The sequence below is a fragment of the Cryptosporangium minutisporangium genome (genome assembly GCF_039536245.1).
Classification (GTDB): domain Bacteria; phylum Actinomycetota; class Actinomycetes; order Mycobacteriales; family Cryptosporangiaceae; genus Cryptosporangium; species Cryptosporangium minutisporangium.
The window spans coordinates 8123-65793 of sequence record NZ_BAAAYN010000079.1; the positions used below are offsets into that span (position 1 = coordinate 8123).

Sequence of the window (57671 nt, forward strand, 5' to 3'; positions counted from 1 at the left end):
CGCGCCCGCGTCGAGCACGTCGGTGACGACGCGCGGCGCGGCGAACATCCCCGGCAGCACCAGCGCGGTGGCGACGCCGAGCAGCAGGTACGCGGTGGGCACGTCGGCGGCGGCGCCGGTCGCGAACGCCAGCGCGACCGACGCGGCGACGCCGGTACCCGCGGCGACCCGGCGCGGGCCGGGCGTCCGGACCAGCACGGTGATCGTCGCGGCACCGGCCAGTACGGTGCCGAGCACGGCGAGCGTCGCGACCTGGTCGGCGAGCGACCAGGCGACGGCGGTCAGACCGGCGAACGCGGTGAGGAGCCCACCGGCGAGGATCGCGCCGCGTCGCCCCGGAGCTCCGGCTTCGTCGGCGGGTCCACCGGGCACGCAGGCGATCGTGGCGCCGGCCGCCGCGAGGGCCAGCAGCACGACGAGCGCGACCGGCCACGGCGCGTGCAGTGCCGGAGCCAGCTCCGCGATCGCCGGCGCCACCGCGGGCAGGCCGAACCGCAGCACCGTCCGAGGCTCGCGTGGCCACCGCACCCGCAGGAGCACCATCCCGACGGCCCCGAGCACCAGCAGCGCGACCGGGTCCAGCACGGTGCCCGCGAACTCCGTCGACGGGCCGAGCTGCGCCGCGTCCGTCGGAGCGCCGCGCCAGACCGCGGTGACCCACCCGAGCGGCGCGAGCAGCACCGCGGCCACTCCCGGCACCAGCGCCTGAACCGCCACCGCCAGCCCCGGCGCCGCAGCGCCCACAGCGGACCACCGCGCCGCGGCGGGCGGCGTCACAATGCGGGCCGCGAGCGCCGCGACGACCGCGGCGGCCAGCGCCAGCAGCGCGAGCATCGGCCGGTCGACCGTGCGGACGATCCCGCTGAGCACCAGCGTCCACCCGGCGAGCGCGAGGCCGAGGTACGCCGTGACCCCCGCCAGAATCGCGGCGACGAGCGCGGACAACGGCCGGGACTTCCGGATCCACCCCGCGACGACGAGCGCCACGACGCCGGTCAGCCCCACCGCGAGGCCTGCCGGGCCCGGCCCACCGGCCCAGCCCGACGCGTCCGCGGTGACCGCGGTCGCCACCGCCGCCCCGAAGCTCGCCAGCGCGCCGAGTGTGACGCCGGTGAGGTAGCCCTGCCGCCGCGGTGCGCGTGCGAACACGGCGAGCACTCCGGAGAGGACCGTCACTGCGCCGAGCGCGACCAGCGTCGCGTCCCGGGAGGCGAGCGCGAGGACGACAGCGTGCGCCCCGAGGATCCCGCCGAGCCCGAGCAGCAGCGGCCCCACCGCACTCCGGAGCAGCGCCCCCGCGATCGTGGCCCCTGTCGCGACCGCGCCGCTCGCCAGCGCCGCCACCGCGATCGACGACGCCCCCGCGGACGGCACCAGCACCGCCATTCCGGCTGCGGCCACCACCCCGGCCACACCGAGCGCGGCCCGCCACGTCACCCGGCCCGATCGTCCCGGGAGGCCCAGCGCCACCGCGAGCACCGCTCCGGTCGCCAGCACGACGACGAGCGCGGCCACCGCGTCCCAGGTCGCGCGCGTCCCGGACATCGCCCACACCGGCTGGGTCGCCGAGGACGCACCCCACACCAGGTCCGGATCGGCCACCGGCGAGAGCAGCGTGAAGCCGACGGCCGCCGCCGGGACGAGCGCGGCACCACCCGCCAGCGCAGCGGACGCGATCCCGACCCCCTTCCGCCACGGCGTCCGTGCTCCCAGCGTGACCACCGCACCCACCGCGACGGCCACCGCGAACGCGGTCAGCGCCCAGCCGTCCGGCCCGAACAGCGCCCACTGCAGCAGCGGCCCGACCAGCGCGACCGGCAGCGCGACCGCGGCCGCCAGCGCACGCGCCACCGGCGGGGAGGTTCGTACGGTCTCGGCCGCCGCGACCACGGCGAGCGCGAGCCCCAGCAGTACCAGCGTCCCGACCGCCCGCTCCGGGACGCTGGACCGCGACCCCGCCGCCAGCAACCCGGCCAGCAGTCCGAGCACGGCCGCGAGACCGCCGCAGACACCCGCCACCCGTCGCAGCACGGAACCGGTGACCCGCCACCGCACGACCAGGTCGCCCGCCACGAGCGCCAGCCCGAGGAACGCCCAGTGCGCCGCGGCGTCCGCCGTCGAAGCCGTGACGAGCACGGCGGAGAGGTGCGCCAGTACCAGGCCGGTCGGTCGCATGGCGCCCACCGGGACCAGCGCCGGATAACCGAGCGCGACGCCTGCGGCCAGGGCGAACACCAACCCGGCATACCCGGTCGGCTCGAGGGTGTCCGGTACCCAGCCGACGTGCCACACCGCGTAGCCGTCCAACGTGAACAGGACGAGAGCGAGCATCGCCAGCGTCTCCGCGGTCGACGCGAGCCCTTTCCGGACCAGGACGGCCGGGGCGGCGAACAGCACCGCGGTGATCCCGGCGAGGATCACCGCCCGTCCGCCGATCCCGAACGCGCCCCAGGCGACGACCGTGAACACCACCGCGGCGATCGCCAGCAGGATGCCGCCGAGCGCGAGCAGCACGGTCTGCACCGACCGGACCGACGTCTCCGGCCGGGGCCCCGGCTCGCCCTCCCGCGGCACCCACGGCGGTGGGCTCACCGGCCGGGCCGAGGCAGGATCTCCCGACAGCAACGTGTCGAGTGCGGCGGTCTGAGTCGGCCGCATCCCGAGCCGGGGCGACGCGGTGCGCTCGGCCAGCATCCGGGCTCGGAGCGCCGCGTTGTGCTCGTCGAACAGCCGGGTCCGCAGCGCCGAGATGTGCGCCGCGACGCGCTCCGCTTCGGCCGCGAACTGCTGCGCGTGGTAGAGCTCGGCCTGCGCGGCCCAGAGCCGCTGGCGCGCGATCTCCAGGTTCCGGTTGGCCTGCTCGGTCGCGAGCACGACGGACGCGTACTCCTGCTCCTCGCTGGTCATGCGCTCACCTTGGCGTGGGTGCGCATCCCCGGGCAGCGTCCGATCCGCCTAGACCTGGTGAGTAGTACTACCCAGTGAGAGCAGCTCTGCGCATCTCTCGCCGATCATCATCGTCGTGAGGTTCGGGTTCACCGTGGTCAGCGACGGCATCACCGACGCGTCGGCGATCCGCAGACCACGTACGCCGCGCACCCGCAGCGCGGTGTCGACGACCGCCAGTGGGTCGTCGTCGCGCCCCATCCGAGCCGTGCAGGACGGGTGGTAGACCGTGTTGTGCGTCTTCCGGGCGTAGTCCAGCAGCTCGTCGTCGGTGACCGCCTCCGGGCCGGGCGCTAGCTCCCGCGCGATCCATCCGGTCAACGCCGGCTGGGCGGCGATCGTGCGGGCCAGCCGCAGCCCGGCGAGCATCACCCGCTCGTCCTCGCCGTCCGGGTCGGTGAAGTACCGCGGGTCGACGCGAGCCTTGTCCCGGAAGTCGCGGGACCGCAGCCGCACCGTGCCGCGCGATCGTCCCCGGGTCACGTTCGGCGTCAGGCAGAAGCCGTTCTCGGTGGTCGGGTAGCCCCACCGGACCGTGTTGAGGTCGAACGGCACCGACCCGTAGTGCATCATCAGGTCCGGCCGGTCCAGCCCTGGCCGGGTCGCGGCGAACAGCCCGATCTCCCACCACTGGGTCGACTCGGTGACCATCGGCGCGGCGGCTTCCCACATCACCAGGCCCTCGACGTGGTCGTCGAGGTTCGCGCCGACCCCGGGGGAGTCGACCACGACGTCCACCCCCACGTCGCGCAGGTGAGCGGCGGGCCCGATGCCGGAGAGCATCAGCAGCTTCGGGGTGTCGATCGCGCCGCAGGAGACGACGACCTCACGCCGGGCGGAGACCGTGAGTCGGTGCACCCGGTCGGCGGCGAGGTACTCCACCCCGGTGGCGCGCCGGTCGGAGAGCAGAACGCGAGACGCCCAGGCGTCGGTGACGACGGTCAGGTTCGGTCGGGAACCGAGCACGGGGTGCAGGTACGCGTGCGACGACGAGCTGCGGGTCCCGTCCGGCGACGCGTTGATCTGGAACCAGCCCGCACCGTTCACCACGGTCCGGCCGGTGTTGAACTCCACGGTCGGCAACCCGGCCTGCGCGGCAGCGGCCAGCAGTGCGACGCCGCACGGGTCCTTCGCCGGCACGGTCCGGACGTGCACCGGCCCGGATCGTCCGCGGTGCTCGCCGGGGGAGTCGGTGGTCTCCATCCGCTGTAACAGCGGCAGACACTCGTCGAAACTCCAGCCGGGCAGATCCCACGCCAGCAGGTCCTCGGGGAGAGGCCAGAACGCGATGCACGAGTTGTGCGACGAGCAGCCGCCGAGTACCCGGGCGCGGCTGTGCCGGAGGAAGCTGTTGCCCCGCTCCTGCGGCTCGACCAGGTAGTCCCAGTCGTACCCGGACTCGAGCAGGAACATCCAGTCGGTCAGCCGCAGGATCTTCTCGTCGCCGACGTCGGAGGGCCCGGCCTCGAGCAGGCACACCGACACGTCCGGATCCTCGGAGAGCCGAGCCGCGACGACGCACCCGGCACTCCCACCACCGACGATCACGTAGTCGAACTCGCGCACGGTCACCCCTTGAACCACCGCAGCGGCGACGGTGCCGTGTTCTGCCAGACGTGCTTCGCTTCGCGGTACTCGGCCAGCCCGGACGGTCCCAGCTCGCGTCCGTTGCCGGACTGCTTGACCCCGCCCCACTCGGCCTGGGGCACGTACGGGTGGTAGTCGTTGATCCAGACGGTTCCGGCGCGCAGACCGCGGGCGAACCGCTCCGCCCGGGCGGCATCGAGGGTCCAGACGGCACCGGCCAACCCGTACTCGGTGTCGTTCGCCAACGCCAAGGCCTCCGCCTCGGACGAGAACGTCTCGACGGTGAGCAGCGGGCCGAACGTCTCCTCGCGGACGATCCGCATGTCCGCGCGGCACCCGTCGAAGACCGTCGGCCGGTAGAAGAACCCGTTCGCCAGCGACGGGTCGTCCGGGCGGCGCCCACCGGCGACCAGCTTCGCTCCCTCGGCGAGCCCGGCCGCGACGTACGCCTCGACCTTGTCGCGGTGCGCGGCCGACACCAGCGGCCCGGTCTCCGACGCCGGATCGAGGCCGTTGCCGACCACGATCCGCTCGGCGCGGGCCGCGACCTCGGCGACCAGCGTGTCGTGGAGTGGCGCCTCGACCAGTAGCCGGGCTCCCGCGGAGCAGACCTGTCCGGAGTGGAGGAACACCGCGGTGAGCGCGTAGTCCACGACCGTGTCGAAGTCGCTGTCGGCGAAAACGACGTTCGGATTCTTGCCACCGAGCTCGACCGTCACCCGCTTGACCGTGTCGGCCGCCGCGCGCAGGATCCACTTCCCGGTGGCGACGCCGCCGGTGAACGACACCAGGTCGACGTCGGGGTGCTCGACCAGCGCGGCACCGACCGGCCCGGCGCCCAGCACCAGGTTCACCACTCCGGCCGGGACGCCGGCCTCCACCAGCAGCTCGACCAGCCGGATCGTGGTCAGCGGCGTGACCTCGCTCGGCTTGATCACCACCGTGTTCCCGGCGGCGAGCGCGGGCGCGACCTTCCAGGAGATCTGCAGCAGGGGGTAGTTCCACGGCGTGATCAGCGCGCAGACACCCACCGGCTCGTACACGATCCGGCTGACCACCGACGCCTGCCCGGTATCGACCAGACGCCCCGGATCGCTGTCGGCGATCGCGGCGTAGTAGCGGAACACCGCGATCACGTCGTCGACGTCCAGCGCGCTCTCGGCCAGCGTCTTGCCGGTATCGAGCGTCTCGGTCCGGGCGATCGTCTCCTTGTCCCGGGCGAGCAGGTCGGCGACCCGGGTCAGCACCGCGGCGCGGTCCCGGGCGGGAGTGTTCGCCCACTCGCCGGCGTCGAACGCCCGCCGGGCGGCGGTGATCGCCGCGTGCACGTCCGCGGCGTCGGCGATGTCGACCTGCGCCACGACGCTCCGGTCGGCCGGGTTGACGACGTCGTCCGTGCCGCCGCTCGACCCGGAGGTCCAGACTCCGTCGATGAACAGGCCGGGCACGACCACCGCCTTCTCGAATCGGCACAGCAGCCCGAGTGGGCATCGTTGCGCCACGAGCAGCCGGTTTCTCAGTGGGCAACAGCATGGCCGGACCCAAGATCGGGGTCAAGATTCTTCGGCGCACCTACAGTTGCGTCATGCGAAACAGCGAGCGCTTGGCGGACGCCGCCTCGTCTTCGGGGGGCGGGTCTTCGGGGGCCGCCGGGTCCTCCGGTGGGGTCCAGTCCGTCGATCGAGCGATCACCGTGCTGGAGATCCTCGCCCGCCGCGGCGACGCCGGGGTCAGCGAGGTCGCGGCCGAGCTGTCCGTGCACAAGTCGACGGCGTTCCGCTTGCTGGAGACGCTCGAGGACCGCGGGATGGTCGAGCAGACCGCCGACCGCGGCAAGTACCGGCTCGGCTTCGGGGTGGTGCGGCTGGCCGGGGCGGTGTCGGCGCGGCTCGACGTCGTCGCGCAGGGGCGGCAGGCGTGCGAGCGGCTCGCCGCGGAGGTCGGCGAGACCGTGAACCTCGCGGTACTGCGCGAGCACTACGCGGTCAACGTCGACCAGGTGCGCGGCCGGGCCACCGTGACCACGCACAACTGGGTCGGCCAGCTCACGCCGCTGCACGCCACGTCGAGCGGCAAGGTGCTGCTCGCGGCTTTGCCCGCGGCCGGCCGCCGGGCCGCGTACACGGCCGGCGGCCTGCCGGCCTACACGCCTGCCACGCTCGCGTCCGCGGCGGCGCTCGAAGACCAATTGGCGGACGTCCGGGAGCGCGGCTACGCGGTGACCGTGGAGGAGTACGAGGTCGGGCTCAACGCGGTGGCCGCTCCGGTCCGGGGCGCCGACGGGGCGGTGCTGGCGGCGATCAGCGTCTCCGGGCCCGCGTACCGGTGCCCGGTCGACCGGCTGCACGAGATCGCGCCGACCGTCGTCGTCGCGGGCGACGAGATCAGCCGCCGCCTCGGCTGGTTCGGCTGAGGCGCGGCATGTCCGGCCCCCGCTGTCACGAGGGGCGACGCCGCAGCACCGTGTCCAGGTAGGACCGTAACGCCGCGGTCGTCCCGACGTCCCGCCCGGCGCGCTCGGAGAGGAACCACCGGTGCTCCAGCACCTCGTGGAACACCTCGGCGGGCGCCAGCCGGCCGGCGAGTTCGGGCGGGACCGCGTCCACGACCGGTTGGTAGACGGTGTTCAGCCAGACGTGCCCCGCGGTGGTCTCCGGCACCGGCCTGCCGTCCCGCTGCTCCAGGTAGGCGCGGAACGATCGGAGGTCGTTGAGCAGCCGCCGCGCCTGCCCTTCCTGCACCTCCAAGCCGGTCAGCCGGAACAGCTCCCGCCGATGGTGGCCGATCTCGGCGACCCGGACGTCCACCCGGAGCCGGCTGCCCTCCGGTGACGTCACCAGCTCGACCTCGCCGACGTCGAACCCGAGCTCGTTGAGCGTGCGCAGCCGCTCGGCCACCCGGTACCGCTGCTCGTCGCGGGTGAACACCTCCTCCCGCGTCACCTCGTGCCAGAGCGCCTCGTACCGCTCCGGCAAGCTGTCGGCGACGTCGATCGGATCGACGTCCGGCGGCAGCAGTTCCCCGGCCCGCAGGTCGAGCAGCTCGCCGCCGATCCGCTCACCGGCCAGGTCGACGTCGTACCGGCGCTGGCCGGAGGTGAGCCGCCGGTGCCGCTCGACGGTCTCGGCGTCCACCAGGTAGGCGGCCAGCCGCCCGGCGTCCAGGCGGAACAGCGTGTTAGACAGCGAACAGTCCCCCCAGAAGATCCCGGCCAGGTGCAACCGGACCAGCAGCTCGACCAGCGGGTCGAGCAGGCGCTCCAGCGACAGCGGCCCGCGCGGGCCGGAGAACAGGTAGCGGTAGGACATCGAGTACTCGAGGTACCGGGTCACCAGGATCGCCTCCTGGTCGTCCGGCCGATCGACGCAGACCCCGAGCGCCGACACCGTCGGCAGCCCTTCCTGCTCGAACGCGGTGAGCAGCGCGTACTCGTGCCGGGCGAGCCGCTCGTTGATCTCCTTGAGCGCGTACACGCCGTCGGCTTCGGCGACGAACCGGACCACGTGCCGGGAGATGCCCCGCTGCGGGACGTCGAGGAGCAGCTCGGGGGCCCACTCGGCCAGCGGCTGCTCCCAGGGCAGCGCGAGCAGCCCCGCCGCGTCGGCGGCCGTCGGGCGGAACACGTACCGCATCAGCCCTCCCGCGCGGGAGTGGGTGGAGCGGTGCTCCGCCGGATCACCAGCCGGGTCGGCACCACCACGTGCCGGCCGGTCGGCTGACCGCGGAGCAGCGCGAGGAGCAGGTGGGCGGTGCGGACGCCCTGGTCGCGGGCGGGCTGGGCGACCGTCGTGAGGTCGGTGAGCTCGGCCAGCGGGTGGTCGTCGATACCGATCACCGAGATGTCCTCCGGTACCCGCAGCCCGGCCCGGCGGATCGTCCGGACGGCGCCCAGCGCCAGCTCGTCGGAGTGGCAGTAGACGGCGGTCGGCGGGTGGCGGCGGCTGAGAAGCGTCGCCATCGCATCGGCCGCTGCCACACCACTCCAGTCGATCGTCACGGCCAAGCCGGCGTCCACCGGCAGACCGGCGTCGCGGAGCGCCGCGAAGTACGCGTCGGCCCGGCCGGTCGTCCCCGTCCGGTCGGCCTCGTCCGGGTCGACCGCGGCGATCATCCCGATCCGCCGGTGGCCGAGGAACAGCAGGTGGTCCATCGCCTGTCGGCCGGCCTCCCCGTCGTCGATGTGGACGCTCGGGTACACCGCGTTCTGGCCGCCGGCCGCGACGATCAGCACCCCCATCCGCTCCAGGCGGCGCTGTTCGGCCTCGGCGACCCCGAACGCGACGACGACCACCGCATCCACCTTGCGCCGGGCCGGTAACCGGTGGAAGAAGTCGCGTCGATCGTCGGCGTCACCGACGTGGTAGAGCAGGACGTCCATCCCGGCGTCGGACAGCTCGGCCTCCAGGCCGCTCACCACCGCACCGAAGAACCACCGGTCGACGTGGGGCACGACCAGCGCCACCCGGCCCACCGCCCCGCGCGCGAGCCGGGAGGCCTCCGGCGAGACGACGTAGTCGAGCTCCTCGGCGATCCGCAATACGCGGGCGCGAGTGGACGGTGCGACGCCGTACGCGTTGCTCATCGCGCGCGACGCGGTGGCCAGGGAAACCCCGGCCAGTCGCGCGATGTCGGCCAGACTGCTCCGTCCCGACTGCGGCACGGTCGAGAAGTTTATGGAAGCGTTTCCGATCTTGTCGAGAGCGTCCAGGTCGGTTATTCGCCCCGCTTTCGACGCGCCCCTTGACGCCGCGCGGGGGGTGGCTCCACGCTTCTCGGAAGCGCTTCCGAAAGTGATCTGGATCACTCCACTTGGTCACTGGCTCGATCTCGGCAACGACGGCGAGAGAGGCGGAACGGTGAGACGGACAACGCACGTCCGACGGCGCGTACTGGGAAGCCGTGTTCTGGGTGCCCTGGCGGTACTCGGCCTGTTGGCCCCGCTCCTCACCGCCTGCGGTGGTGAGGAATCCGGCGGCCCGACCACGTTGACGTTCTACAGCTCCAACCCCAACCAGGTACCGATCGTCGAGAAGTGCGCCGTGGAGTCCGGCGGACGCTACACGCTCGACGTTCAGGCGCTCCCGAACACCGCGAGCGGTGCCCGGGAACAGCTGTTACGGCGGCTGGCCGCGGAGGACCGCGGCATGGACATCCTCTCGATCGACCCGCCGTTCATGGCCGAGTTCGCCAACGCCGGCTTCCTACGGCCGTTCACCGACGCCGAGCGCCGGCACTTCTCGTACGACGTGTTGGCCGGGCCCCTCGAGCAGGGCATCTTCGAGGACAAGATGTACTCGGCGCCCGCCAACGGGAACACCCAGCTGCTCTGGTACCGCAAGTCGGTGCTGAAGAAGGCCGGTATCGACCCGAGCGCCGGACCGGTCACCTGGGACCAGCTCATCACCGCCGCCGAGAAGGCCGGGGTGACGTTCGCCGCGCAGGGACGTCGCAACGAGAGCCTGATGGTGTGGGTCAACGCGCTGGTCGAGTCGGCAGGCGGGACGATCCTGAGTCCGGACTCCGAAGGGAAACCCGCCGACGAGGTGACGTCCGGGCTGGACAGCGACGCCGGGCGGCAGGCCGCCCGGATCATGCGGAAGCTGGCCGACTCGCCGGCCGCCTACCCGGGCTTCAGCACCGGCGGCGAGGAGAACTCGCGCGCCGCGTTCCAGGCCGCGGACGGCGGCTTCATGGTGAACTGGCCGTACATCTGGGCCGCGGCCCAGACCGCGGTCGCGGACGGCTCACTCGCCGAGAGCTTCCTCGACGACGTCGGATGGACGCGCTACCCCCGAGTGCTCGCCGACCGCGAGAGCGCACCACCGTCGGGCGGCCTCGGCCTCTCGATCAGCGCGTTCAGCCGGCACCAGGACCTGGCCGTCGACGTGATCCGCTGCGTGCTCTCCCCGACGAACCAGAAGGCGTACATGTTCACGGCCGGTGACCCGGCCGTCATCGGCTCGATCTTCGACGACCCGGAGGTCCGGGAACGGTTCCCGATGGCCGACGCCATCCGGGAAGGCATGGCCGACGCGGGGCCGCGGCCGGTCACCCCCTACTACGGCGACGTCACCGCAGCGGTCCAGTCGGGGTTCCACCCGCCGGACGAGGTAACCGAGTCGTCGGCGAAGGAAACCGGCGACCTGCTCGAGGCCGTCCTGTCCAACGAGCGGCTGATTTAGGAGCGTCGATGAGCACCACGATCCCCGCCGCCCCGCCGGAGGCCGCTCCGGTTCCGCCCCGCCGGGCCCGCCCGGCGATGACCGACCGGACCCGCCACGAACGGCGGCTGGGCTGGATGCTGGCCGGCCCCGCCCTGTTCGTGATGGTCGCCGTCACCGGCTATCCGATCCTCAACGCGCTCTGGCTCTCGCTCTTCGACTACCGGCTCACCGACCCCGACGGCCGCGAGTTCGTCTGGTTCGCCAACTACGCGACGATCTTCACCGACGGTCTGTTCTGGCGGCAGTTCGGCGTCACCGCCCTGATCACGGTCGTCACGGTCTCGGTGGAACTCGTGCTCGGGTTCGCGCTGGCCATGGTGATGCACCGCGCGCTCTACATGCGGACGCTGTTGCGCACCGCCATCCTGATCCCGTACGGCATCATCACGGTCGTCTCCGCCTTCTCCTGGCAGTACGCGTTCAGCAACACCTACGGCTTCGTCAATCCGTGGTTCGGGCTGGGCGATCAGGACTGGTTCGGCAACACCTGGACGGCCCTGTTCGCGATCTGCGTCGCGGAGATCTGGAAGACGACCCCGTTCATGTCGCTTCTCCTCCTTGCCGGGCTGGCACAGATCCCGAACGACTACCTGGAGGCGGCGACCGTCGACGGCGCCACGCCGTGGCAGCGGTTCAAGCGGGTCATCCTGCCGAACATGAAGGCCGCGATCATGGTCGCGCTGCTGTTCCGGACGCTCGACGCGTTCCGCATCTTCGACAATGTCTTCATCATGACCGCTGGTGCGCAGGGCACCGAGACGCTGTCGTTCCTCGCCTACCGGCAGACGATCAGCCGGGTGATGGTCGGTCTCGGGTCTGCGGTCAGCGTGATCCTCGCGGTGATCGTCGTCCTGATCGCGTTCCTGTTCGTCAAGGTCTTCCGCACCGACCTGTCCCAGCAGAAGGGAGGCAACTGATGAAACCCGGACGCCGGGCCGAGGTCGCCTGGATCGTCGGCGGGATCGCGGTGGTCCTCTACGCGATCGTGCCGGTCGCCTGGATCGTCTCGCTCTCGTTCAAGGGCGGCGACGACATCACCAACCAATCGTTCCTCCCCTCGGCCTTCACCTGGGAGAACTACCGGATCGTTTTCGCGTCCGACCTGTTCACGACAGCGCTGCGCAACTCGATCGGGATCACGATCATCGCGACCACGATCTCGGTCGTGCTCGCAACGCTCGCCGCCTACGCGGTGGCGCGGCTGGAGTTCCCCGGCAAGCGCCTGATCCTGGGCGTCGCGCTCGCGATCACGGTGTTCCCGATCATCGCGATCGCCACCCCGCTGTTCAACATGTGGCGGAACATCGGCCTCTACGACACCTGGATCGGGCTGATCATCCCGTACCTGTCGTTCTCCCTTCCGCTCTCGGTCTACGTCCTCTCGGCGTTCTTCCGGGAGATCCCGTGGGAGATGGAGCAGGCGGCTCAGGTCGACGGCGCGACGAGCTGGCAGGCGTTCCGGAAAGTGATCGTGCCGCTCGCGGCCCCCGGCGTGGCCACCGCCGCGATCCTGACGTTCTTCGCGGTCTGGAACGACTTCATCTTCGGTATCACGCTCACCTCGAGCGAGAGATCCCGGCCGGTTCCGGCGGCGCTCGCGTTCTTCAGCGGGGAGTCGTCGTTCTCCGAGCCGACCGCGCCGATCGCCGCGGCCTCGGTGATCATCACGATCCCGGTGATCGTTCTCGTCCTGTTCTTCCAGCGTCGAATCGTCGCCGGTCTGACCGCCGGTGCGGTCAAGGGTTAGGGGAGGGACGCCATGGCAGCCATCGAGATGCGCAACATCGTCAAGGAGTACGGCGACGGCTTCAAGGCCGTGAACGACGTCAGCATCGACATCGCCGACGGCGAGTTCATGATCCTGGTGGGTCCCTCCGGGTGCGGCAAGTCGACGCTGCTGCGGATGATCGTCGGCCTGGAGGACATCACCGACGGCGACATGATCATCGGCGGAAACCGGGTGAACGAGAAGGCACCCCGGGACCGGAACCTGTCGATGGTGTTCCAGAACTACGCGCTCTACCCCCACCTCTCGGTGTTCGAGAACATCGCGTTCCCGCTGCGGCTCAAGCGCGGCGTCAAGGAGGAGGAGATCAAGCAGCGGGTGGAGGAGGCAGCGGCCACGCTCGAGCTGACCGAGCACCTCCAGCGCAAGCCCGCGAACCTCTCCGGCGGCCAGCGTCAGCGGGTCGCGATGGGCCGGGCGATCGTGCGCCAGGCCGACGCGTTCCTCTTCGACGAGCCGCTCTCCAACCTCGACGCCAAGCTGCGCGGCCAGATGCGCACCGAGATCTCCCGGATGCAGCGTCGGCTGGGCACCACGACCGTCTACGTCACCCACGACCAGACCGAGGCGATGACGCTCGGCGACCGGGTCGCGGTGCTGCGCAAGGGCGTGCTCCAGCAGGTCGCCTCGCCCCGGGAGCTCTACGAGCAGCCGGTCAACCTGTTCGTCGCCGGATTCATCGGTTCGCCGCCGATGAACTTCCTGCCGGCCGTGGTCGAGAAGACCCGGTTACGGTTGCCGTTCTTCGATCTCGACGTGTCGGCCGAGGTCGCCGAGCGGATCGCGCAGTGCGACCTGGTGCTGGCCGGCGTGCGTCCGGAGTACTTCGAGGACGCGCGGGTCGTCGACGCCTCGAAGCGGGACGCCGGGACGACGTTCCGCGCCCGGGTGGACGTGACCGAGTGGCTCGGTGACTCGCAATACGCCTACCTGCCGTTCGAGGCGCCTCCCGAGGTGGTCACGCAACTGGCCGAGCTGGCCAAGGAACTCGACACCGAGGCGCTGCGCACCCAGGCCGTCGTCTCGATCGACTCGATGAGCCGGATGCGGGAGAACGCCGACGCCGAGTTCTGGGTGGACACCCGCCGGATCCACCTGTTCGACCCGCGCACCGGGGACAACCTGACCCGGGACGAGGAGGTGGCCGCCGAGCTCGCGCAGGAGGAGGAAGAGGAGGTCCGGGCCCGGACCGCGGAGCAGGAGCGCACGCCGGCGGACGGCGCCGACCGGGCCTGACGCAGCCGCACACGGGGGAAGGGGCACGGATGGCCGGCGACGAGTGGTGGCGGAGCGCGGTGATCTACCAGGTCTACATCCGCAGCTTCGCCGACGGGAACGGCGACGGGCTGGGCGACGTCGCCGGGATCCGGAACCGTCTGCCGTACCTCGCGGACCTGGGCGTCGACGCGATCTGGATCAACCCGTGGTACCCGTCGCCGATGGCCGACGGCGGCTACGACGTCAGCGACTACCGGGACGTCGATCCCCGCTTCGGGACGCTCGCCGAGGCGGAGAGCCTGGTGGACGAGGCGCACGCCCACGGGCTGCGGGTGCTTCTGGACATCGTGCCGAACCACACGTCCGACGCGCACCCGTGGTTCCGGAGTGCGGTGGCGGCCGGCCCCGGTGCGCCGGCCCGCGACCGCTACCTGTTCCGGCCGGGCCGGGGTGCGGACGGTTCGGTGCCACCCAACGACTGGTCCAGCGTCTTTGGTGGCCCGGCCTGGACCCGGGTGACCGAGCCGGACGGCCGGCCGGGGCAGTGGTACCTGCACCTGTTCGACCCCTCCCAGCCGGACCTGAACTGGGACCATCCGGCCGTGCGGGCCGAGTTCGTCGCCACGCTCCGGTTCTGGTTCGACCGTGGTGTCGACGGGTTCCGGATCGACGTCGCGCACTCGCTGATCAAGGAGCCGGGCCTGCCCGACCTGGCGGGCCGGCGGTTCCCGGCTCCCGGAAGCGCGGACGGACATCGTGGGCCCGGCGTGGAGGCGCACCCGCACTGGGACCGCGAGGAAGTGCACGAGGTCTACCGCGAGTGGCGCGCGGTGGCCGACACCTACGACCCGCCGCGGATCTTCGTGGCCGAGGCCTGGGTGGACGAGCCGGAGCGGCTCTCCCGGTACCTGCGCCCGGACGAACTGCACACCGCGTTCAACTTCATCTACCTGATGGCCCCGTGGCGCGCCGCCGACCTGCGCCGCACGATCGTCCGGACCCTCGCGGAGCACCTCGCCGTCGGCGCGGCGCCGACCTGGGTGCTGTCCAACCACGACGTCGCCCGGCACGTGTCGCGCTATGCCCGTGCCGAGCAGTCCACGCCGACCCGGCAGCTCGACGATCTGCTCGATCGCCCCGCCGACCTGGCACTCGGTACCCGCCGCGCCCGGGCCGCCCTGCTGCTCACGCTCGCGCTGCCCGGGAGCGTCTACCTGTACCAGGGGGAGGAGCTGGGCCTGCCCGAGGTGGAGGACCTGCCCGAGGACGTGCTGCAGGACCCGACCTGGCACCGGTCCGGCCACACCGAGCGAGGCCGCGACGGAAGCCGCGTGCCGCTGCCCTGGAGCGGTAGTTCGCCGCCGTTCGGGTTCGGGCCGGGGCCGACGACCTGGCTGCCCCAGCCGCCGTCGTGGGCGGGGCTGACGGTCGAGGCGCAGGCCGGCGATCCGGCGTCGATGCTGGAGCTCTACCGAACGGCCCTGCGTACTCGCCGGACGATGCCGACGCTCCCGAGCGCGCCGTTCCGGTTCCGGGACGAGTTCGGGCCGGACGTCGTCGCGTTCGAGCGGGACGCCGGGTTCCTCTGTGTCGTGAACCTCGGGCGCTCGCCGGTGCTGCTACCGCCGCGGGCGACCGTCCTGCTGGCCAGCACACCGCCGGAGGAGCAGGTCACGGGCGTCCTGCCCGTGGACGCCGCGGTGTGGCTCGGACCGTGAGGCACCGCACGCGCTAACTTTTCTTTGCATGTGCCGCTCCTGGTTGTCTAGGGTGAGTCCGTGACGCGCTCACCGCCCACCGGGGACGAACTGGTCGCGGTCCTGTCGACGCTGGCCAACCCGCACCGGTTGCGGGTGGTCGCGGCGCTGCGCCGGGAGCGGACGTACGTGAGCCGGCTCGCCCGTGAGTTGGGCATCAGCCGGCCGCTGCTCCAGGTGCACCTGCGCAAACTGCAGGCCGCCGGCTTGGTCACGTCGCAGCTCGAGCTCTCCGAGGACGGCAAGGCGCTGCGCTACTACCAGGTGACCGAGTTCGCGTACCAGCTCACCCCGGACACCATCACGGCCGCGGTGCCGACCCTCAGCACGAACCCACCCGCCGAAGCGACGAAGGGAACCTGACCATGGACGGGCACGAAATGGCGGAGGTCGTGGGGACGGTCGGCATCTTCACGTTCATCACGGTCGTCGTCTGGCAGCTGTTCGCCACCTGGCGTGCCAAGGCCGCGCTCGTCCGCGAGGCCGAGTACCGCGAGCTCGCGGCCCGGCTGGTCACCGGCCAGGAGGAGTCCAACCGGCAGCTGGCCGACCTGTCCGGTCAGCTCTCCGACCTCCGCACCCGCATGACGCAGTTGGAACGCGTCCTGACCGAGGTGGAGTAACCGCGCCGAAAGCGTGGGCCGTCGAGCGGCAACTCGACGGCCCAGGTGAAGAAGCACTTCCTCGCCTGCACGGCGAGTTCTACCGAATCGCTCCTCCAGTGAAAGGACACCAGGTCATGCTGGGTCTGCGCAACTCTCCCTCCGGCGTGCCCGAAAACCGGCCGCCGCTCCGGCCGCCGGTCGTGGAGCGGATCGCCGACTGGTCGGCCCGCCACCGGTTCGTCGCGATCGCCGGGTGGCTCGTGGCGGTCCTGCTCGCGGTCGTCGCCGGCGGCCTGGTACCCGGGCCCGGCGCCCGCAGCGTCGATCCGGGCGAGACCGGCCGCGCGCAGCAGGTGCTCGACGCCCAGGAGGATGCCCAGGCGATCCAGGAGAGCGTCCTGGTCCAGGCCGCGGACCCGGCCGCGGTGCGGACGGCGGTGGCCGGGCTGGTCGCGGCGTTGCGCGGGGCCGCGGTCGCCGAGGTGTGGTCACCCCTCGATCCGGGCCGTACCGAGCGGCTGACGCCCGACCGGCGCTCCGCACTCGTCACGTACCAGATCGCCGGGCCGGTCGAGGGAGCGTCGGTGCGCGCCGACGAGGTGGCCGCGGTGGTCGGCCGCGTCGCGGACGACCACCCCGGCGTCCGGCTCGCCCTCGCCGGTGACCGGAGCCTCGCCGCGGCGGTCGAGACCGCGATCGGCGACGACGTGCGTCGCTCCGAGCGGATCTCGCTGCCGCTCACCGTGGCGATCCTGCTCGTCGTGTTCGGAGCACTGGTCGCCGCGAGCATCCCGGTGCTGCTCACCGCGACCGCCGTCGTGACCACGTTCGGTCTGCTGCAGGTCGTCGACCACTGGCTGGCGGTGAACAGCGCGGCCAACACGATGGTGCTGCTGATCGGCGTCGCGGTCGGCGTCGACTACGCGCTGTTCTCGCTGCGGCGGGTGCGGGAGGAGCGTGCCGCCGGGCAGGACACCCGGAGCGCGGTGCGGATCGCCGCCCGGACCTCCGGCCGGGTGATCCTGGTGTCCGGTTTGATCGTCATCGTCTGCTTGAGCGGTCTGCTGCTGACCGGGATCGGCGTGTTCCGTGGCGCGGCGATCGGGATCGCGCTCGTCGTCGCGGTGGCGATGCTGGGCTCGCTGACCGTCCTGCCCGCGGTGCTCGCCGCGCTCGGACACCGGGTCGAGTGGGGGCGCCTGCCCTGGTGGGGCCGGCGTCGTGCGGCCGGACGTCCGTCCAGGGCGTGGGGGCGGCTGGCGTCCGCGGTCACCCGGCGGCCGGTGGCCTGGGGCGGCGCCGCGGTGGTGGGGCTGCTGCTGATGGCCGTGCCCGCCACCGGCATGCGCTTGCAGGACGCCCCGGTCACCGACAGCCTGCCGCGGAGCGTTCCGGCGATCGACGCCGGCGTGCGGATGAACGACGCGTTCCCGGGCGCCGCCGCGCCGGCTCGCGTCGTCGTGTGGGCCGACCCGGGCGTTCCGCTCGACGCCCGGCAGGTGGCCGAGGCGCTGGGCGGGATCGACCGCGTGACGGTAGCGGAGTACGGGGACGCCGTCCTCGCCCGGGTTCCGCTGCCCGGCTCGGGTACCGACCCGACGTCCACCCGGGCGCTGCGGGACCTGCGCACCCAGGTCCTGCCGGACGCGCTCCACGACCTCGACGGCGTCCACTGGGCGGTGGCCGGGCGCACCGCGTTCGCCGCCGACTTCGCCGACCAGCTCTCCCGCCGGACGCCGCTGGTGCTCGCGTTCGTCCTCGGGCTGGCGTTCGTGCTGCTCTTCGCGGTGTTCCGGTCGATCCGGGTCGCGGCGGCGTCGATCGGGCTGAACCTGCTGTCGGTGGGGGCCGCGTACGGCGTCCTGACCTGGGTGTTCCAGGAGGGGAACCTGAGCGGTCCGCTCGGCTTCACCGCGTACGGAGGCGTCGTCGGCTGGCTACCGCTGTTCCTGTTCGTCCTGCTGTTCGGGTTGAGCATGGACTACCACGTGTTCATCCTCAGCCGGATCCGCGAGCGCCGGGCGGCGGACGCGGCGGTCGGCCCCGGTGCGCACCGAGACGCGATCGTCGGCGGGATCGCGTCCAGCGCGGGGGTGGTGAGCAGCGCCGCCGTGATCATGACCGCGGCGTTCTCGATCTTCGTGACGCTCAGCGCGGTCGAGTACAAAATGCTCGGTGTCGGTGCGGCGGTCGCGATCCTGCTCGACGCCACCGTGGTGCGCGGCGTGCTGCTGCCCGCGACGCTGGCGGTGCTGGGCCCCCGTGCCCTAGGACCGCGCCGTGCCCCCGAACCGCCCCGGTCCACGCTCGACCCCCGATCGGTGGTCGACGAATCGTCCGGTACCCGACATGACGCTGTCCCGAATCCCGCGAATGCGGATGGATAGGAGGCGCCCGACGGGGTGCAACCGTCGGGGTCAGGGGGCCAGGGACGGGCGCCACGGGGGAGCCCGTCTCTGCGAGGCCCCTCGTCAGGACAGCATCAGCACCGGCTGAGCGTCCAGCTTCTCCGCGGCGTCCAGCACCGCGGCGCCGTCCTCCTTCGATCGCTCCTCGGCGATCGTCATGGCTGCGAAGTCGCTGGTCGGTCCCTTGTCGACCAGGACGTACACGGTCACGTACGAGCCGCGCAGTGGCGCCGCGAAGGCGTGCTCCACCGCGTACGTGCCGCTCGGCCCGGCGTCGACCAGCTTCGTCGTCGCCTCGACCGCGATTCCCCTGGTGTCGTAGCGGACGAGTACCGCCCGGACCGACGGCGCCGGCGCGGTGGCCGTCTTGAATCCACAGGAGACCTGCTGGGTCCCGCCGTAGCTCGAGTTCGTCGCCCAGAAGTCCGGGGCGGTGGGGCTCTGCGCCGAGCCCTGGGTGGTTCCGCTCCGGCTGGCGGTCGGTGTCCGAGGCTCGTCGTCCGAGCCGCCGACCGCCATCCAGACCACTGCGACGACCACGGCGACGATCAGCACCAGCACGCCGAGCACGGCCGCGATCCCGGCGGGGCCCGGCGGCCCGGCGTCGCCCCCCGGCCCGGCGTCGCGCTTCCGGAGGACGGGGGCGAAGAACGCCGCGAGACGGCTCCGGGTCCGGTGCGCGACCCTCCGGTCGGAGCCGGGCTCGACGTCGGCGTCGGAGGCGTCCGGGCGGGAAGCGTCCGGGCGGGAGCCGTCGGAGCGGGAAGCATCGGGGCGGGAGGCGTCGCGCGTGCGCGCCCCGGCGGACTGCGCGCCCCGCTGGGCGGCGGCGAGCTGCTGGCGCGTCGTCGTCAGCTCCTGCCGGGCCGACGCCAGCTCCTGCCGCGCCGAGGTCAGCTCGCGATGCTCGTCCTGCCACAGCGGGAGCACCTGGCCGACGAGATCCGCCGTCGTCCTGGTCAGTCGCGGCAGGCTACCGAGGTCCCGCAGGTGCGCCTCGAGCGTCGTCGACTGGGTGTCGGACACGGCGACCAGCACGTCGCGTTCGTCGTAACCGTGCTGGAGAAGGCACTCCAGCCCCGCGTCGACGACGATCGTCCGGTCGGACGCCGCGCGGGCCCGGTCCCGCGTGGTCCTGGCGGCGTAGGACGCCATCCGCGCCCACCACTGCGGCGGCGTCGGTCCCTCGATCTGCCGGTGCGCGGCCGCGTCCGCAGCCTGCTCGTTCACCCAGCCGGTGACCAGGGCGTACAGACGTTCGTCCCACTCAGCCGGCCGCTCGGAGACGGCCAGCGCGCAGGCGAGGAGACCACCGAACAGCCGGGCGGAGCGGACGTCCAGCTGTTCGGTCACCGCGCGGACCGCACCCAGTGGGTCGACCGACGTCTCGATCTGCCGCCGCACGTCGTCGCCGACCGCGTCGCGCTGCCGGATGCGGGCAGCGATCCCGGCGGCGTCGAACGGGTACAGGTCGGGGTGGTCGGCCGGCTGGTACCCCATGGCCTTGAACAGGGGCGCGCAGGCGATCCGCGCCGCCTGGCTGCTCCAGCGCCCGTACCGCGCGGTGAACGCCTGGATCAGGGCCCAGTTCTGCTCGTGGTCGAGGCTCTGGTTCACGATCGAACCCAGCCAGGCGAGGTACCCGTCGGACGGTGAACGGTCATCGCTGGGCAGGCCCAGCGCGTCCGCGACCGCGTCGTCGGTCTGCAGATGGCCGAGAAGCCCCTGGAACAGCAGCACGGCGACCCCGGTCTCCAACGTCGCGCTCCCGCCGCGGATCAGCCCGGCCGCGGCGTGCGGCGCCGAGGCCGCGTACTGCCGGACCGTGTCCGGCGCGGCGAGCAGCTTGGCCGTGTGTCCCTCGCTCACCAGACGCGGGACGTCGAGCGCCGGGCGCTGCCAGGCGGCGTAGGTGCGCTCCAACGCGGTCCGCACCGACTCGGCGTTCGCGGTCTCTTCCGGGTCGGCGACGTAACCCTGGGCCAGGCCGCGCGCGACGAGCGTCACCAGGTCGCCGGTGTCCGCGCCGCGCTCCAGCCGACGCCGCTGCCCGCGCATGTTGTCGAGCCAGAGGTCGACCTCGGCCGCCGCCGACCCGGCGAGCCGGCGCATGGGCGGCGACCACTCGCCGACGACGGCGTTCTGCGCCGCGCGGACGGACTTCGCCGGCTGCAGCAGGCAGGTGTGCCAACGCAGCGCCCGCGACACCTTCGTCGGAACCACCGCGAGCACCGCGGGCAGCACGTTCGCCATCAGCTCCGGTCCGGCCGGCACGATCGTCATGCCGGCCGAGCCCAGCAGCGCGGTGAGCAGCTCCGCGGTGGCCTTCTCGAACTCGGCGTCGCCGGTGACCGCGGACGCGACCGCCGGTACGCTCACCTCCGACCGGCTCCACGGCATCCGGTCGGCGCTGCCGCGGTCCGCGCTGGTCACCAGTGCCGCCGCCGCACGCCAGACGACCGACGCCGGATGCCGGCCGTGAGCGAAGGCGAACTGGACGGTGCCCGCCCGGTGCCCGAGGCCGCGGCCCTGCACGGTGAAGCACCAGTGGTCCGCCGAGCCGATCGGAACCGAGGACAGGCTCCAGATCGGAATTCCGGTGAGGTCCTGGAGGCTCTCCGGCGGCTGGGGGACCAGCTGGAGCTGGTCGTTCGCGACCGCCCAGTACTGGTCGGGGACGTTCTCGGTGGACTCCCGCTCCTGCCGCCAGCCCTGGCCGGTGTCGGTCCACCCGACGGTGGTGAAGCCCACGGTCTCCATCACAGCACTCCTCGGAGCACGCGCAGCAGCAGCTGGGTCAGGGAGGCGGATCGTTCCTCGGTGTCGGCGAAGTCGACGTCGTCGTCGAGCGGATCCATCGCCGGCCGGTCCCGGCCCGCGCGCTCCTGCGGCGTCGCCGCGAGCGGCGAGCAGAGGAAGATCCGCAGGTCCGCCCAGGGCATGCTCATCAGTCCGACCATCGCCTCGCCGTATCCCAGCGCGAAGACCAGGCCGCAGCCCATCGCGGACATCACCAGGTCACGGGTGAGCAGCGGGTCGTCCACACCGGCCCGTCCCGCCTGGTCGGGTGTTCCCGGCTGGAGCGCGAGGCGCAGATGCTCGCCGATCGACGGGACGTGCAACACCGGCCCGTCGTAGTACGGATCCGCCGGATCGTTGCCGAGCCGCACGTCGGCGGCTTGGCCTTCCTCCACGAGCTGCCAGAAGAGGCGGGCGTCCGAGTAGTGGTCGAGCAATGAGTCCGCCAGGTCGGAGAGGCGCTGCTGCAGCACGTACTCGTCGGCGACCACGCGGACGTCGAGCCGCTTGAGCAGCTCGGCGCAGTCCGGGTCCGGGTGGTAGACCTCGCCGACGTTGCGGGCGACGTGGTCGAAGTAGTGCACGATCCCGGCCTTGAACGCGCCGCTCCTGCCGATGTCGTCCAGCCGCATCTTCTCCAGCGCCAGCCGGATGACGTCGACCTTGCTGACCGCCACCAGCAGCCGGACCCGGCCGAGGTCGTCGGTGAGGAACTCACCCTCGAGCTTCGTGATCCGCTGGGCGATCGTGCGCTGCACCCGGCGACGCTGCGCCCGGACCGTCCGGGTGAAGTTCTCGGCGTCCGGGTCGTCGCTGGTGGCGCCGGGGCGGAGGCTGCCGCGCAGCAGGCGGTCGTAGGAGCCGGCCTCCTGGGACTCCAGCGCCTCGCGGGCGAACCGGTCGAACACCGACGCCTCGAGCAGCGGGTCGATCGCCCAGACCAGCGCGTTGTAGCCGCGCAGGGCGGCCCGCTCGCGGACGGTGCCGACCGCGCTGCGCTCGTCCCGATCCTCGAAGAACTCGCCGGCGAGGTCGACGACACAGGTCCAGCCGTGCCGGCCCGAGGTGCCGTCGCCGACCCGGGTGCGCAGCATGATCGGCTGCGGCGGCATCGTGCCCCAGCTGGTCTCGTCGACCATCGTCTCGGTGACGGTCTCCTTCAGCAGTTCGGTCACCGCGTCGTACATCACCGGAGAGACCAGGGTGTTGAGGATCTGGTACGGCGCGAGACTCTGCGCGACCGTGGCACCGATCGGCTGGCCGGTGCTGATCGTCGCGTCGTACTGGGTGCGACGCTGGTTGAGCGTGTAGTCCTCGAGCGGAGCTCCGGCGAAGGTCCGGACCGTCACCCGCTCGTCGCGTCGGCCGCCGGGGAAGTCGCCCACGTGCGTCAAGCTCTGGTCGAGCATGCGGGTGAGCAGGTAAGTCTTGCCGGACGCCACCGGCCCCATCGCGGCGACCGTGTTCCAGTAGTGGACGCCGAAGTGCTTCTCGTTCTCCCCGAGCGCGGCCGAGTACGGGAAGATGTGCCCGTTGCCGCAGAGGATGTAGGTGTACTCCACCCCGTTCGGGTGGAACGCCGGCTGGTAGGACTTGCGGGTCGCCGTGCGATTGCCCACTACCGACAGACGCCAGGTGTGCCTGCGGTCCACCGGGCTCCCGACCTCCAGGCACAGCGCCGGACGCCGCACGTAGAGGTTGTCGGCACCGACCTCCGGCACGTCCCCGAGGACCGCCGCGCAGGCCGGGCACCGATAGCCGTAGCGGGCGCGGACCTCGGCGAGGACCTCCGGACCGGGCTCCCGTGGCGCGTCGCCCGCGGTCAGCCACTTCTGGTCGAACGGCTCGAACGGCTCGTCGGTCATCGCAGCAGGCCGATCACGAGGCAGACGGCGGTGCCGACGATCAGTACCGCGAGTGCGAGGACGCCGCCGGTGCGCAGCCCGGAGACGGTACCGGCGGAGCGGCCGGCGCGGGCGGCACGGGCGAGGTAGGCGGCGATCGCGGTGTCGACGACGCCTTGGGACGACGCGCGCTTCGACGTCGGCCCGCTCCACTCGCCCAGCTGATAGGTGAGCGCGGCGAGCCGCTCGCGCTGCGGCTGGCACGCGCGCCAGACCGCGGCGTCCAGGGCACGGCGTCCGGTGAGGATCTTCAGGAACTCCGACATCAGCTCACCAGCTCCCGGAGGATCGTGACGACGAGAAGTAACGCGAACACCGGCAGACCGACCAGCCAGGGCCAGCGCGCCGCCCGGAACTGCCGCCGGGCGATCTCGCTCCCGACCAGCACGGTCGCGTCCACCACCGCGTCCGGGGCGTCCGGTGGGATGAGCGCGGCCGGGAGGGCGCGGCGCACCTCGTCGATTCCGGCGCGCTGGGCCTGGATCTGGGCGGTGTCCACCGGCGGCGGGGGCGGGCCGGTGGCGAGGCTCGGCGTTCCCGGAGTGGTTTGGCCGTTGAGGACGTCGGAGATCCACTGCTCCGCCGACCAGTTGCCGTACTCGTCGAACGGCTCGTCGAACGGCTGCACCAGCGGGTCGATCACCCCGTCCCACTCGGTGCCCCAGGCGCTGCGGAGCATCACCCGGATCTCGTCGCCGGTGATCGGACTCGGGTCCCGGGCGGCCCGCCCGATCACCGCGTCGGCGGTCGCCGTTCCGGCGACCGCACCGAGCGCCACCAGCGCGAACCCGTAGCGGTCGTGCGCCTTGAGCACCTCGGGCGTGATCGGCCGGCACGCGCGGATCGCCGCCGCCAGCTCGGGGTGCGTGTACGGGAGCGTCAGGCGGATGTCCTGCGGGCGGGAGTCCAGCCGGAGCACCGCGTCCGCATCGATGAGTACGAAGCTCTCGACGGCGCCCACCGAGTACGAGCGGACGTTGTCCGGCTTGATGTCGCAGTGCGCGATCCCGGCCTGGTGGCAGGCGTCGATACCGCGGGCGACCGCCTCCAGCTCTTGCAGCCGGTCCGTCCGGGGCACCGCACCGGCCTCGATGAACGGCATCGGCTCCGGCAGGTACCGGGTCAGCACGAGGAAGCAGTTCTCCGGCTGCGGGTTGTCGTCGCGCCCGAACCAGCTCCAGAGCCTGGCGTCCGAGGTCTCGAAGATGCCCTCGGCGTCGGCGCCCAGGTGGGTCGTGGCGACCTGCTGGACGCTCTGGTGCGTGAGGGCGGGAACGACCCAGACCGGCGCGACCGCCCAGGGCGGTCGCAGCGCGGTGCCGTTCAGGGTGGTGTTGGCGTCGAGAACGTCGCTGCTCTGCTGCTTGAAGTGGCGCATCAGCCAGTGCGCCTCGACCGGGGTCGCGCACCAGTACGCCTTCACGAACCAGTTCTTGAACGGTAACTGCGCCCGCTCGCCCCGCAGGCCCGCCCGGCCGACCTGCGCGGGAAGCGCCTCGGCGGTCAAGCCGCGGGTGTAGAGGACGTGTGCGCTGATCAGCTGCGCGTCGTGCTCGCCGTCCGCCGGAATCGGGTACTTGCGGACGACGCTCTGCCGGTTGTCCGGCGGAGCGACGTCGACCGGCAGCGCCCACCCGCCGACCGGCAGGTGGACCCGGTACCAGGGTGCGGTCTGGAGATCCGGCGCCGCGCTCATCAGGCCTCCTCAGCCGAGATCGTGTACTGCAGGACGGACTCGCCGGGCTTGGTGCGGTGTCGCCAGCGCAGGACGCCGATCCGTGGCAGGGGAACGATGTCGTTCGTCGCCAATTCGAGCGCGTCGAGTGCGATCAGGTAGTCGGGGCGGGCGCCGGTGCGCAGCAGGTGCGCGCGCCCCTGCCAGTAGCAGAGGAACAGCAGGCGCCCACCGGGGATCGAGCGGAGCAGGCTCAGGTCCATTCCGGCGGCGCCGTCCTCCGCGCCGCCGACGCCGCGCCCGACCGGGACCCAGACCGGAGCAGGACGCAGCGTGAACAGCCAGCTCGGCGCGGTGGGCGACGGGGCAGCGCCGTAGCTGAAGCGGATCGTCCGCTGGCCGGAGAGCGCGCGGGGGGATCGATCCGGGCCGAGCTGGGGGATCGGCGGCAGCGACGCCAGCGCCTCGGCGGCCGGGTCGTGCGGTGCGTCGGAACTCACGAGCGGCACGGACGCCCGGCCCGGGACCGTCGTGGGCTCCAGCGAGGGCGGCGGCCCGATCGGGTTCGTGGTCGGCTGCGTGAACCGTCGGCGCGTCGGCGCACCGGGGGACGCCGGAGCGAGCGGGCGTGCGGGCGATCGGGGCACCGTGAAGCGCGAGTCGGCGCTCGCCGGCTCTGCCGCGGGAGGGGTCGGCGGTTCCGCCGCGGGAGGCGCCGTCGGAGGTGCGGGACGCGTGTCGGGCGGCGGGGCCTCGGAGCTGGTGGCGCCCGGGAGCCGGAGCCGGTATCCCTTGCCGACCAGCCCGTCCCCGCCGACGACGTCCGCTGCGACGTGCGCGGTACCCAGATTGACCTGGACGATCTGCGCCAGCGCGTCGGCGATGTTCGCGCGGAAGCGACGGTCGGCGGCCAACTCGTGCTCGGTCTCCACGACGACGCGGATCGGTCCGCCGGCTTCGATCAGCTCGGTGCCGTGCTCGGCGCAGAACTGGCTCACCTCCGCGAGCACCGCCTCGTACACCTCGGCCGCGTCCTCGCGCCGCTGTCGGTCGCCCACCGGAAACCTCCTCATTCGACGGCGTCGATGACCTGTTGGATGAGCCATCTGGCCCGCTTGCTCCCGGCCACGTCGTCCGGCGCATCCAGGGCGACCGCGAACGACACCGGACCGTCCGCGCCCTGCACGATCCCGACCAGCCAGGCCGTGCGGCACGCGTAGACGTCGGACGGGCAGGCGTCGTCGGGATGGATCTCGTGCGTGCCGGTCTTCACGAAGAGATCGCCCTCCGCCGTCAGCGCCTCGGCGGTGCCGTACTCGGCGGTCTTGCTCAGCGCGGCCCGGAGTTCCGCGGCCTCCGCCGGGGTGAGCGCCGACGCCGCCCGCACCGGCGCCACCTGCGTCGTCACCCCGGTCGCCGGGTCGGTGACGGCGGTGACCAGCAGCGGCCGGACCGGGACGCCGTCGTTCGCGATCGCGGCCATCACCGTGGCCAGGCCGATCGGAGTGCCCTCGACCTGACCCTCGCCGATCGCGTTGAGTCCCCGGCCGGATCCGGCCTCCGGGTTGGCCGGGATCCGGGTGTCGCTACCGAGTGTGCGATCGGCGAACTGCTGCGGCTCGGTCGCGCCGTAGCCCACGGTGCCGTCCTCGTTCGTCACGAGCGACTCCACGGTCAACCCGAGCGACGTCGCCATCCGGCTGATCGCGTCCCAGCCGACCGTGCGGGCGAGCTCCACGAACGCCGTGTTGCACGAGTACGCGAGCGCGTCGGTCAGCGTGATCGTGCCGTTCTCGGTGGCCGGGCACGCCCCGTCGGAGTAGTTGCGGATCGGTCGGTTGCCGTCCCACGTGGTGGTGGGCGGCGCCGGGATCCGATCCGACGCGTGGTGGCCCGGCTGGTGCAGGTAGGCGGCGGCCACCACGACCTTGAACGTGGAGCCGAGGCCGAACCGGCGGCCGACCACCCGGTTCACGTCGGTCGACGGCAGGTCGGTCACGGACTTCCGGCCGCCGACGTACCGGCGCTCGATCTCCTGCTCGGCGGCCTTCCGTGCGGTCTCGCCCTTCGTCGGTTCCTGCAGCCGGTAGTAGCCGCATCGGCGTCGCTCGTCGGCGTCGCGCTGCCCGACGCCGCAGTCGGTGCCGGGCCGCCCGGTGATCTCCCCGTCGTCGCCGACGACACCGGATCGCTGGCGGGTCTCCCACTCGGTGACGTCCGGACGCTCGCCGAACGGGGTGTCCGACGTCGGCGACGCGGTGGACGTCGGGGCGGCGCCGCAGGGACCCGGGCCCGCCGGCTCCGGAACGCTGCTTCCGGCGAGCACGCGCCCGGTGGAGGCGTCCATCACCACGATGCCGCCGGCGAGCGGGCTCCCACCCTCCGGGCTGGACCGTCGCATCGCGGTGTTGACGGTCCGCTGCAGGGCCGGGTCGAGACCGAGCGTCAGACCGCCGTCCGGCACGTCCCCGCCGGGCAGCAGCCGGCGGCGCAGGCTCGATCCCGCGGTCGCGCCACCGCCGATGACGTCGGAGTACGCGACGTCGAGCAGCCCGGACCGTCCGTCGCCGACCCGGAGCAGGCCGCCGAGGTCCGCCGCGGTGAGCCGGTCGGGGCCGCACGGTCCGGCCCAGCTCCCGGAGGTGCGCGTGGTGGCCAGCACGGTGTCCCCGATCCGCACCTCCAGCCGCGACCGATTGGCCGCCACCAGATCGGTCGAGCACTGGGCCGGATCGATCGGGCGGGTCGACGGACCGGCCGATCCGTACGACGGCGTGGGCTCGGACGCGCAGGCGTACCGGTTCTCGTCGTAGGCCGCCCAGACCGAGGTCAGGCTCGGCCACGGTGCCCGGTACGGGGTCAGCGTCACCAGGACGCCGACGACCAGGCACAGCGGAAAGCTCAACCCGATCAGCACCCGCGCCGGTGGCCCGGGCAGCCGGGCCGCCAGACCGGTCGCTGCCACCGGACGCTGTCCTGCGCGACGGATCGGCGCCCCGGCGGCGCGGGCGGCGTGGAACGTACCGGCGTAACCGGCGACCGCGACCGCGGCGATCGCCAGGATCAGCGCCAGCGAGGCCTGCGGGCCGCGGGAGAGGAACGGCGCGGTGATGCCGGAGTGCGGGACGGCGCCGAGCGTCGCGGCGAACACGAACACGAACTGGCCGGTGATCAGCGCGGCGAGACCGGTGCCGAGCAGCGCCGCGACCGTCAGCTGCCTGCGGGTTCCGCGGAACCGCCCGGCCGTGGGCTGCTGCTCGCTGCGGGGAGCGAGGTCCGCCGGGAACTGGATCAGCGCCAGCCCGAGGAGCACGATCGCGGCCGCGCACGCCAGCACGGTCAGCCCACCGAGCTTGTTCCACGCCGACGCCAGCACGAAGTCGGTGGATGCCGCCGCCAGCGGCGGGTCGAGGACGTCGGCGAGCCCTCGGCCCCAGAGGCCACCGTCGTTCACCGCGGCGAGGGCGTGGGCGAGCTGCGACCGTTCGCTCTCCAGGTCGACGACGCCGAGCCGCTGGCACACCTCGGCGCCGTCGGGAACGCCGGCCGGGGGAGTGGCACCGTCCGGCAGCGGATAACACGGGGCGTTCCAGCGGTACGCCCACGGATCGCGCCAGATCAAAAAGCGCTCGCTCACGTAGTCGGTGAACGGCGCGACGACGGCGGCCAGCGCGGCCAGTGCGGCGGCGATCAAGCCGTACGGCCGGAGATACCGCAGTGCCCCGGACCCGGTCCAGGCCCGCAGCCGGGCGCGCAGGCCGGGCGCCTCGCCCTCCAGCGCGTCGAACGGCGTCGCCCTCGCTTCGATGCTCAGCGCGGCCCACAGCACGCCCAGCGTGGCGGCGAGCACCGGGATCAGCGTGCCGAAGTCACTGCGCACCGCGCTGCAGAACGCGACGGCGCCGACCAGCGCCATCGGGTAGAGAAGGAAGCGCGTCTGCCGCTCGAACGTGCGGAGGCTGCGCCACGGCGTAGTCCGGAGACCGGTCCGCAGCTGCCCGATCGCGGTCCGGAGCCCGATCGTCCGGAACACGACCGCCTCGAGGCTGTGACGGCTCACGACGACTGCGAGGACGACGAGGAACAGCGCCTTGCCGAACTCCGGCGTCGCCACACCGAGGAAGACCAGGTTGTTCCCGGCGATCACCGGCGCGAGGAACGGTGCGGTGACCAGCGCACCGACCCAGAGCCACGACCAGACCGGGTTCCGCCGCGCCCGCTGTTTCCAGGCCCGCCGCCACCTGCTCCAATCCGCCCGGGCGTCGCCGGCGACCGTGGTCCGGCGCCGTGCGTCACCGGGAGCCGGCCGGTCGTCGGCGTCCGCCTGGCCGGTGCGCCGGGCCACCAGCAGCCCGACCGCGAGCAGCACCAGCAGGCCGACGATGGGCAGCCCCAGCGACTTCAGCCCCGACTCGACGACCGGACCCCGCAGGCCCTCCGCGGCTCCGCTGTCCGGCGTCCGGACCAGATTGAGCCGGATCGTCAGCTGGCAGCCGAGGTGGAGGAGCGACACGACGAGGACCAGGATCGCCAGGCCCGGCGCCGAGACGTGCACGTCCGAACGCGCCGCGTGCGCGGCCCGCAGCGCCCGGACGCCGAGGAGCAACGCGGCCAGTAGGCCGGCGCCGACCGCGTACACCCAGACGACGCTGACGCCGCCGCTGAGCCAGACGCCGATCCAGACCAGCGCCAGGGGGGCGACCAGCCACCACTGGCGTCGGCCGCCCGCGACCGGAACCGCCGCCCACGCACGGTCCCGGCGCCGGAGGAGGTCGGCCGCGAGCACGACCGCCGTGACCATTCCGGCGAGCACGAGCAGGTTACTGATCGCGCTCACGGAGAAGAATCCACTCACCGTTCTCTCTCAGGTCCGGTCGTTCTCGGGCAGCGCAATTCCGTGCGACGGCTACGCGAAATCGGCCCCTGTTCGGGGGTCGCGGATCCAACGCGGCGCGATTGCGACAGAATCGGTCGGCCGAGTCGCGGAGAAATGATCGATCAGGGTCCGAAAAGGGTGGACCCACTAGTGCGCTGGCTCGCCCGATCGAGGCGACGGCGCATTTCCTGTTCACCGAGTTCGGCCGAGAGCTCGGTCTGTTTTGTCCGTAGCCGGGCGCGGGCGGCCAACTCTTCCTCGCGCGCTTTGCTGGCGTGTTCGATGTGCTGCTCGGCGCTTTTTATCTGATCCTGATTGTAGGAAGCCAGCGCCACCTCGTACGGGCCCGGCGCACCCAGCGTCATGAGGAACTTCAACAGGACCGGAAGAACCTCGACCAGCGTGATGAACGCCCACAGCACGAGGTAGGTCGCCTGTACGCCGCTGTCCTTCGAGCGCAGCGACGACAGCGCCTCGACCCGCATCAGGAGGCCCTTGTTGCGGCTGATCGTGTCCGCCGACTCCTGCAGCGCCGCGGCCTGACCGTCCCGCCGGCGCTCGAGCTCCTGCCGGTCCGCGCCGATGTTCTGGTTGCCGACCGTGTGCAGGTGCGTGACCGCGGACGCCACGGCCGCGCTGTACTGCCGGCGGCGGGCGTCCCGTTCGTTGCTCGCCGCCTCGACCCGGACGCCGCTGTCCAGAGCCCGCTTGTAGGCCTGATCCGCCTGGTAGGCGGCGCGCGCGGCGGCCTTGACGTTGGGCTGGTCCTTGACGACCTGGTCGTTGCCGTCTTTGGCGGCGAGGTACGCCTCGTCGGTGGCGACCTTCTTCTCCCACACCCCGACCTGGTAGCGCGCGAAGATCGCCCGCCGCTCCTGGTCGCGCGTGACGTCGTGCTGGGCGGCGATCTCCTTCTCGATCTCGTTGTTGAAGACCCGGAGGACCAGCGGCGTGGAGACGACCACGCCGATCAGGAGCGCCATGAGGAGCCGGGGAAGTGCTTGGAGGAAGTTCTTCCCGACGGTGTCGCGCCGAGGGAACGCCCCGACCAGCCAGCGGTCGAGGTTCGCGATCGCCAGCCCCCAGAACAGTCCTATCGCCACGCACACCACGATCGGCGCCTGTAACGCCAGATGGAGCGCCAGGCCCGCGGAGAGCGCGGCCATGACGGCGGTCGTGAGCACCACACCGCCCAGACCTTCGTACTTGCCGGACTCTCCCGGTGTTTTCGCGAGGACTTCACGATTAGCGCCGGAAAGCCAGATCAGGAAACGCCCCACGAAAACCCCCTCGAGCCCATCGTCTCCCGCAGACCTTTGACGCTGGGCGGCGCCGGCAGTTCTTTTTCGCAGTCTAGGGGCGCGACGCAATCCACCACGGTCATCCGGGTCCGAAGTGGACCGCACGGAGTGGGGTATTGGCCGAACGACGCAGGCGCCGTCTGAACGACGGAGCGGATCGGCTGGACAGCGGAGCGGCGGACGCGGCCAGCATTGTATTCCGGTGGGTCGAGCGGACGAACGAACCGCCGTCACCGCGCGCGTTCGGTCAGTCGATTCGCGACCGCACCCAGTCGTGGAACCCGGCGAGATGGTGCTCGCTCGGCACCAGGACGCCGCCCCGGGCGTAGACCCGGGAGCTCATCGCCGGCTGAGTGCGCTCGCACGCCGCGAAGTCCTGCTGGTTGACCCGGTGGAACAGCTCCACCGACGCCGAGACGTCCCGCCCGGCATCGACTACGCCCGGCAGGTAGAGCCAGTCGCACTCGACGACGGTCCGGTCGGCGGCGAGCGGCGTCATCCGGTGCAGGATCACGTGGTCGGGCACCAGGTTGACGAACACCTGCGGGCGGACCGTGATCGCGAAGTAGCGCCGGTCCTGCGCGTCCGAGACACCGGGGATCCGGTCGTGGCCGGCCGAGCCGTTCACGGTGAACCCCTCGATGCCGTCGCCGAACTCCGCGCCGTGCCCCACGTAGTACTGCGCGGCGTATCCGTCCGCGAACTCCGGCAGCACCTCGACCAGCTCGGGGTGGATCGTCGCGCAGTGGTAGCACTCCATGAAGTTCTCGACGATCAGCTTCCAGTTCGCCGCCACGTCGTACCGGATCCGGCGCCCGACCTTCAGCGACGGCAGGTCGTAGGCGTCGATGGCGGCCAGGTCGCCGAGCCGGTCGACGACGGCGCCCTGGACGTCGTCGGCGAAGGACGGTGGCTCGTCGGCGAGGCACACCCAGACGTAGCCGAGCCACTCGTGGGTGCTCACCGGCACCAGCCCGTAGGCGGTTTTGTCCAGGCCGGGCATGCTCGCCAGGTTCGGCGCCGCGACCAGCCTGCCGGTCAGGTCGTACGTCCAGGCGTGGTAGGTGCACCGGAACGCCCGGCCGACCGCACCCTGCTCCTCGGTGCAGAGCTGGGCGCCGCGGTGCCGGCAGACGTTGAGGAAGCCGCGGATCGCCCCGTCCCGGCCGCGGACCAGGACGACGCTCTCCCTGCCGACCCGTGTGGTGCGGAACGTGCCGGGTGCGGCCAGGTCGTCGGCCCGGATCGCGGCGAACCACATCCGCTCGAAGATCTGCTCCTGCTCGCGGACGAAGACCGCCGGGTCGGTGTAGTAGGCGCCGGGCAGCGTGGCGAGCAGGTCGGTCTCGGTCACGGCGTGCTCCCCACCGGAAACGAGCGCGCCGGGTCGAAGAGCGCGATCGGGTGCCGGGTCGTCCCGTCGATCGCCAGGTCGGCGAGGACCTCGCCGACCACCGGCACGAACTTGAAGCCGTGGCCGGAGAACCCGCAGGCGACCGTCACCCGGGGGTGCTCCGGGTGGGGCGCGATGACGAAGTGCTCGTCGGGTGTCGTCGTGTACATGCAGGCGGCGCCGCGCAGGAAGGTCCCGGGGAGCGTCGGGAGGTCGCGCCCGGACCGTTCGGCCATCGCGGCGATCTCCTCGGTGTGCACCTCGCGGTCGAGCGTGTCCGGGTCCGCGTCGGTGCCCTTGCGGAAGAACGCGATCTTGACGCCGCCGTCCGGCCCGTCGATCGACGGGAACCCGTAGGTCTGGACGCCGCTCCGGTCCTCCCAGATGTAGATCGGGTGCCGCTCCGGCAGGTACGGCTCGACGCCACCCACCGGCTGGAACCAGTACTGGACCTGGCGCTCGACCCGGAGCGGCAGGCCGAGGTCGGCGAGGACGCGCGGGGCCCAGGCGCCGGGGGAGACGACGAGGTGGCCCGCGGTGTAGGTGCCCCGTGCGGTGGTCACGGCTACTCCGCCGCCGTTCGCCGACCAGTCGAGAACCGGCTCCTCGAAGTGCAGCTCCGCGCCGAGCCGGCCGGCGACCGCGAGCTGGGCGGCGACCGACGCCTCCGGGCGGACGAACCCGGCCCGGTCCTCGTAGAGGCCCACCTCGTCGTCGCGGGGGCGCAGCGTCGGGAAGCGGGACCGGATCGCGGCCGCGTCCAGCACCTGGTGCGGCAGGCCCCACTCGCGGGCCGCGGCGAGGCTGCCGGCCACCGTCGTGCTCTCCGCCGGGCCGAGGTAGAGGCCACCGGTGAGCGTCAGCAGGTCGGCGCCGGACGTCCGCTCCAGGTCTTCCCAGAGCTCGTAGGCGCGCAGCAGCAGCGGAACGTAGGCCGGGTCCTCGAAGTAGGACTGGCGGATGATCCGGGAACCGCCGTGGCTGGAACCCCGCGCGTGCGCCGGCCCGAACTGCTCCAACCCGAGGACGCGCTGCCCGCGCGCCGCGAGGTGGTGGGCCGCGGCGCTGCCCATCCCGCCCAGCCCGAGCACGATGACGTCATGAGCCATGTCGTTGTCCTCTCGCCGGGTCGCCCTTCATCGTCGGATGCGCAGCATGCCGGGGTCGACCAGGGGCTCGGTGCCGACCGTGGCGGGCAGCCGGGTGCCCAGGTAGTCGATCGTCACCGCATCGCCGGGCGCCAGCGACGCGGGCAGCCACGCGTACGCGACGCACCGCCCGATCGTGTACCCGTACGCGGCGCTGGTGACGTAACCTGCGGCGTTTCCGTCGACGTACACCGGCTCCTTGCCGAGCACCACCGCGGCCGGGTCGTCGAGCGTCAGCACGGTCAGGCGGGCGGCCGGTTCGCCGAGGTCGCGCAGCGCGTCGCGTCCGAGAAAGGCTTTGTCGTTGCGGACCGCGAACCCGAGGCCGGCCGCGTACGGGTCGTGTTCGGTGGTCATGTCGGTACCGGCGAGCCGATACCCCTTCTCCAGCCGCAGGCTGTTGAACGCGCTGCGGCCGGCCGCGATCACTCCGAGCCGCTGCCCGGCGTCCCAGAGCGTGTCCCACAGCCGTAACCCCAGGTCGGCCGAGGTGTAGAGCTCCCAGCCCAGCTCGCCGACGTAGGAGAGGCGCAGCGCGTCGACCGGGACGTCCCCGACGACCAGGTGGCGGGCCTTGAAGTACCCGAACGCGCCGTGCGAGACGTCGGTCGTGGTGAGCGGCTGGAGCAGGTCGCGGGCGCGCGGCCCCCACAGCCCGACGCAGCAGGTGCCGCCGGTGACGTCCCGGACGTGCACGTCGTCCGGGGCGTGGCGCAGGAGCCGGTCGAGGTCGAGCGGCCCGTTGACGCCGACCTGGAACCGGTCCGGGGCGAGCCGGGCGACGGTGAGGTCGCTCCGCACGCCGCCGGCCTCGGTGAGCAGCAGCGTGTACGTGACCGCGCCGGGTGCCTTGTCGAGGTTGTTCGTCGTCATCCGCTGGAGGAACGCGAGCGCGCCGGGGCCCGCGACCTCCAGTCGCATCAGCGGGGTCATGTCGTACATCGCGACCCGGTCCCGGGTGACCAGCGCTTCGGCACCCGCGGTCTTCGACCAGTGCCGGGCCGCCCAGGCGTCGCGGTCCGGGATCCCGGCGGCCTCCGGCAGGGAGTCGTTCGCGCCGAACCAGAGCGGACGCTCCCAGCCGCCGCCCTCGGTGAAGACCGCGCCGAGCTCCTGCTGGCGGGGGTGGAACGGGCTGACCCGCAGCGGCCGCGAGGTCGTCGGCGGATCGAGCGGGTGCAGGATGTCGTACACCTCGACGAAGTTGCGGATCGCGCGTTCCCGCACGTAGGACTCGGTGAGCTGCACCGGGTCGAACCGGTACAGGTCGCATTCGTGGACGTCGATCCCCGGGTCACCGTCCACGATCCACCGCGCGACCGCCCGCGCGACGCCCGCCGAGTGGGTCACCCAGACGGCCTCGGCGACCCACAGGCCGGGCAGGTCGCGGTGCTCGCCGAGCAGTGGGAAACCGTCGGCGGTGAACGAGAAGATCCCGTTGATGCCGTCGGCGACCTTCGTCTCGGCCAGCGCGGGCAGCAGCGCGACCGCGTCGTCCCAGGACGGATCGAAGTCGTCTGGGGTGAACTTCTGCACCGACGGCATCACCGACGCCTCGGCGTGCGTCCGGATCTCGGTGACCGGCATCGGACGGTGGGCGTAGGAGCCGATGCCGACGCGGTCGCCGTGCTCGCGGAAGTAGAGGTCGGCGTCCTGGTGGCGGAGGATCGGCGCGGTCGCGTCGCTCTCGGCGCCGGCGAGAGCGGCGAGCGGTCCGGTCGTGACGTACTGGTGGGCCAGCGGCAGCAGCGGTACCGGTAGCCCGACGAGCGCCCCGAACCGCGGCCCCCAGAAGCCCGCGGCGCCGATCACGATCCCCGCGTCGAAGCGTCCCCGGTCGGTCTCGACCCCCGCCACCCGGCCGTCCGGTCCGCGGAGCACCGCGGTCACGGTGTGGCCGCCGAGGAAGCGAGCGCCGTGCCCGATCGCGCGCTCCGCCTGGGCGGTGACCGCGTTCACCGCGTGGACCAGCCCGTCGGTCGGGGTGTGGTAGCCGCCCAGGATGCGGTCGGCGTGCAGCAGCGGGTGCAGGGACGCGGTCTGCTCCGGGTCGAGCACCCGGCCGGGAAGGCCCCAGGACGCCGCGAACCCGGCCCGGCGATGCAGTTCGATGAGGCGGGCCGGGGTCGTCGCGACCTCCAGGCCGCCGACCGGAAGGAAGACGTCCGCGCCGAAGCCCTGGAGCTTCTCCACCGTGTACTGGGCGAAGTTCGTCATGGTCTTGCTCGGGTTGGTCTGGAAGACCAGGCCCGGAGCGTGCGAACTCGATCCGCCGGTGGCGTAGAGCGGTCCCTGGTCGAGGACGAGGACGTCGGTCCAGCCGCGCTGGGTGAGCTCGTCGGCGATCGCGCTACCGACGACGCCCGCGCCGACGATGATCACTCGCATGTGCTACCTCCGGGCTACTGGTGGACGCCGGGAAGCCGAGCGCCCGGTGGCAGGGGCGGAGCGGGGGTGGACGGGACGACGTGGATCGTGCCGTCCACGACCAGCACCTCGTGGGTGCGCACCGGGACCTTCGCCGGCAGGCCCTCCGGCGCGCCGGTCCGCAGGTCGAAGCGGGAGGCGTGCAGTGGGCACTCCACCGCGCAGCCCTCGATCCAGCCGTCGGCCAGCGACGCGTCCTGGTGGGTGCAGGTGTCGTCGAGGGCGTACAGCTCGCCGTCCTCGGTGTGGAAGACGCTGATCGGCGGTGTCAGCTCCAGGCGATGGCTCTCCCCGCGGGGCAGCTCGGCCAGTCGGCAGACCGGGATCATCGCGGCACCTCGTCTCCTCGGGCGGAAGCCGACGCAGCAGTCGGCGGGCGTCCGCGCCGCTGCGGAGGATCATTCGGTGGTGCGTGATACAGAACATGGTGCGTTCTACGCAACAAGATCGGTTGCCGGGGGCGCCGTGTCAAGAGCCCCGCGGAGCCGGGGATGCTGGTGGGGTGGGTGAGCGTTAGAGCCGGTGATGAGTGTTGAACGAGGTGAGCCGCCGGTGGCCTCCGACGGTGCGGGTCGGGCCGCGCCGCCGGGGGCCACCGACGGAGCGGGGAGGGCCGATCGGCTGGCGGCGCGGATCGCGCGGGACGGTGCGGCGTGCGTGTGGTGCGGCCGTGCGTTCGGCCGGCTGGTGCGTGCGACCACCGATCACCTGGTGCCGCGGGTCCGGGGCGGGCCGTCCTGGTTGGAGAACGAGGTCGCCGCCTGCGGGCGCTGCAACCGGGCGCGCGGTCACCGGGGCGCCGCCGACTGGGCGGATGAGTGCGAGCGCGTCGGTTGGCCCGTCGACCGGGCTCGGCTCGTGCGGACGCTCCGCGAGCTGGACGAGGCGATTGACCGCCGCGGCGGTCAACGCCGCGCCCGCGCCCAGATCGCGGCCCAACTCCGCCGCCTCGACGCCTGACGAGCGCGCGCCGCCAAGCGTTGCACATTCGTGTCCCCCATGGGGGTGCTGCCAGCATGTGCACGGCGTTCCCGCTGGTCAATCGTCCCGACGTCCGCCCGCCGGGCAACTACCCCCATTCGGGCGGGTAGTTGTCCGGCGGTGTCGCTGGTCAGGGTGATGCGGATGGTGGCGTGGGTCTTGCTCGTGAGGTGGACTTCGAGCCGGAGCGCGTCGTAGATCCGGCGGAGGGTGTCGGTGGGAAGTCGGCGGAGCTCGACGGCCATCCGGGGGAAGCTGGTTGAGGAGGTCGGGCTCCCCGGTGGGTTTGGGCGCCTGGGTGCGTAGCTGGTCGAGGTGACGTTGCGCTTCGGTGTAGTCGGCGGCGAGTTCGGTGTAGCGGTTGCGGATGCGGGCGCGCCAGGCGGCGTGGGTGACGTGGTCGGTGTCGTCGAGTTCGGCGAGCAGGCTGGTTTGCCGGGTCTCGATTTGGTGGAGACGTTGTTCGGCGGCTCGGATCGCGGCGTCGTGGTCTGCGGTCGCGCGGTTGGGTGCGGCGGCGAGTTGCCGGGCGAGCAGGTCGGTGCGGTAGGCGCCGAAGACGCGGGTGGCGATGACGGTGTGGATGGCTTCCAGTAGTGGTTCTTCCTGGATGTAGAAGGCGGCGGGGTGCTCGGGCATGCGGGCCTGGTTGGGGCCGGTGTTACTGATGGGCCGGTCCGTTGGGGCCGGCGATCGCTCCGAGTTGGGCAAGGCCGTCCAGGACGTCGGTACAGGTCCAGTACTCGACGAACTTTCCGCCGGATACGCGCAGGATGTCGTGGCCACTGAACGCAATCTCGGTGCCGATCGGCGCGGTCGCCTGCGGAAGGCCTCCCGCGTAGGTGGCGCGCATGGTCCACCGCGCGGAGATCAGGTCGTCCTCGACGATCGGTCCGACGTCGACGGTGATGGTGATGTCGCCGAACGCTGCCCTCGTCTGCTCGATCTCGGGGAGCAGCCGTGCGGGGCCGGTCGTCACTTCGGAGTCGGTGCCGTCCGGCCGCGCCTGGTGCACGACGAAGTCGCGGTCGAGAACCTCGTCGGCATGGCTGAAGTCGCCTCGCCACATCTCGGCCCAGCGGCCGTACAGGTCGCGGAGCTGGGCGTCAGACGGGGTGTTCACAATGATCTCCTATCGTCTAGCTTATATCTGCGCCACGCATTATCTGCGCGACGCAGCTAATGTAGGGATGGAGGTCGCGTCGTGTCAACGCATAGCCGCGCGCAACTGCTTTCGGCCGTCACCACGGCCGCTCGGCGGCACCATGCCGCCTACACCCTGTTCAATCAGGCCCTTGCTGACCGACTTGGGCTGCATCCGACGGATTTGCAGTGCGTCAGCCTGCTCGCCCTCGAACCGGAACCGCTGACCACCGGCGAGATCGCGAAGTTGACCGGTTTGACCTCCGGATCGGCCACCCGGCTGGTCGATCGGCTGGAGCGGGCCCACCTCGTCGAAAGAAGACCGGACCCGCAGGACCGCAGGAAGGCGCGGGTCTCGCTGACCACACAGCGCGACGCAGAACTGGAGGCGGCATGGCACGTGCCTGGCAGCGCCTTCGTTCAAGCACTTGAAGGCTTCACCGACGAGGAGCTCGCGGTGATCGAGCGATACCTGCGGCACACCACGGAGGTCGGCAGTCAGCAGACAGAGTCGCTGCTCACGAAATAGCCCATGGCCAGGACCCGCCTGCGAACACTACGCGTCGACGATGCTGAGTAGCGGTGAGTTGTCCGCCATCGCGATGCCCACTGGATCGAGTTGCGGGCCTGGCCGGCGGACGCAACCCTGAGAGTCTGCGTACAGGTCTCGTGCGCTTCGACGACCCCTGGAATTATCCGGAGCTTCTTCTCGCGCCACCGGAGCGGCGAGTAAGAGGGACTGTGCTGGGACTTATCGCAGATGAGCACCTCTACGGAGGTTCCCTCCGGTGGCCGGGCGCGGTTGCCGCAACCCACACTCGGTTCTGCCCGTGCAATACGCATACCCGACCGACGCACGCACGCACGCACGATACGTGTGTTGCGGCGACCGCTCATCGGCTTCCTGCGGATGTCGGCTCGACATCGGTCACACAGCCCGCCGCCTCCCACCAAGTCCCCACTGACACGGGCTGAACGCCGCACGCCAAATAGCCTTCCGGCCGGCGCGCGGATCGCGGCACGAGAGGATGCTCGAAACGGGCCCCGAACGTGGCCGATCGACATGCAGTAGCCGTAGTCGTTGACCCATGTCCCCGAGTCGCACACGCCGTGCGCGGCAGGAGAGGTCGATTCGGCCAGCCACCCCTCAGAGCGAAGACGAGGAAATATGCGCTCGCGGCGGCAGGCAGCTGGGACACTTGGACGGTACCTCTGGTGTCCATCCGTCGACGGGGGTTCGATGCCGTGGAGGCCGTGATTCTCCGGGTGGGCGGTGCTGTTGTCGGGTCCGCAGTCAGGGCATGGCTGACCGATCGAAAAAGCCATCGTGAGCGATCGATGGGTCTATCTGAGTTGATGAACGTCCGCCTCGGCGATGACTTCCGGCGCAGGCGATTCAATCGCGAGGTGGAGGCAATGGCGGACGCCGTAGCGCAGCGTCTGCTGCCGTTGTGGAGCCAGGAGTTGGGTGACCTCGACGTCGGTGAACGCAGGGCCGCGCTCGACGCTGTGGCGGCGGGGTTCGAAGCGACCGACCTGTCGGACGCTTCGCTCTTCGCGATGGATGTCGATGCGAAGAACCTTGCCCAGAGACTACGGGCTCGTTTACCGGACGCAACCGAAAGGGCCGGGCTGAGCGCGGCTGGAAGCAAATTCCACGACGTTGTCCTCGACGAGTGTTGCGCTTGCTATGTCGAGTTGGTTGTTCATCTGCCGCCCTTCACCGCACGCGCCACGGCGGAGGCGCTCGGCCGCATGTCCAGGCTCGCCGACCAGGTGAACCTAGCGCTGCAGCGGCTACCGGCTCGAACGCTCACGGCGCCGCACGGCACAGCACACGACGAGGAATTCCGGCTTCGGTACCTCCGCCTGGTCAGCGCAACTCTGGACGATATGGAACTGTTCGGGGTCGACATCCGCAGCTACCGCCCGACAACGACTTTGAGTGTCGCCTACATCAGTTTGTCCGCCACGACCCGGATGCTGGGTCGACGCACCGGTCGGACGAGACCGTACGATTCCGCTCAATGGCTTGCCGACGCCGCCGCGCCGCCGCGTGACACCACGGTGCGTATCGAGCAAGCATTGGGCAGTTCCAGGCGCATCCTGGTTCGCGGTGACGCCGGATCGGGAAAATCAACCCTGCTCAAATGGCTCGCCATCAATTCGGCTCGAGGCACCTTCAGTGCTGATCTCGCGCACCTCAATGGGCACACTCCGTTCCTGATCAAACTTCGGAGCTACGCGGGTCGGCAGATGCCCAAACCCGAGGAGTTCCTCGATGACCTAGCAGATCCGCTCACCGCGTTGATGCCAGCCGGGTTCGCGCATCGCCGCATGGAATCAGGCACCGCGCTCGTACTCGTCGACGGTATTGATGAGCTGCCGGCCGATGAGCGTCGCCGAGTCCGCGACTGGCTGCGTAAGCTGGTAAGCAGCTTTCCTGATAGCCACATTGTGGCTACCTCCCGGCCCGCTGCCGCTGCTGCGTCATGGCTGGAGCCTGAAGGTTTCGTTTCGGCATTCCTCGAGCGAATCAGCTCCGGCGACGTCCGGACGCTCATTCGGCGTTGGCACGACGCAGTGCGCGAGGCCGATAGCCTGCCGTGTGACCCACGGGACTTGCCGCGGTACGAGGCCGCATTGCTCGGCAGGCTCGAAGGAAGCGCCGATCTGAGAGCCCTCGCGACAATTCCGCTACTGTGCGCAATGCTCTGTGCGCTCAACCTTGACCGGCGTACATACTTACCCAAGGATCGGATTTCCATCTATCAGGCGGCCCTCACCCTGCTGCTGGACAGGCGTGATGCAGAGCGGCAAATTCCTAGTGCTCGAACGACGCACCTCGGCGTGGATGACAAGCGGCAAATACTGCGGCATCTTGCGTGGCGGCTGACGATCAACGGTCGCTCGGAACTCTCGCGAACCGAGGCCATCCAACGGATCACCGACAAGTTGACCTCCATGCCTCACCTAAGCGGCGACGCCAGCGAGGCCCTCGAACACCTAATTCACCGCAGCGGCGTCCTGCGAGAACCGGCCGCAGACCGCATCGATTTCGTGCATCGAACCTTCCAAGAATACCTGACTGCGGAGGAAGCCGCTGATCAGGGTGATATCGGCCTCCTCATTCACAACGCCCACCTGGATCACTGGCGCGATGTCGTTGTCATGGCTGCCGGTCTCGCGAATTCGCCGTTGCGCCATGAACTCATCATAGGCATACTCGACCGCGCTGAAGCTGAGCCGCGGAATCGCCGTCGGTTAAGACTGCTCGCAGCGTCGTGCCTGGAGACGGCTCCAAGCCTCGCCCGCGAATTGGCTAATCGCGTTGAGACATGCATGGCGGGGCTCCTACCCCCACGTGGGACGGCTGAAGCGCGTTCCCTGGCCTCCGTCGGCGCCAGCCTGCTGCCGAGAATGCTCGTGGAGCCCGGAGATTTGAGCGAAGCCGCCGCCGCAGCCACAGTCCGTACGGCTGCCTTGATAAACGGGTCGGAGGCGTGGCCCGTATTGGAACGGTTCGCCGCGGACCCGCGGCATCGTGTTCAACGTGAACTAATCGCCGTCTGGGAGTACTTCGACCCCGACGAATATGCCGACCGGATATTGGCCGATGCGCCTCTGATCAACGGCTCCGTAACAATTGTCAATCAAAACCTACTGGCGAGTCTTACCCGACTACGTCGGCTTGCTGAGCTCGAAGTCCGATTGAACGATGTAACAGATCTTGATTGTCTGGTCGGGTTGCCGCGCCTGAAAATGCTTTCCATTGATGGTGACTTCCAGGATTTGGCACCATTGGCTCCGCACGCGGAACTGGAAAACGTCCTGCTGGCGACGAGAAGCCAGCTAGACCCAGGGCCTCTCACGCTCCTGCCGAAGTTAGCTCGCCTGTTTTATTATCCGGGGAAGGTCGCCGATCTCAATTTCATCCGATCGATGTCCCTGGCTGACCTTGCGGTCAACGGAATACACGAGGTGGCTGACTTTTCCGCGCTCGGGACGCAACAGCGGCTCACGTCCCTCGCCCTGTATGATTATGCAGAAGATGCCGACCTCAGCGCGCTTCGCGACCTACCGATTCTACGAAGCCTCGACGTCGGCCGCATAAGACCAACAACGCATCTCAATGCGGTGTCACGTCCAGGGATTGCTCGACTCGCCGCTCTGGCGCCAGGGCTCACTCAACTCGGCTTCCTTCAAGTATCGATGTCCTCCGAGCTTCCTGAGTTGGCAAGATTTGGGCAACTGGATTCCCTGTCCATTCGCTCCTGCGACGTATCCGATCTTTCTCCGCTATCGAGCGTTCCCTCGCTCACGAAATTGGAAATAGCTCCATCAGATGGCGATCTCTCGTTTCTTGCTGGGTTACGGTCCGTGGACCGACTGGCCGAGCTCACGATTCTGTCGGATAAAGACGATACCTGGACAGTCGACCTGTCCCTGCTCGGCGATCGACCCTTGATAGTCCGCCTCTATCGCGACCGCCACCGAATCATCGGAGCGGGTAGGGGTATACGCGTGAAGCGGATAGACTATCAATAGCGCGGTGTGTTCGTTCGGCTGGCGTTCGGGTTCTCACCAGAGTTGGATCCCAGGTGCACAAGACGGCAGGTTCGGACGTTCCGGGTCCCGCTCCAGCCAAACTCGGGACTGCATTCGTGGCCTCTCGCCGTCCGCTCGACCACGAGCGCCGACTGCCGCTGAATCGTTCACCGCTCCCGGTCGCCGCCGTTCGCACGGTGATTCCGCGATTCGGCCACGAACTCGGCTCAATCGGCGCCTGATGGTGCCGACTTCATGGCTGATCGGCGGCGCGCGCCCCGGGCGGCCCGTCCGGTGGCCGGAACATCCGCTCATCGGCAAGGTCGCGTGTTGTCGTTACGTCCCGGAGGCCATGTAGGCGGCGAGGACACAGTTGGGGTGGCGGTCGAGGTTCTTGCGTGCCCGGTCGTAACGCATCGTCGTCCGTGGGTCAGCGCGCCGAGCGGCGATCTGGGTGTCGCGGAGGCTGACGCCGGCGTCGAGCATCGTCGTGACGAGTGTGTGTCGGAGCATGTGCGGGTGCATCCGAGGCATCCGGATCCCGGCGGTCCCGGCCATATTCTTGAGCTGGCGGGTCGCGGCGTGTCGGTCCATCCGAGCGCCGCGGTGTTGCGCAGGATCGGCCCGCCGGTTCGCTCGTCGACGGCGCGGTCGAGCGCGCGGCCTACCGCCGGTGGGAGCGGTACGAGGACGACCTTGCCGCCTTTGCCGCGCACCCGTAGGACGCGGTGGCCGTGCTCCTCGCCGAGATCAGCGATGGTCGCGCCGGTGGCTTCGAAGATGCGTAACCCGAGCAGGCCGAGCATCGCGATCAGAGCGAAGTCGTTCAGGTTCGCCGACAGGCGGGCCGTGGTCAGCAGTGCCTCGAACTGCAGGTGTCCGAGCCCCAGCGTGGGTGATTCGGGCGAGACGAGCGGCCGGCGGACGTAGTCGGCCGGTGACTGGGTCAAGACCTGGTCGATGACGCAGACCCGGTAGAAGCCGACCACGACCGATAGCCGCCGGGACACCGTGGACGGCTGATAGCAGCGGACGTCCTGGAGCCAGCGGACGTAGCGTTCGACGTCGGCGCGTGTCACCGTCAGCGGATCGAGGCGCTCGTCGGTGCACCAGCGCAGGTAGACACGCAGGTCGGACTCGTTGTGCAGGCGGGAGGTTCCGCGGTACTGGCCGAGGTAGGCGGCGACGGCCAGATCGAAGAGACCAGCGTCGGGGGCAGATGCGGTGGTAGTCATACCTCACGGTCAGCCCAGGATCAGCGCAGCGCTACGGCTCCCTGGCGGCGGCAGAGTAGTGCGTTGCGCTGACCGGACCGCCGATGGTCGCTGGCGCTCGTGGGTGGCTAGGTTTCGCCCATGTCTCCGTACGGCCGCGAGGATGACGAGTGGGACCGCCTGGTCGACGTTGGGCTGGGGTTCCTCGTCGAACGGGCGCGTGCGCAGCGCCCCTGCACGTACACCGATCTGAACCTCACGCTCGTTGAGCAGACAGGTGCTGTCAGCTTTTCGGCCTACTTAATCCGTCCGAGGATCAGACGGAGTTCTGGATCAGGCAGCTCAACGGGCTGTACGAACTGCATCGCCGGTAGGGCCAGTAAATCTGTCTTGGCGTCTGCTCGCGGCAGGAGCGTGAGTTAGGATCCCAATCGAGGTCGGCGACGGCGTCGACCGCAATAATTGACACTACTAGGGCGGTCCGGCTGGCTATCTAGTCCTAGGCTGGAGTCGCCCGGGCAGTCATGTGGCTGCCGTGTTGCGCCAGTTCGTGGATGGTGGCTGCCCAGGAGCGCGGTCCCGGCTGAGCCAAAGCGTCGCCTCGAAACTCGATCCGAATTCCGCGTCGGCGCGTGAGTATTCGAATGACCCCCGCACGACGACATCTCGCCCTGCCGCTATCCAATCCTGCATCTGAGGGAACCGCTTGAGGCTGATCGGGTAGTTGCCATCCTCCAGCGGCATGAGCACCTTGCGGTTCTGCTCCTGCCACGAGATCGGATTGGGAGGCTCATCATGAGGCCGGTCTCGGGGCTCGAGGGTCACGCTGAGCCGGGCGTGCTGGGCCGGAATGGGGCCGAAGTTGCGGAGAAGAAGGCAGAGCGTTGGTCCGTCGTCGCCGTCGAGCCCTTTGATGGCGAAGTCAAAGACTCCGACCCAAGGTCGCATCCTTGCCGCTATCTCAGCCTGGGCGGCGTGTCGATTCGCCTTCGACTCCCGTAAGTTCAACCAAGCGAAGATGACTGCTAACACGGCCATGGCGGTTGCCAGCGCCTCGACTGTCGCAGGATTGTTACCCCACTCATCCATCCAGCTAGGTCCTTCCAGGGCGCCGCTCGGCGGCATCGGCGTCTGCTGTCGCGCCATACTCTAGAGCGGGCGTTCGACGATGGTCCTGGCGCTCCGGCCCCATCGGACTACGTAACCGACTCAGGGAGGCGTAGGCAAACAGCAGCACCGCCCAGCCGAACGTCAGGACCGCCGCTAGGGACGGTGTCCCGGCCGGGACACCGAGCGGAATGGCTCCACGCACTCAGCAAGAGCGGAAAGTGCCATCGGCGCGGCAGTCGAACCTCAGGACCACCCGACCGGGCCACCATTCGGCTCTCACGTACGCTTCGGCGCTGCCGCTCCCGCTCTGCCTCGCGATAATACGGGCAGCTCTCATAGCGCTACCCCGATGTGCCGCTCTCGACCGGAGGCAGCAATGGACGCGACTCAGACTGCGCTGATCGGCGCCGCGATTGGAGCTGCTACGGCTATCAGCGCCGCCGCGCTCACCTCATACGTCACCCTTCGAAGTGAGCGGATTCGTCAGGAGCAAGCTCGGCGGGCAGTCAGAACCCAGACTCTGCGGCAGCATGCAGCGGACGTGTTCGGCGCAATCTTCCGGATCAGCTATGCGATCAGCTGGATCACCTGGTACGCCACGCATCACGAAGCCTCGTTAACGGAGGATGAGGTCGCGTCTTACGACGATGCCCTACGAGGGGCGTATCCGGATTTACTTAGTTCATCGGCAGCAGTGGCAGCAATCGATCTCGCAACATACGAGGCCTTAACGAATATTTTCGAGCCAGTGTTCGAACTCGAGGAAGGCACTTCTCAAGCCCTCTACCGCTTGGCCACTAACCGGGAGCGAGGCTTAGAGGAACTTAGATCCTATAGGGCAAGCGCGTTGGATGTGAATGAGAAGATTCCACGGGAAATCGCGCGCGTCATGCAACTCGCGGAAGACCGCGTGCACTGACCGTAGCCGTCTCGCCGAAAGTAACTCACATCGGCACGACAGGTCGCCTCCGCGCTCACTGATTGCTCTGGGCAGAACATCCGACTCTCGGCAGTTGCGGATGTCAGCGCGCCGCTGCGATCAGCTCCCCAGAGTTGTTGCTGGGTCATGCCCGGCGGCCGTAGGCCGTCCGTAGCTGCTTCGGGCTGCCATCGGCGGCATCACCAGCTGAAAACCGCGCCTCAGATTGCCTGCCCGGTGTCAAGGCCGTCAGCGCTATCGAATCTGATCGACATCGACATGTCGCGAGAGATCGCGCTGTCACGTCTGATCGACACCCGCTGCTGGGTCCCATCGACAAAGCCACTGAGGCGAGTGGCTTCCGCTGCCGCCCGGGTGCTCGGGGTCGTGGCTGGCGTTTGCCGGGGTGGCGGACGGCAAAGGCCGCGCGGCCCGGGTGGGTTCCCACCCCCGGTGTTTCTGACGCGGATGGTTCTATGAACAAGGCACTGATGGAATTCCACCGCGTGCTACTGCCCGGTGGCCGGATCGCCATGTCCGAAATGATCAAGGCGACCGACGCGTCACCGGCTAAGAGGCCGTTCCCCCAGGCCCGCGAGCCCATGACGGCGGACCAATGGATCAAGGAGTTCGAGGCCGCGGGCTTTCTCGTCGAGGAGTTGATCCACTGTGGCCCCCGCAGGTACGTCAACAGCGGCAAGCACCTGCTCAACCGCCACGAGGAAGTGAGCGGTCTTCTCGTGGACCAGTTCGGCGAGAAAGTGACCGCCGAGATCAGGGACGGTATGCAGGAGGCATTCCACCTAGGCCCGGAGCACGTGAACTACCTGATCCTCTGTGCCCGGAAGCGATGGTTTGACCGGTGCGTATTGGCGTGGCCGGTCGAAGATCTCCAGGCCACGCCGGCCTCGGATCTCCGGCCTGGCGACAGGTCCCGCCCCGACCGAACCCCCGTGGTCGAAAAATATCCGGGAGGTGGTGTCGGATCGGGGCTGGGACGTTCGTAGCGGGGGTGAGCGGCGCCATGAGGGGGCCCCGCATGCCGACGACAGGATCAGAACATGACCACTGCAGACACGACGCCCCAAGCCGGGCGGCGGGAATGGGTCGCGCTGGCTGTGCTCGCCCTTCCTACGTTCCTCGTCACGATGGACTTCTCGGTGCTCTACTTGGCCGTTCCGCACCTGACTGTCGCTCTTGACCCGACCGGCGTCGAGCAGTTGTGGATCGTGGACATCTACGGCTTCATGATCGCGGGATTCCTGGTCATGATGGGCACCGTCGGTGACCGGATCGGCCGCAAGAAACTGTTGCTCATCGGCGCCGTCGTGTTCAGCCTCGCCTCGGCGGCGGCGGCGTTCTCCACCAGCCCGGAGATGCTGATCGCCAGCCGCGCCCTGCTCGGTGTGGCGGGTGCCGCGGTCATGCCGTCGGTGCTGGCCCTGATCACCGCCATGTTCACCGACCCGAAGCAACGCGGTCGCGCCATCACCATCTACCTGACGTGCTTCATGGCGGGGCTGACGCTCGGTCCGCTCGTCGGTGGCGCGCTCCTCGAGTACTTCTGGTGGGGTTCGGTGTTCCTGGTGGCCGTGCCGGGAATCCTGGTGCTGCTGGTGTTCGGTCCCGCGGTGCTCCCCGACCAGAAGTCACCGCAGCCGGGCAGGCTCGACCCGTTGAGCGTCCTGCTGTCGCTCGCGGCGATGCTGCCGTTCGTGTATGGGCTCAAAGGGCTGGTCCGCTACGGCTGGGATTGGTTCGCGCCTGTAGCGCTGGTGTTCGGCATCGCGATGGGTGTGGTGTTCGTCCAGCGGCAGCGGAGCCTGGAGCACCCGCTGCTCGACCTGCGCATGTTCGGCAACCGCACGTTCACGTCCGCGCTGGCCCTGACCTTCGCGACCAGCGTGGTGGGCACCGGCACCCTCCTGCTCGTCACGCTGTACCTGCAGAACGTCACCGACCTCACCCCGTTGGCGGCCGGCCTGCTGCTGATCATGCCCAACGTGCTGATGATCATCGGTAGCCTGGCCAGCCCACCGCTGTCGGACTACATCCCCACCATGTACATGATCATGGGCGGGCTGCTCATCGCGGGCGTCGGCTACACGATGTTCACCCTGGCCGGCTCGGCATCCGGTCCCGAGATGATCATCATCGCGATGTGCGTGGCCATGCTCGGCACCGGGCCGCTGGCCGCGTTCTGCAACCAGCTCGCCATGGGAGCGGTGCCGGCGGAGAAGGCCGGCTCGGGGGCCTCGATCCTGCAGACGACCAACGAACTCGGGCTCGGGCTCGGCATCGCCACACTCGCCACGCTGGGAACCGTTGTGTACCGGAGCAACATGGAGGGCGCGCTCGACGACGTGCCACCCGACGCGGCGGCCGCCGCCCGGGAGAGCGTCGACCGGGCGGTCGACGTGGCCGGTCAACTGCCTCCGGAGCAGGGCCTTGCCCTGCTGGCCGCAGCCCGCGACGCGTTCACCTCCGGCGTGCACACGGTCGGCATCGTGAGCGCCATCCTCTACGCCGGCCTGGCCGTCCTCGCACTGCGGGCGTTCCGGCACCTGCGGACCACGAAGAGCGCCGACCTACCCACCCCGGCGAAGGACCCGGAGGCCAACCCGGTCCCCGAAGCCACGTCGGCCACCACAGCCTGAGGCCGTCGACAATGGACCAGAGTGTTTTGGAAAGAAAGCCGCGAGACGGTGTCGGATCGGGGTAGGGCCGTTCGTAGCAAGAGTGAGCGGCCGTCCACCGGGCGCCACCGACGTCATTGGAGACTACCGAGATGCAGTACCTAATTTCTGTGATTGACGACGAGACCACCTCTCCCACCCCGGCCGAGCTGGCCGCCGCCGGCGCGTTCAACGACCGGCTCAAGACCGAGGGACACTTCGTCTTCGCCGGCGGCCTCGCAGCGCTGAGCACGGCCACCGTCATCGACAACCGGAACGGCGAACCGGTGTTCACCGACGGTCCCTTCCTGGAGTCAAAGGAGTACTTCGGCGGGCTCTGGATCATCGAGGCCCCCGACCTCGACGTGGCGATCAAGCTCGCTGCCGAGGGATCCAGGCAGTGCAACCGGCGGGTCGAGGTGCGGCCGTTCCACAGCGAGTGAACGCGATCGACGTCCGAGAGGCGATCACCCGCGCCCACCGCGAAGAGTGGGCCCGGGTGGTCGCCGTACTGACCCGACGTTTCGGTGACCTCGACATCGCCGAGGAGGCGGCCGCCGAGGCATTCGCCACCGCCGTCGAGCGGTGGCCCACCGTCGGCGTACCCCCCAATCCCGGCGCCTGGCTGACCACCACCGCCAGCCGCAAGGCCATCGACCGGATCCGGCGCGAGAACAAGCGCGACGAGAAGCAGAGGGAGGCTCACATGTTGTCCGCCGACAACCCGCCCGAGCCTCCCGGCGCCATCGACGACGAGCGGCTCCGGTTGCTCTTCACCTGCTGTCACCCGGCGCTTGCGATGGAGATCCGTGTGGCACTCACCCTGCGCATGGTCGGCGGTCTGACCGTGCCCGAGATCGCCCGTGCCTTCCTGGTGCAGGAGAGCACGATGGAGCGGCGGATCACCCGCGCGAAGGCCAAAATCAAGGCGGCTCGCATCCCCTATCGGGTGCCGTCCCCGGAGGATCTCCCGGCCCGCGTCTTCGGCGTCCTCGCCGTCCTGTTCCTCGTGTTCAACGAGGGCTACCTGGCGACCGGCTCGGACACCGACCCGATCCGTCAGGACCTGACCGCCGAGGCGATCCGGCTCACTCGCCTGCTCCGGGCCCTCATGCCGCAGGACGGCGAGGTGGCCGGGCTCCTCGCGTTGATGCTGTTCATCGAGGCCCGCCGCACCGCCCGCGTTTCGGCCAGCGGCGAACTGGTCACCCTCGACGAACAGGACCGAGCGACCTGGGACGCGACGCTTCTCGCCGAGGGGCATCAGCTGGTCCGCGAACGCCTCGCCGCCGCGGCCGCCGGGGTGGCCCCGGGGCGCTACCAGATCCTCGCGGCGATCAACGCCGTCCACACCTGCGTCCGCGACGCGCGCGACACCGACTGGGCGCAGGTCGTCACCCTCTACGACCAGCTCGTCCGCCTCGACCCCTCGCCGATCATCGCCCTCAACCGGGCCATCGCGGTCGCCGAGCTCGACGGCCCGCACGTGGCACTGGCAGCCGTCGAACGACTCGAGGACGAGCTGGCCGGCTACCACCCCTACCAGGCCACCCGCGCCGAACTCCTGCGCCGGCTGGGCCACAGCCAGCAGGCGCGCGCGGCCTACGACAAAGCCATCGGACTGGCCGGCAACACCGCCGAGATCGCCCACCTGAGGCGCCGCCGCGACCAGCTGGGATAGGGCGGCGGCGCTTCAGGTGGTCACCCTCGCGGCTTCACCACCGGCACCGCCTCTGCGGCAAAGGCCGGCCGGACGTCCGCCAGCAGCTTGGCGATCACCACTTCGTTCACCCAGGCCCCGCCGGTCCGGTGAGCGACACCCAGCCAATCCCCGATGTCCCATATCTCCCGGCAGGCGGCCAGGACGGGCAGGCCGGCCACCTCGCTCCGGCTCAGCGGACGGACCTGCTGGTAGCCGGTGAGGACCGCTGCCCAGCGTTCGCGATCCTCACCGGCGAGTCGGGCCCGCGATAGAGAGCGACCAGGTCGTACGCGCGTAGCCCGAACCCGCGGCAGCCGCTACCGCCACGCCACCGGGGAGACCCGGCCGCCGCTCCGGTTTGGCCCGCCCGCCCGCCGCCGCGAGCTTCGCCACTAGGAACTCTTCCGCCTCGCGCTCATTCCGATCGGTCAGATCGATCCACGTCAACCCGCCCAGCACACCCGGTAACTCACACGGCCGCACGATCACCGGGATCAACCGCCGCGACTCCCCGCGCGGATCGGCCCGGAACGCCATCTGCCACTCCACCGACCGATACGTCGAGGACGACAGATACGACGGGGAACACACCGCCAGGGTCCGGGCCGAATCCCGCACGGCCTCGTCCATCTTCGACACCCACGCCGTGCCCGGCACAAAATCCCAAACCTGCACCACCACCCGCAACCCGGCGTCTTCCAGCACCCAGGCGATCCACTCCGCCCACTTCCGGTCCGCCGACGTGTAAGACACGAACACGTCCCAGCCCGGCGCCACCCCCGACCCCATCCATACATCACAGTGTGTCAACCATCGACCACACCAGTACAGACTCCGCCGATCCGAGCCCGGGGAGAAATACACCAGCCAACCCGCCAAAGGAGCACCTACCCGAGCCGACCCGATGATCGCAGAGAAGCTGGCCATCGCCGAACCCACCAAACACCAAGCCAGCCAGCCCGTTCGACCAGCCACAGCCTCAACCGGCAACGGAAGACGGCAGCTCCATGCAGAGCCGCCGCCCCCAGGACGTCCGGACGGCCGAGCGCGTCAAGAGCAGCGGTCACAGGACAGGCCCCTCAGAGACAGGGCCCGGCCGAGTAGCGATCAGCTCTTGGCGCGCCAGGAACACCGCCGGCCAGAGACGACCAACCAACTGTGGACGAGCGCCGACCGGCGTTGCACGGTTGTGGCCGTTATCGGGGAGAGGAACGTGCAACGTTCAGGGGGCCGCGGAGGGCGGCCCACTGGAGAAGCATGATCGTCTTCGCGTCGGTGATCTCGCCGCTCTCGATCGCGGCGAGGGCCTCCTCGAACGGCAGCTCGACGACCTCGATGTCCTCGCCTTCCTGCGCGACCCCGCCGCCCGCCGACGTCCGGCTCTCCGCGCTGTACGGCGCCGCGTAGAAACTCAGCCGCTCGGTCACCGAGCCGGGGCTCATGTAGGCGTCGAAGACGTGCTCGACCTCGCCGATCGTGTGGCCGGTCTCCTCCGCGGCCTCGCGCCGGATCGCGGTCTCCGGGTCGTCGCCGTCCAGCAGTCCCGCCGCGGTCTCCAGCAGCATCCCGTCCGGATGACCGTTGACGTAGGCAGGGAAGCGGAACTGCCTGGTCAGCAGCACGGTCCGGCGCGAGACGTCGTAGAGCAGGATCGTCGCGCCGTTGCCTCGGTCGTACGTCTCGCGCGATTCGGTCGTCACCCGCCCGTCGCGGTGGCGATAGGTGAAGACGTTCCGGCGCAGCACGTACCAGCTCGACGAGAGCAGCTCCACGTCGAGAACCTCGACGTCGGGGTTGCGCCGCAGGTCCCGCCCGGTCAGGTGGAGCCCGGTCCGACCGCGGCCGTCGGGCACGTCGACTCCGGGCGTGCCGGTGGTTTCTGCTGGCATCGGCGTCATGTCCTGATCATCTCGCGTACTTGTGGGGCTTCTGTGCTCGGTGTCGGTTTTCAGACCTGCGTCGGAGGCCGACTCTTCTGTGGACGGTTCACGATCGGCTCCGGAGTGGTTACCTGGAAATCGGAAGCAACCGAGCATCCGGGCGGAGGGTGAGATGTCGGACGTCGACTGGAACGCGCTGCGGGACCAGTACCAGGCCGGATACGACACCGGGGTGGCGGAACTCCGGGCGGCGGCGTCCCGGTTCCGGCAGGCGGCCGAGCTGGACGGCCACGCTGATTCGAACGGCTTCGCCGATGGGCCGGTCGATCTCAACGACAAGGATCTCCGCGTCGCGCTGGCCGATCTGTTCGCAGGCCTGGCCGACGACGCCGAGACCACCGGCCCCGACCCGCGCGCGTTGTCGGTGGCCCGCTCGCTGGCCGCGCTCGCGCCCCGCCCCTCGCTGCGGCAGCTCGAGCCGTTCCGCCCGGTGCCGGAGTCCGAGCCGGTTCCGGTGGTCGCCTCGGCGGTGGCGCACGGGCGCCCTGCGACCCGTGCCGACGTGGTGATCGCCCGGGTCGCGGTGGCCGCCGCGTCGGTCTGGCACCGCCTGCGCGGACGCGCTGAGCCGCCTCGCCGCCTGTGACCCAGCGCTGCCTCAGACGCCCCAGCCGCCGCGCCGCCCCAGCCGCCGCGCCGCCCCAGCCGCCCCGCTGCCCGAGCCGCGACGCTCCGACGCGTGGGTGTGACGCTGCCGGGTACCGCCTGCGGGTTAGCGTTTACCGGCGCGTTGCGTAGTTGCATGATCACGCAGAGGGAGGCGGCTAATGATCGGGCGGAGGAGGGCGGCGACTCTCGCACTGGTCGTACTCGGCGCGGGGCTACTCGCCGGGTGCAGCGACGACACGGCCCCCGAGGGCAAGCCGGTGGCCGAGACGTCCCCCAGCGTGTCGGTGGCGCCGACCGGAGCGTCGATCCCGGACGTGGTGGAGGTCGTCGAACCGAGCGTGGTCACCGTGACCGCGGGCGAGTCGCAGGGCAGCGGCGTCGTCTACCGCAAGGACGTCGTCGTCACGAACCAGCACGTGGTCGGCAGCGCGCGGGCCGTCACACTGACGCTGGCCGACGGCGCCACCGTGCGCGGAACGGTGGTCGGCACCGACGAGATCGCCGACCTCGCGGTGATCCGGGCGGCGCGGACGAACCTGCCCGCGGCCGCGATCCGGTCCGATCTGCCCCGCGCCGGTGAGGTGGCGCTCGCGGTCGGCAGTCCGCTCGGCTTCGAGAACACGGTCACCCAGGGCATCATCTCCGGCGTCGGACGGCAGATCCCCTCCGAGCAGACCGGCGGACGGCCGCTCGTCGACTTGATCCAGACCGACGCCGCGATCTCACCCGGCAACTCCGGCGGTGGACTGTTCGACGCGCAGGGCCGGCTGGTCGGCATCAACGAGGCGTACATCCCGCCGGCGGCCGGCGCGGTCTCGCTCGGGTTCGCGATCCCCAGCGCCACCGTCGTCGACGTCGCCGACCAGTTGCTCACCAGCGGTAAGGCCACCCACCCCTACCTGGGCGTGTCGCTGACCGAGCTCACCGACGCGGTCCGCAACGCGCTCGGCGTCGACGCCGAGAAGGGCGCGGTCGTGGTGCGGGTGGCGGCCGGGTCGCCGGCCGCGGCGGGCGGCCTCCGGGCCGGTGACGTGATCACGATGCTCGGCGCCGAGACCGTCGAGGCGGTGGAGGACGTGTACGCCGCGCTGCGGACCGTCGACCCCGGCGACCGGGTGGACGTCGTGGTCCAGCGCGGCGGCGACGCCACCACGGCCTCGGTGACGCTGGGCCGGATCACCGGCTGAGGCGTCCAACGGGTCGCCGGTGGGGAGTGCCATCGTCGGCGCCCGAAGGTCTCATGTGGAAAAGTGGCGAGTATCGCCTGATGCAGGCGCGATGCGCCGACTAGTTCAGAGCGGTGGTTGCAACTGGATCTCTGCAGCGGCTTCCCAGAGTCCGTCGAAAGTTCGCCGTAACTCGTGCACGCGGGCAGGTGACGTGTGCAAGGTCGCCCTCACCAATTTGGTGCCCGCGACACCCGGAACCAGGCTCTCGACGTGGCCGATCGAGTCGTCGAAAAGAACAAAGTCGGGTATCGACCCGATGTCGACGTCAGCCGTCATTTCGGCCGTCAAGACCTTGACGCTGATGTGATTGTCGTGCTGTGCCGAACAGATTTGCAGGAACGTTTCGTCCGCCGCGAGTTGCGGGTCGTCGAAGATGAAGATCCGGCGCACCACTACACCACGTGCAACCGCCGCACGAAGGGTCTGCAGATAGATCGTCGCCATCGGAGTGTGCCAGAAACTTCCGTCGAGAGGGCCGTCGATGCTGGGCACGCTAGTCGCATCGATACTCACGTTGGCGGCAGCGCTCAGTGTGAGCAGCCAATCCGGGGTCTCCCCTTGGAAGACAGCTTCGCCCTGTTCGAGCTGATTGTGCAATCGATCGGTGATCGAGCGGGTGGCGCGAGTGAATCGGTCGATGATCGATTGATCCGGCGAGAATCTGGTGCGCGGGAGTCGGTGAATGAACTTCGCGCTCGGCATAATCCCCCCGCGAACGTCCTCGTAGTGCAAGCCGGCGGTGAGGAAGGGCGTTCGGCATTCTTCCAGTAGCAGGGGAACTATTTCTTTTCCTTGGGCATCGGCGTAGTGAAGCTCCCTCTGCACCCATTTAGAATCCACCGAACTCGTACTCAATAGTACGATGAATGCTGCGCTGGCTTCGATCCGAGTTTCTATTTCGTTGACGAAGCGGTCACCAGCGCGTAGCTCGAAGTCCCACCAGACTTCCACGCCCGCTGCTTCGAGGAACGCGGCGAGCTTTTCGGCGTAGAGACGGTCGGCCCGGCTGTAGCTGAGAAAGACTGCCTCGGACACGGCCCCTCCCCGACGCGGTGTCGCGCTGACGGGTCCATTCTCCCCGTCTGAACACGTTCACACGCGACGTACAGCAGTTCTGCGACCTCGCTGTCGCACTCCCCACCTCGCGCGACGCCTGCCGTCCTGCCCGGCAAGGTGCGCCGGCGCGACCACGAACGGCAGCGGTGTGGTTGTGTGCTCCGCGTCGGCGGTACGGCGGGCCGTCCGGTGAGCGAGCCGTGCAACAGATTGCAGGCCCCGTGCGTCCTGGGGACGATCGCGTTCACAGGACGAAGGGGAAGGCGGACCATGCCGGAGCCCGATGGCTTCGAAGAGTTCGTGTCCGAGCGCTCCGCTGCGCTGACCCGCTACGGCTTCGTCCTCACCGGAAATCCGCACGACGCCGCCGACCTGGTCCAGGAGGCACTGATCCGGCTGCGCGGCGCGTGGGGACGGGTGCGCCGCCGGGACGACCCGGAGGGGTACGTCCGGACGACGATGGCCCGGCTGCACGTCAGCTGGTGGCGCAAGCGTCGGCGGGAGCGGCTGGTCGAGGCGGTGCCGGAGGGCTGGGCACCGGACCCCGGCATCGCTCGGGCCGAGGCGGACATCGGGCTCTGGCGCGCACTCGCCGCGGTGCCGCCGCGCCAGCGCGCCGTGCTGGTACTGCGCTACTACGAAGGGCTCGCCGACGACACGATCGCCGAGCGGCTGCGGATCAGCCGGGCGACCGTCCGCAGCCAGGCCCAGCGCGGCTTACGGACGCTACGCGCGCAGCTCACGCCCGACGACGCCCCGCCGCAGCCCGAGATCCTCACGACCGAGCGGAGGCGCCATGCTTGACGACCACGACGGCGCGCTGGACGACGTCCTCACCCGGACGCTGAGCCGGGCCGCCGACGCCGCACCACTACCCCCGCCGGACCTGTACCGGACCGTCACGCGCGGCCACGCGCGGCGGCGCGCCACGCTCGTGGCGGCCACCGCCGCGATCACCGTGTTCGCCCTGCTGATAGGTGTCGCCGGATGGCTGAAGGTCACCCGCTCCGACCCCGCGCCGGTCACCCCGGCCACGGCCGAGGCGCTCTGGCCGGACGCGATCCGGACGCTGCCCGCGACGCTGCACGGTCGCGAGTACTCGGTGGACGCCGTGCTGCCGGACGGCACGGTGGTCGTCCACACGGTCGACGCCGGAGCGGCGCAAATCCGGTCTGTCCGGGGCGATGCCCGCACCTGGACGTCGCGGCTGCTGGCGTCGTACCCGGAGGCGGCAAGTCCGCCCCTCGTCACGAACGTGCGGGCGAGCGCGAGCTGGCTGGTGTGGCAGGTCGACGACGAGATCTGGAGCCTGCGGTGGGACGGTGGGCAGCCGCAGCGGATCGTTGCCGGGCTGAAGCGGATGCTCGGAGGGTTCTCACTGGCCATCGACGGCGACCGGATCGTCTACGGCCCGACGTCCGAGGGCGTCCGGATCATTCCGGCGGCCGGCGGCACGCCGACGCTGCTCCCCGGCACCGCGAAGTACTTCACCCTGCACTGGCCGTGGCTCGTCCACGACGGGAAGGCCCCCCACCACCCGTCCGGTACGCCGCCGACGCTGTGGAACGTCCGCACCGGCGAGCGCCGTGAGGCGGTGTTCACCGCGGTGACGTACCGGGACACCTGCACGCCGGTGTGGTGCGTGGCGGTGGGCGACGACGGTAAGCCGCCGCTCGGCGGCGGTGACGACCCGATCACGACCGTCCGCGTCGACGGCACCGATCGGAAAGCGTGGCCGGGCTACCGGACGGAGTTCTTGTACGTGAAGCCGCTCCGCGACCGCTATCTGCCGCTCATCCGGATCGAGCGGGCGGCCGACGGGAACCAGGTGATCGACGTGATCGACCTGGTCGACGACCGGACCGTCGAACTCGGCCGGATGCGGAACGACCCGAGCGCGCTGATGAGGATCGGCTCCGGAGACGGTGTCTTCTCCTGGCTCGACGTCGACGGGAGCGTGAAGGTGTTCGATCCGCAGCGAATCCGGTGAGGACGGGAACGCGCGCGGGGCCGCCCGGGTTGGCGTGAGTATGACCTCGGAGACCGAAGAGAAGGCGCACGCACGGGGACGGGTCCGGCTGGAGCCCGGGCTGAAGCGAGTCCGAGCGTTGGTCGGCGGCCGGACGGTCGCCGACACCCGACACCCGGTGCTCGTCTGGGAGAAGCCCTACTACCCGACCTACTACGTCCCGCGGGACGACGTCCAGGCCGAGCTCGTACCGACCGGGGAGACCAGCCGGTCGCCGAGCCGGGGGGACGGCATCGTCCACGACGTGGTGCTCGCCGGGCGGACGCTCGGCGGTGCCGCGCTGACGTTCCCGGACTCCCCGCTGCCGGAGTTGCGCAGCCTGGTGCGGCTGGAGTGGGCGGCGATGGACGAGTGGCTGGAGGAGGACGAACCGATCTACGTCCATCCGCGCGACCCGTACAAGCGGGTGGACATCTTGAACAGCAGCAGGCACGTCCAGGTCAGCGTCGACGGTGTCGTGGT

Annotated in this window: 46 protein-coding genes (1 of these 46 cut by a window edge); 22 read left to right on the forward strand and 24 right to left on the reverse strand. The window is 70.5% G+C overall.

Translation table 11 applies throughout. From position 1 onward, the window contains the following. The 3 genes from ABEB28_RS40540 to ABEB28_RS40550 all read right to left on the reverse strand — a co-directional run. On the reverse strand, positions 1-2907 hold a 2907-nt coding region (locus tag ABEB28_RS40540; protein WP_345733634.1), incomplete at its 3' end, for a hypothetical protein. A gap of 48 nt (positions 2908-2955) precedes the next feature. Continuing rightward, positions 2956-4518 carry a GMC family oxidoreductase gene (locus tag ABEB28_RS40545; RefSeq protein ID WP_345733635.1) on the reverse strand — a complete coding sequence of 521 codons (1563 nt, stop codon included), beginning with the start codon at positions 4516-4518 and terminating at the stop codon, positions 2956-2958. Beyond that, on the reverse strand, positions 4515-5981 hold the full coding sequence (locus tag ABEB28_RS40550; protein ID WP_345733683.1) for an aldehyde dehydrogenase family protein: 1467 nt from the start codon (positions 5979-5981) through the stop codon (positions 4515-4517). Before ABEB28_RS40550 ends, ABEB28_RS40545 begins: the two co-directional genes overlap by 4 nt. 137 nt (positions 5982-6118) lie before the next feature. On the opposite strand from ABEB28_RS40550, the gene ABEB28_RS40555 reads away from it, so the two are divergent. Then, the gene (locus ABEB28_RS40555; protein ID WP_345733636.1) at positions 6119-6946 is read left to right on the forward strand and encodes an IclR family transcriptional regulator; all 828 of its coding nucleotides are present in this window, start codon (positions 6119-6121) and stop codon (positions 6944-6946) included. A 25-nt stretch (positions 6947-6971) separates the two neighbouring features. Here ABEB28_RS40555 and ABEB28_RS40560 read toward each other — a convergent pair whose 3' ends face one another. Both ABEB28_RS40560 and ABEB28_RS40565 read right to left on the reverse strand, forming a co-directional pair. Then, positions 6972-8165 carry a DUF4032 domain-containing protein gene (locus ABEB28_RS40560; RefSeq protein WP_345733637.1) on the reverse strand — a complete coding sequence of 398 codons (1194 nt, stop codon included), beginning with the start codon at positions 8163-8165 and terminating at the stop codon, positions 6972-6974. Beyond that, entirely contained in the window at positions 8165-9193 is a 1029-nt protein-coding gene (locus ABEB28_RS40565) for a LacI family DNA-binding transcriptional regulator (RefSeq protein WP_345733638.1), read from the reverse strand. Before ABEB28_RS40565 ends, ABEB28_RS40560 begins: the two co-directional genes overlap by 1 nt. Before the next feature lie 196 nt (positions 9194-9389). Between ABEB28_RS40565 and ABEB28_RS40570 the strand changes: the two genes are divergently transcribed. The 8 genes from ABEB28_RS40570 (at position 9390) to ABEB28_RS40605 (ending at position 18510) form a co-directional block, all read left to right on the forward strand. After that, entirely contained in the window at positions 9390-10715 is a 1326-nt protein-coding gene (locus tag ABEB28_RS40570) for an extracellular solute-binding protein (RefSeq protein WP_345733639.1), read from the forward strand. An 8-nt stretch (positions 10716-10723) separates the two neighbouring features. Beyond that, complete coding sequence (locus tag ABEB28_RS40575; RefSeq protein ID WP_345733640.1) at positions 10724-11674, forward strand: carbohydrate ABC transporter permease; 951 nt, start codon at positions 10724-10726, stop codon at positions 11672-11674. Then, entirely contained in the window at positions 11674-12504 is an 831-nt protein-coding gene (locus ABEB28_RS40580) for a carbohydrate ABC transporter permease (protein WP_345733641.1), read from the forward strand. The genes ABEB28_RS40575 and ABEB28_RS40580 overlap by 1 nt, the downstream gene beginning before the upstream one ends. A 12-nt stretch (positions 12505-12516) precedes the next feature. Then, complete coding sequence (locus ABEB28_RS40585) at positions 12517-13779, forward strand: ABC transporter ATP-binding protein (RefSeq protein WP_345733642.1); 1263 nt, start codon at positions 12517-12519, stop codon at positions 13777-13779. Between the two features lie 29 nt (positions 13780-13808). Further along, positions 13809-15479, forward strand: a complete 1671-nt coding sequence (locus ABEB28_RS40590) for a glycoside hydrolase family 13 protein (protein ID WP_345733643.1) — start codon at positions 13809-13811, stop codon at positions 15477-15479. 60 nt (positions 15480-15539) lie between these two features. Further along, positions 15540-15881, forward strand: a complete 342-nt coding sequence (locus tag ABEB28_RS40595) for an ArsR/SmtB family transcription factor (protein ID WP_345733644.1) — start codon at positions 15540-15542, stop codon at positions 15879-15881. Positions 15882-15883: 2 nt separating this feature from the next. Next, entirely contained in the window at positions 15884-16141 is a 258-nt protein-coding gene (locus ABEB28_RS40600; protein ID WP_345733645.1) for a hypothetical protein, read from the forward strand. Positions 16142-16257: 116 nt separating this feature from the next. Beyond that, entirely contained in the window at positions 16258-18510 is a 2253-nt protein-coding gene (locus ABEB28_RS40605; RefSeq protein WP_345733646.1) for an MMPL family transporter, read from the forward strand. A gap of 84 nt (positions 18511-18594) precedes the next feature. Here the strand turns inward: ABEB28_RS40605 and ABEB28_RS40610 are convergent, their stop codons facing one another. From ABEB28_RS40610 to ABEB28_RS40660, 11 genes are all read right to left on the reverse strand, one after another. Then, positions 18595-21291, reverse strand: a complete 2697-nt coding sequence (locus ABEB28_RS40610; RefSeq protein WP_345733647.1) for a hypothetical protein — start codon at positions 21289-21291, stop codon at positions 18595-18597. Beyond that, a complete protein-coding gene (locus ABEB28_RS40615) occupies positions 21291-23195 on the reverse strand; it encodes a hypothetical protein (RefSeq protein ID WP_345733648.1) in 1905 nt (634 codons plus the stop codon). Before ABEB28_RS40615 ends, ABEB28_RS40610 begins: the two co-directional genes overlap by 1 nt. Then, on the reverse strand, positions 23192-23500 hold the full coding sequence (locus tag ABEB28_RS40620; protein ID WP_345733649.1) for a hypothetical protein: 309 nt from the start codon (positions 23498-23500) through the stop codon (positions 23192-23194). The genes ABEB28_RS40615 and ABEB28_RS40620 overlap by 4 nt, the downstream gene beginning before the upstream one ends. After that, the gene (locus tag ABEB28_RS40625; protein ID WP_345733650.1) at positions 23500-24930 is read right to left on the reverse strand and encodes a serine/threonine-protein kinase; all 1431 of its coding nucleotides are present in this window, start codon (positions 24928-24930) and stop codon (positions 23500-23502) included. The genes ABEB28_RS40620 and ABEB28_RS40625 overlap by 1 nt, the downstream gene beginning before the upstream one ends. Beyond that, on the reverse strand, positions 24930-25967 hold the full coding sequence (locus ABEB28_RS40630; protein ID WP_345733651.1) for a hypothetical protein: 1038 nt from the start codon (positions 25965-25967) through the stop codon (positions 24930-24932). Before ABEB28_RS40630 ends, ABEB28_RS40625 begins: the two co-directional genes overlap by 1 nt. 11 nt (positions 25968-25978) lie before the next feature. Then, entirely contained in the window at positions 25979-29746 is a 3768-nt protein-coding gene (locus ABEB28_RS40635; RefSeq protein ID WP_345733652.1) for a penicillin-binding transpeptidase domain-containing protein, read from the reverse strand. Between the two features lie 161 nt (positions 29747-29907). Further along, on the reverse strand, positions 29908-31320 hold the full coding sequence (locus tag ABEB28_RS40640; protein WP_345733653.1) for a DUF4407 domain-containing protein: 1413 nt from the start codon (positions 31318-31320) through the stop codon (positions 29908-29910). Between the two features lie 13 nt (positions 31321-31333). Beyond that, positions 31334-32440, reverse strand: a complete 1107-nt coding sequence (locus tag ABEB28_RS40645; RefSeq protein ID WP_345733654.1) for an aromatic ring-hydroxylating oxygenase subunit alpha — start codon at positions 32438-32440, stop codon at positions 31334-31336. Beyond that, on the reverse strand, positions 32437-33588 hold the full coding sequence (solA, locus tag ABEB28_RS40650) for an N-methyl-L-tryptophan oxidase (protein WP_345733655.1): 1152 nt from the start codon (positions 33586-33588) through the stop codon (positions 32437-32439). Before solA ends, ABEB28_RS40645 begins: the two co-directional genes overlap by 4 nt. Positions 33589-33615: 27 nt before the next feature. After that, the gene (locus ABEB28_RS40655) at positions 33616-36015 is read right to left on the reverse strand and encodes a GcvT family protein (protein ID WP_345733656.1); all 2400 of its coding nucleotides are present in this window, start codon (positions 36013-36015) and stop codon (positions 33616-33618) included. Positions 36016-36029: 14 nt separating this feature from the next. Further along, a complete protein-coding gene (locus ABEB28_RS40660) occupies positions 36030-36383 on the reverse strand; it encodes a bifunctional 3-phenylpropionate/cinnamic acid dioxygenase ferredoxin subunit (protein WP_345733657.1) in 354 nt (117 codons plus the stop codon). Between the two features lie 196 nt (positions 36384-36579). On the opposite strand from ABEB28_RS40660, the gene ABEB28_RS40665 reads away from it, so the two are divergent. Then, on the forward strand, positions 36580-37014 hold the full coding sequence (locus ABEB28_RS40665) for an HNH endonuclease (protein ID WP_345733658.1): 435 nt from the start codon (positions 36580-36582) through the stop codon (positions 37012-37014). Between the two features lie 78 nt (positions 37015-37092). Here ABEB28_RS40665 and ABEB28_RS40670 read toward each other — a convergent pair whose 3' ends face one another. Both ABEB28_RS40670 and ABEB28_RS40675 read right to left on the reverse strand, forming a co-directional pair. After that, complete coding sequence (locus ABEB28_RS40670) at positions 37093-37674, reverse strand: hypothetical protein (protein ID WP_345733659.1); 582 nt, start codon at positions 37672-37674, stop codon at positions 37093-37095. A 22-nt stretch (positions 37675-37696) separates the two neighbouring features. Beyond that, on the reverse strand, positions 37697-38158 hold the full coding sequence (locus ABEB28_RS40675) for an ester cyclase (RefSeq protein ID WP_345733660.1): 462 nt from the start codon (positions 38156-38158) through the stop codon (positions 37697-37699). An 81-nt stretch (positions 38159-38239) separates the two neighbouring features. On the opposite strand from ABEB28_RS40675, the gene ABEB28_RS40680 reads away from it, so the two are divergent. Together ABEB28_RS40680 and ABEB28_RS40685 are read left to right on the forward strand one after the other, a co-directional pair. Beyond that, entirely contained in the window at positions 38240-38707 is a 468-nt protein-coding gene (locus ABEB28_RS40680) for a MarR family winged helix-turn-helix transcriptional regulator (protein ID WP_345733661.1), read from the forward strand. Between the two features lie 686 nt (positions 38708-39393). Beyond that, on the forward strand, positions 39394-42726 hold the full coding sequence (locus tag ABEB28_RS40685; protein WP_345733662.1) for an NACHT domain-containing protein: 3333 nt from the start codon (positions 39394-39396) through the stop codon (positions 42724-42726). A gap of 311 nt (positions 42727-43037) precedes the next feature. On the opposite strand, the gene ABEB28_RS43320 is transcribed toward ABEB28_RS40685, so the two are convergent. After that, positions 43038-43961: a tyrosine-type recombinase/integrase gene (locus ABEB28_RS43320; protein ID WP_425559062.1), complete on the reverse strand. Its 924-nt coding sequence runs from the start codon at positions 43959-43961 to the stop codon at positions 43038-43040. A 501-nt stretch (positions 43962-44462) separates the two neighbouring features. Beyond that, complete coding sequence (locus ABEB28_RS40700) at positions 44463-45029, reverse strand: hypothetical protein (protein WP_345733663.1); 567 nt, start codon at positions 45027-45029, stop codon at positions 44463-44465. A gap of 397 nt (positions 45030-45426) precedes the next feature. Between ABEB28_RS40700 and ABEB28_RS40705 the strand changes: the two genes are divergently transcribed. From ABEB28_RS40705 to ABEB28_RS40725, 5 genes are all read left to right on the forward strand, one after another. After that, the gene (locus tag ABEB28_RS40705; RefSeq protein WP_345733664.1) at positions 45427-45969 is read left to right on the forward strand and encodes a hypothetical protein; all 543 of its coding nucleotides are present in this window, start codon (positions 45427-45429) and stop codon (positions 45967-45969) included. 476 nt (positions 45970-46445) lie between these two features. Then, a complete protein-coding gene (locus ABEB28_RS40710; RefSeq protein WP_345733665.1) occupies positions 46446-46976 on the forward strand; it encodes a hypothetical protein in 531 nt (176 codons plus the stop codon). Between the two features lie 54 nt (positions 46977-47030). Beyond that, complete coding sequence (locus ABEB28_RS40715; protein ID WP_345733666.1) at positions 47031-48626, forward strand: MFS transporter; 1596 nt, start codon at positions 47031-47033, stop codon at positions 48624-48626. Positions 48627-48757: 131 nt separating this feature from the next. Continuing rightward, a complete protein-coding gene (locus ABEB28_RS40720) occupies positions 48758-49087 on the forward strand; it encodes a YciI family protein (RefSeq protein ID WP_345733667.1) in 330 nt (109 codons plus the stop codon). Continuing rightward, entirely contained in the window at positions 49084-50325 is a 1242-nt protein-coding gene (locus tag ABEB28_RS40725; RefSeq protein WP_345733668.1) for an RNA polymerase sigma factor, read from the forward strand. Before ABEB28_RS40720 ends, ABEB28_RS40725 begins: the two co-directional genes overlap by 4 nt. Before the next feature lie 20 nt (positions 50326-50345). Here the strand turns inward: ABEB28_RS40725 and ABEB28_RS40730 are convergent, their stop codons facing one another. From ABEB28_RS40730 to ABEB28_RS40740, 3 genes are all read right to left on the reverse strand, one after another. Next, positions 50346-50525, reverse strand: a complete 180-nt coding sequence (locus ABEB28_RS40730) for a hypothetical protein (RefSeq protein ID WP_345733669.1) — start codon at positions 50523-50525, stop codon at positions 50346-50348. A gap of 67 nt (positions 50526-50592) precedes the next feature. Next, positions 50593-51135, reverse strand: coding sequence for a toll/interleukin-1 receptor domain-containing protein (locus ABEB28_RS40735; RefSeq protein ID WP_345733670.1), 543 nt, complete (start codon positions 51133-51135; stop codon positions 50593-50595). A 407-nt stretch (positions 51136-51542) separates the two neighbouring features. Continuing rightward, positions 51543-52244: an NUDIX domain-containing protein gene (locus ABEB28_RS40740; protein ID WP_345733671.1), complete on the reverse strand. Its 702-nt coding sequence runs from the start codon at positions 52242-52244 to the stop codon at positions 51543-51545. A gap of 154 nt (positions 52245-52398) precedes the next feature. Between ABEB28_RS40740 and ABEB28_RS40745 the strand changes: the two genes are divergently transcribed. Continuing rightward, complete coding sequence (locus tag ABEB28_RS40745) at positions 52399-52872, forward strand: hypothetical protein (RefSeq protein WP_345733672.1); 474 nt, start codon at positions 52399-52401, stop codon at positions 52870-52872. Positions 52873-53053: 181 nt separating this feature from the next. Then, complete coding sequence (locus ABEB28_RS40750) at positions 53054-54082, forward strand: S1C family serine protease (RefSeq protein ID WP_345733673.1); 1029 nt, start codon at positions 53054-53056, stop codon at positions 54080-54082. Positions 54083-54187: 105 nt separating this feature from the next. On the opposite strand, the gene ABEB28_RS40755 is transcribed toward ABEB28_RS40750, so the two are convergent. Next, positions 54188-55159, reverse strand: a complete 972-nt coding sequence (locus tag ABEB28_RS40755) for a toll/interleukin-1 receptor domain-containing protein (RefSeq protein ID WP_345733674.1) — start codon at positions 55157-55159, stop codon at positions 54188-54190. A 291-nt stretch (positions 55160-55450) separates the two neighbouring features. Between ABEB28_RS40755 and ABEB28_RS40760 the strand changes: the two genes are divergently transcribed. The 3 genes in view from ABEB28_RS40760 to ABEB28_RS40770 are tightly spaced (at most 40 nt apart) and all read left to right on the forward strand, a layout consistent with a single transcriptional unit that may run on beyond the window. Next, complete coding sequence (locus tag ABEB28_RS40760) at positions 55451-55984, forward strand: SigE family RNA polymerase sigma factor (RefSeq protein WP_345733675.1); 534 nt, start codon at positions 55451-55453, stop codon at positions 55982-55984. Beyond that, positions 55977-57170 carry a hypothetical protein gene (locus ABEB28_RS40765; RefSeq protein WP_345733676.1) on the forward strand — a complete coding sequence of 398 codons (1194 nt, stop codon included), beginning with the start codon at positions 55977-55979 and terminating at the stop codon, positions 57168-57170. The genes ABEB28_RS40760 and ABEB28_RS40765 overlap by 8 nt, the downstream gene beginning before the upstream one ends. A 40-nt stretch (positions 57171-57210) precedes the next feature. After that, positions 57211-57671, forward strand: partial view of a DUF427 domain-containing protein gene (locus ABEB28_RS40770; protein ID WP_345733677.1) — the 5' portion only. The gene runs 313 nt beyond the window's last position; only the first 461 of its 774 coding nucleotides appear in the window; it begins with the start codon at positions 57211-57213; the stop codon falls past the right edge of the window.

Bases quoted from the DNA above. Each gene is read 5' to 3' on its own strand.
- ABEB28_RS40655 (WP_345733656.1), bottom strand. From the start codon at position 36,015: ATGCGAGTGATCATCGTCGGCGCGGGCGTCGTCGGTAGCGCGATCGCC.
- ABEB28_RS40615 (WP_345733648.1), bottom strand. From the start codon at position 23,195: ATGACCGACGAGCCGTTCGAGCCGTTCGACCAGAAGTGGCTGACCGCG.
- ABEB28_RS40660 (WP_345733657.1), bottom strand. From the start codon at position 36,383: ATGATCCCGGTCTGCCGACTGGCCGAGCTGCCCCGCGGGGAGAGCCAT.
- ABEB28_RS40760 (WP_345733675.1), top strand. From the start codon at position 55,451: ATGCCGGAGCCCGATGGCTTCGAAGAGTTCGTGTCCGAGCGCTCCGCT.
- ABEB28_RS40560 (WP_345733637.1), bottom strand. From the start codon at position 8,165: ATGCGGTACGTGTTCCGCCCGACGGCCGCCGACGCGGCGGGGCTGCTC.
- ABEB28_RS40745 (WP_345733672.1), top strand. From the start codon at position 52,399: ATGTCGGACGTCGACTGGAACGCGCTGCGGGACCAGTACCAGGCCGGA.
- ABEB28_RS40665 (WP_345733658.1), top strand. From the start codon at position 36,580: ATGAGTGTTGAACGAGGTGAGCCGCCGGTGGCCTCCGACGGTGCGGGT.
- ABEB28_RS40605 (WP_345733646.1), top strand. From the start codon at position 16,258: ATGCTGGGTCTGCGCAACTCTCCCTCCGGCGTGCCCGAAAACCGGCCG.
- ABEB28_RS40590 (WP_345733643.1), top strand. From the start codon at position 13,809: ATGGCCGGCGACGAGTGGTGGCGGAGCGCGGTGATCTACCAGGTCTAC.
- ABEB28_RS40710 (WP_345733665.1), top strand. From the start codon at position 46,446: ATGAACAAGGCACTGATGGAATTCCACCGCGTGCTACTGCCCGGTGGC.
- ABEB28_RS40700 (WP_345733663.1), bottom strand. From the start codon at position 45,029: ATGGATGAGTGGGGTAACAATCCTGCGACAGTCGAGGCGCTGGCAACC.
- ABEB28_RS40705 (WP_345733664.1), top strand. From the start codon at position 45,427: ATGGACGCGACTCAGACTGCGCTGATCGGCGCCGCGATTGGAGCTGCT.
- ABEB28_RS43320 (WP_425559062.1), bottom strand. From the start codon at position 43,961: ATGACTACCACCGCATCTGCCCCCGACGCTGGTCTCTTCGATCTGGCC.
- ABEB28_RS40620 (WP_345733649.1), bottom strand. From the start codon at position 23,500: ATGTCGGAGTTCCTGAAGATCCTCACCGGACGCCGTGCCCTGGACGCC.
- ABEB28_RS40555 (WP_345733636.1), top strand. From the start codon at position 6,119: ATGCGAAACAGCGAGCGCTTGGCGGACGCCGCCTCGTCTTCGGGGGGC.
- ABEB28_RS40720 (WP_345733667.1), top strand. From the start codon at position 48,758: ATGCAGTACCTAATTTCTGTGATTGACGACGAGACCACCTCTCCCACC.
- ABEB28_RS40670 (WP_345733659.1), bottom strand. From the start codon at position 37,674: ATGCCCGAGCACCCCGCCGCCTTCTACATCCAGGAAGAACCACTACTG.
- ABEB28_RS40625 (WP_345733650.1), bottom strand. From the start codon at position 24,930: ATGAGCGCGGCGCCGGATCTCCAGACCGCACCCTGGTACCGGGTCCAC.
- ABEB28_RS40765 (WP_345733676.1), top strand. From the start codon at position 55,977: ATGCTTGACGACCACGACGGCGCGCTGGACGACGTCCTCACCCGGACG.
- ABEB28_RS40750 (WP_345733673.1), top strand. From the start codon at position 53,054: ATGATCGGGCGGAGGAGGGCGGCGACTCTCGCACTGGTCGTACTCGGC.
- ABEB28_RS40600 (WP_345733645.1), top strand. From the start codon at position 15,884: ATGGACGGGCACGAAATGGCGGAGGTCGTGGGGACGGTCGGCATCTTC.
- ABEB28_RS40575 (WP_345733640.1), top strand. From the start codon at position 10,724: ATGAGCACCACGATCCCCGCCGCCCCGCCGGAGGCCGCTCCGGTTCCG.
- solA (WP_345733655.1), bottom strand. From the start codon at position 33,588: ATGGCTCATGACGTCATCGTGCTCGGGCTGGGCGGGATGGGCAGCGCC.
- ABEB28_RS40715 (WP_345733666.1), top strand. From the start codon at position 47,031: ATGACCACTGCAGACACGACGCCCCAAGCCGGGCGGCGGGAATGGGTC.
- ABEB28_RS40610 (WP_345733647.1), bottom strand. From the start codon at position 21,291: ATGGAGACCGTGGGCTTCACCACCGTCGGGTGGACCGACACCGGCCAG.
- ABEB28_RS40585 (WP_345733642.1), top strand. From the start codon at position 12,517: ATGGCAGCCATCGAGATGCGCAACATCGTCAAGGAGTACGGCGACGGC.
- ABEB28_RS40735 (WP_345733670.1), bottom strand. From the start codon at position 51,135: ATGGGGTCGGGGGTGGCGCCGGGCTGGGACGTGTTCGTGTCTTACACG.
- ABEB28_RS40580 (WP_345733641.1), top strand. From the start codon at position 11,674: ATGAAACCCGGACGCCGGGCCGAGGTCGCCTGGATCGTCGGCGGGATC.
- ABEB28_RS40740 (WP_345733671.1), bottom strand. From the start codon at position 52,244: ATGACGCCGATGCCAGCAGAAACCACCGGCACGCCCGGAGTCGACGTG.